At 54.5% G+C, this 57,671-nt stretch carries 47 protein-coding genes, 1 tRNA gene and 1 pseudogene (1 of these 49 running past the window's edge); 9 read left to right on the forward strand and 40 right to left on the reverse strand.

Going from position 1 to position 57,671, the window contains the following annotated elements; genetic code table 11:
• Window positions 1-121: 121 nt before the first annotated feature.
• Entirely contained in the window at window positions 122-1,468 is a 1,347-nt protein-coding gene (locus tag C7E10_RS03540; protein WP_146109029.1) for an ISL3 family transposase, read from the forward strand.
• 396 nt (window positions 1,469-1,864) lie between these two features.
• On the opposite strand, the gene gltS is transcribed toward C7E10_RS03540, so the two are convergent.
• The 5 genes from gltS to leuS form a co-directional block, all read right to left on the reverse strand.
• A complete protein-coding gene (gene gltS / locus C7E10_RS03545; RefSeq protein WP_105325982.1) occupies window positions 1,865-3,067 on the reverse strand; it encodes a sodium/glutamate symporter in 1,203 nt (400 codons plus the stop codon).
• Between the two features lie 37 nt (window positions 3,068-3,104).
• A complete protein-coding gene (holA, locus tag C7E10_RS03550) occupies window positions 3,105-4,193 on the reverse strand; it encodes a DNA polymerase III subunit delta (protein ID WP_158572340.1) in 1,089 nt (362 codons plus the stop codon).
• Between the two features lie 11 nt (window positions 4,194-4,204).
• On the reverse strand, window positions 4,205-6,523 hold the full coding sequence (locus tag C7E10_RS03555) for a DNA internalization-related competence protein ComEC/Rec2 (RefSeq protein ID WP_105325984.1): 2,319 nt from the start codon (window positions 6,521-6,523) through the stop codon (window positions 4,205-4,207).
• A gap of 1 nt (window position 6,524) precedes the next feature.
• Window positions 6,525-7,163 carry a ComEA family DNA-binding protein gene (locus tag C7E10_RS03560; RefSeq protein WP_105325985.1) on the reverse strand — a complete coding sequence of 213 codons (639 nt, stop codon included), beginning with the start codon at window positions 7,161-7,163 and terminating at the stop codon, window positions 6,525-6,527.
• A 142-nt stretch (window positions 7,164-7,305) separates the two neighbouring features.
• A complete protein-coding gene (gene leuS / locus C7E10_RS03565; RefSeq protein WP_105325986.1) occupies window positions 7,306-9,798 on the reverse strand; it encodes a leucine--tRNA ligase in 2,493 nt (830 codons plus the stop codon).
• Between the two features lie 155 nt (window positions 9,799-9,953).
• Here leuS and C7E10_RS03570 point away from each other — a divergent pair, with 155 nt between their 5' ends.
• Both C7E10_RS03570 and lgt read left to right on the forward strand, forming a co-directional pair.
• On the forward strand, window positions 9,954-10,655 hold the full coding sequence (locus C7E10_RS03570) for a metallophosphoesterase (protein WP_105325987.1): 702 nt from the start codon (window positions 9,954-9,956) through the stop codon (window positions 10,653-10,655).
• Between the two features lie 21 nt (window positions 10,656-10,676).
• Window positions 10,677-11,525 carry a prolipoprotein diacylglyceryl transferase gene (gene lgt / locus C7E10_RS03575; RefSeq protein ID WP_105325988.1) on the forward strand — a complete coding sequence of 283 codons (849 nt, stop codon included), beginning with the start codon at window positions 10,677-10,679 and terminating at the stop codon, window positions 11,523-11,525.
• An 82-nt stretch (window positions 11,526-11,607) separates the two neighbouring features.
• On the opposite strand, the gene C7E10_RS03580 is transcribed toward lgt, so the two are convergent.
• The 10 genes from C7E10_RS03580 to C7E10_RS03625 all read right to left on the reverse strand — a co-directional run bounded on the left by C7E10_RS03580 (window position 11,608) and on the right by C7E10_RS03625 (window position 19,018).
• The gene (locus tag C7E10_RS03580; RefSeq protein ID WP_105325989.1) at window positions 11,608-12,387 is read right to left on the reverse strand and encodes an ADP-ribosylglycohydrolase family protein; all 780 of its coding nucleotides are present in this window, start codon (window positions 12,385-12,387) and stop codon (window positions 11,608-11,610) included.
• Between the two features lie 12 nt (window positions 12,388-12,399).
• Window positions 12,400-13,155 carry an exodeoxyribonuclease III gene (locus C7E10_RS03585; RefSeq protein WP_105325990.1) on the reverse strand — a complete coding sequence of 252 codons (756 nt, stop codon included), beginning with the start codon at window positions 13,153-13,155 and terminating at the stop codon, window positions 12,400-12,402.
• Window positions 13,156-13,157: 2 nt separating this feature from the next.
• On the reverse strand, window positions 13,158-13,871 hold the full coding sequence (locus C7E10_RS03590) for a hypothetical protein (protein ID WP_105325991.1): 714 nt from the start codon (window positions 13,869-13,871) through the stop codon (window positions 13,158-13,160).
• Window positions 13,861-14,610, reverse strand: coding sequence for a DNA repair protein RecO (gene recO / locus C7E10_RS03595; RefSeq protein WP_105325992.1), 750 nt, complete (start codon window positions 14,608-14,610; stop codon window positions 13,861-13,863). Before recO ends, C7E10_RS03590 begins: the two co-directional genes overlap by 11 nt.
• On the reverse strand, window positions 14,600-15,490 hold the full coding sequence (locus tag C7E10_RS03600; RefSeq protein WP_105325993.1) for a hemolysin family protein: 891 nt from the start codon (window positions 15,488-15,490) through the stop codon (window positions 14,600-14,602). The genes recO and C7E10_RS03600 overlap by 11 nt, the downstream gene beginning before the upstream one ends.
• A gap of 124 nt (window positions 15,491-15,614) precedes the next feature.
• Window positions 15,615-16,541 (reverse strand): GTPase Era, encoded by a 927-nt coding sequence (era, locus tag C7E10_RS03605; RefSeq protein ID WP_105325994.1) that lies wholly within the window; start codon window positions 16,539-16,541, stop codon window positions 15,615-15,617.
• Between the two features lie 26 nt (window positions 16,542-16,567).
• Window positions 16,568-16,948 (reverse strand): cytidine deaminase, encoded by a 381-nt coding sequence (locus C7E10_RS03610; protein WP_105325995.1) that lies wholly within the window; start codon window positions 16,946-16,948, stop codon window positions 16,568-16,570.
• 1 nt (window position 16,949) lies between these two features.
• Window positions 16,950-17,432, reverse strand: coding sequence for an rRNA maturation RNase YbeY (ybeY, locus tag C7E10_RS03615; protein WP_105325996.1), 483 nt, complete (start codon window positions 17,430-17,432; stop codon window positions 16,950-16,952).
• The gene (locus tag C7E10_RS03620; protein ID WP_105325997.1) at window positions 17,410-18,420 is read right to left on the reverse strand and encodes a PhoH family protein; all 1,011 of its coding nucleotides are present in this window, start codon (window positions 18,418-18,420) and stop codon (window positions 17,410-17,412) included. Before C7E10_RS03620 ends, ybeY begins: the two co-directional genes overlap by 23 nt.
• A 16-nt stretch (window positions 18,421-18,436) precedes the next feature.
• Window positions 18,437-19,018, reverse strand: a complete 582-nt coding sequence (locus C7E10_RS03625) for a peptidylprolyl isomerase (RefSeq protein WP_105325998.1) — start codon at window positions 19,016-19,018, stop codon at window positions 18,437-18,439.
• Window positions 19,019-19,234: 216 nt separating this feature from the next.
• Here C7E10_RS03625 and C7E10_RS03630 point away from each other — a divergent pair.
• Window positions 19,235-19,311: transfer RNA gene (locus C7E10_RS03630), tRNA-Val, on the forward strand.
• 204 nt (window positions 19,312-19,515) lie between these two features.
• Here C7E10_RS03630 and C7E10_RS03635 read toward each other — a convergent pair.
• The 20 genes and pseudogenes from C7E10_RS03635 to C7E10_RS03725 all read right to left on the reverse strand — a co-directional run bounded on the left by C7E10_RS03635 (window position 19,516) and on the right by C7E10_RS03725 (window position 47,968).
• Window positions 19,516-22,035, reverse strand: coding sequence for a GGDEF domain-containing response regulator (locus C7E10_RS03635; RefSeq protein ID WP_105325999.1), 2,520 nt, complete (start codon window positions 22,033-22,035; stop codon window positions 19,516-19,518).
• A 142-nt stretch (window positions 22,036-22,177) separates the two neighbouring features.
• Window positions 22,178-23,875 (reverse strand): sensor domain-containing phosphodiesterase, encoded by a 1,698-nt coding sequence (locus C7E10_RS03640; RefSeq protein ID WP_105326000.1) that lies wholly within the window; start codon window positions 23,873-23,875, stop codon window positions 22,178-22,180.
• 313 nt (window positions 23,876-24,188) lie between these two features.
• Entirely contained in the window at window positions 24,189-25,862 is a 1,674-nt protein-coding gene (locus C7E10_RS03645) for a GGDEF domain-containing phosphodiesterase (protein WP_105326001.1), read from the reverse strand.
• A gap of 184 nt (window positions 25,863-26,046) precedes the next feature.
• Window positions 26,047-28,566 carry a GGDEF domain-containing response regulator gene (locus C7E10_RS03650; RefSeq protein WP_158572341.1) on the reverse strand — a complete coding sequence of 840 codons (2,520 nt, stop codon included), beginning with the start codon at window positions 28,564-28,566 and terminating at the stop codon, window positions 26,047-26,049.
• Window positions 28,567-28,709: 143 nt separating this feature from the next.
• Window positions 28,710-29,693: an endo alpha-1,4 polygalactosaminidase gene (locus tag C7E10_RS03655; RefSeq protein WP_105326003.1), complete on the reverse strand. Its 984-nt coding sequence runs from the start codon at window positions 29,691-29,693 to the stop codon at window positions 28,710-28,712.
• Between the two features lie 11 nt (window positions 29,694-29,704).
• The gene (locus C7E10_RS03660) at window positions 29,705-31,843 is read right to left on the reverse strand and encodes a peroxidase (RefSeq protein WP_105326004.1); all 2,139 of its coding nucleotides are present in this window, start codon (window positions 31,841-31,843) and stop codon (window positions 29,705-29,707) included.
• The gene (gene pelG, locus C7E10_RS03665) at window positions 31,840-33,309 is read right to left on the reverse strand and encodes an exopolysaccharide Pel transporter PelG (RefSeq protein ID WP_105326005.1); all 1,470 of its coding nucleotides are present in this window, start codon (window positions 33,307-33,309) and stop codon (window positions 31,840-31,842) included. The genes C7E10_RS03660 and pelG overlap by 4 nt, the downstream gene beginning before the upstream one ends.
• Window positions 33,285-34,736 carry a GT4 family glycosyltransferase PelF gene (pelF, locus tag C7E10_RS03670; RefSeq protein ID WP_105326006.1) on the reverse strand — a complete coding sequence of 484 codons (1,452 nt, stop codon included), beginning with the start codon at window positions 34,734-34,736 and terminating at the stop codon, window positions 33,285-33,287. Before pelF ends, pelG begins: the two co-directional genes overlap by 25 nt.
• A gap of 12 nt (window positions 34,737-34,748) precedes the next feature.
• Window positions 34,749-36,590: pseudogene (locus C7E10_RS12275) on the reverse strand (DUF2194 domain-containing protein).
• The gene (locus tag C7E10_RS03680; RefSeq protein ID WP_105326007.1) at window positions 36,583-37,479 is read right to left on the reverse strand and encodes a hypothetical protein; all 897 of its coding nucleotides are present in this window, start codon (window positions 37,477-37,479) and stop codon (window positions 36,583-36,585) included. The pseudogene C7E10_RS12275 and the gene C7E10_RS03680 overlap by 8 nt, the downstream one beginning before the upstream one ends.
• Window positions 37,476-39,617 (reverse strand): NAD-dependent epimerase/dehydratase family protein, encoded by a 2,142-nt coding sequence (locus C7E10_RS03685; protein WP_105326008.1) that lies wholly within the window; start codon window positions 39,615-39,617, stop codon window positions 37,476-37,478. Before C7E10_RS03685 ends, C7E10_RS03680 begins: the two co-directional genes overlap by 4 nt.
• A gap of 221 nt (window positions 39,618-39,838) precedes the next feature.
• The gene (locus C7E10_RS12015) at window positions 39,839-40,000 is read right to left on the reverse strand and encodes a hypothetical protein (RefSeq protein WP_160101811.1); all 162 of its coding nucleotides are present in this window, start codon (window positions 39,998-40,000) and stop codon (window positions 39,839-39,841) included.
• Window positions 39,966-41,402, reverse strand: a complete 1,437-nt coding sequence (locus C7E10_RS03690; protein WP_105326009.1) for a hypothetical protein — start codon at window positions 41,400-41,402, stop codon at window positions 39,966-39,968. The genes C7E10_RS12015 and C7E10_RS03690 overlap by 35 nt, the downstream gene beginning before the upstream one ends.
• Before the next feature lie 36 nt (window positions 41,403-41,438).
• Window positions 41,439-42,314, reverse strand: coding sequence for a DUF2971 domain-containing protein (locus C7E10_RS03695; protein ID WP_105326010.1), 876 nt, complete (start codon window positions 42,312-42,314; stop codon window positions 41,439-41,441).
• 166 nt (window positions 42,315-42,480) lie between these two features.
• Complete coding sequence (locus tag C7E10_RS03700; RefSeq protein WP_105326011.1) at window positions 42,481-43,953, reverse strand: phosphoglucose isomerase-related protein; 1,473 nt, start codon at window positions 43,951-43,953, stop codon at window positions 42,481-42,483.
• A gap of 223 nt (window positions 43,954-44,176) precedes the next feature.
• Window positions 44,177-44,716: a flavodoxin family protein gene (locus C7E10_RS03705; RefSeq protein ID WP_105326012.1), complete on the reverse strand. Its 540-nt coding sequence runs from the start codon at window positions 44,714-44,716 to the stop codon at window positions 44,177-44,179.
• 153 nt (window positions 44,717-44,869) lie between these two features.
• Window positions 44,870-45,418 carry a nitroreductase family protein gene (locus tag C7E10_RS03710; protein ID WP_105326013.1) on the reverse strand — a complete coding sequence of 183 codons (549 nt, stop codon included), beginning with the start codon at window positions 45,416-45,418 and terminating at the stop codon, window positions 44,870-44,872.
• 21 nt (window positions 45,419-45,439) lie between these two features.
• Window positions 45,440-46,303 carry an alpha/beta fold hydrolase gene (locus tag C7E10_RS03715; RefSeq protein ID WP_105326014.1) on the reverse strand — a complete coding sequence of 288 codons (864 nt, stop codon included), beginning with the start codon at window positions 46,301-46,303 and terminating at the stop codon, window positions 45,440-45,442.
• Window positions 46,300-46,806: an HD domain-containing protein gene (locus C7E10_RS03720; protein ID WP_105326015.1), complete on the reverse strand. Its 507-nt coding sequence runs from the start codon at window positions 46,804-46,806 to the stop codon at window positions 46,300-46,302. The genes C7E10_RS03715 and C7E10_RS03720 overlap by 4 nt, the downstream gene beginning before the upstream one ends.
• A 10-nt stretch (window positions 46,807-46,816) precedes the next feature.
• A complete protein-coding gene (locus tag C7E10_RS03725; protein ID WP_105326016.1) occupies window positions 46,817-47,968 on the reverse strand; it encodes an iron-containing alcohol dehydrogenase in 1,152 nt (383 codons plus the stop codon).
• A gap of 117 nt (window positions 47,969-48,085) precedes the next feature.
• Between C7E10_RS03725 and C7E10_RS03730 the strand changes: the two genes are divergently transcribed.
• The 3 genes from C7E10_RS03730 to C7E10_RS03740 all read left to right on the forward strand — a co-directional run bounded on the left by C7E10_RS03730 (window position 48,086) and on the right by C7E10_RS03740 (window position 51,069).
• Window positions 48,086-48,937 (forward strand): LysR family transcriptional regulator, encoded by an 852-nt coding sequence (locus tag C7E10_RS03730; RefSeq protein ID WP_105326017.1) that lies wholly within the window; start codon window positions 48,086-48,088, stop codon window positions 48,935-48,937.
• Between the two features lie 456 nt (window positions 48,938-49,393).
• Window positions 49,394-50,155, forward strand: coding sequence for a helix-turn-helix domain-containing protein (locus C7E10_RS03735; RefSeq protein WP_105326018.1), 762 nt, complete (start codon window positions 49,394-49,396; stop codon window positions 50,153-50,155).
• Window positions 50,156-50,178: 23 nt separating this feature from the next.
• Entirely contained in the window at window positions 50,179-51,069 is an 891-nt protein-coding gene (locus C7E10_RS03740) for an IS3 family transposase (protein ID WP_268802631.1), read from the forward strand.
• Window positions 51,070-51,181: 112 nt separating this feature from the next.
• Here the strand turns inward: C7E10_RS03740 and C7E10_RS03745 are convergent, their stop codons facing one another.
• From C7E10_RS03745 to C7E10_RS03765, 5 genes are all read right to left on the reverse strand, one after another.
• Window positions 51,182-52,063: an SIR2 family NAD-dependent protein deacylase gene (locus tag C7E10_RS03745; protein ID WP_105326020.1), complete on the reverse strand. Its 882-nt coding sequence runs from the start codon at window positions 52,061-52,063 to the stop codon at window positions 51,182-51,184.
• The gene (locus C7E10_RS03750) at window positions 52,005-52,787 is read right to left on the reverse strand and encodes a protein-ADP-ribose hydrolase (protein ID WP_105326021.1); all 783 of its coding nucleotides are present in this window, start codon (window positions 52,785-52,787) and stop codon (window positions 52,005-52,007) included. The genes C7E10_RS03745 and C7E10_RS03750 overlap by 59 nt, the downstream gene beginning before the upstream one ends.
• A 33-nt stretch (window positions 52,788-52,820) precedes the next feature.
• Window positions 52,821-53,216 (reverse strand): pyridoxamine 5'-phosphate oxidase family protein, encoded by a 396-nt coding sequence (locus C7E10_RS03755; RefSeq protein WP_105326022.1) that lies wholly within the window; start codon window positions 53,214-53,216, stop codon window positions 52,821-52,823.
• Between the two features lie 298 nt (window positions 53,217-53,514).
• A complete protein-coding gene (locus C7E10_RS03760; RefSeq protein ID WP_105326023.1) occupies window positions 53,515-54,054 on the reverse strand; it encodes a YgjV family protein in 540 nt (179 codons plus the stop codon).
• 159 nt (window positions 54,055-54,213) lie between these two features.
• On the reverse strand, window positions 54,214-55,074 hold the full coding sequence (locus tag C7E10_RS03765) for a fumarylacetoacetate hydrolase family protein (RefSeq protein ID WP_105326024.1): 861 nt from the start codon (window positions 55,072-55,074) through the stop codon (window positions 54,214-54,216).
• 150 nt (window positions 55,075-55,224) lie between these two features.
• Here C7E10_RS03765 and C7E10_RS03770 point away from each other — a divergent pair, with 150 nt between their 5' ends.
• Both C7E10_RS03770 and C7E10_RS03775 read left to right on the forward strand, forming a co-directional pair.
• The gene (locus C7E10_RS03770; RefSeq protein ID WP_105326025.1) at window positions 55,225-55,410 is read left to right on the forward strand and encodes a hypothetical protein; all 186 of its coding nucleotides are present in this window, start codon (window positions 55,225-55,227) and stop codon (window positions 55,408-55,410) included.
• 1,128 nt (window positions 55,411-56,538) lie between these two features.
• Window positions 56,539-57,671: the 5' portion of a carbon starvation CstA family protein gene (locus tag C7E10_RS03775; protein WP_105326026.1), read on the forward strand. It continues 553 nt past the right edge of the window; only the first 1,133 of its 1,686 coding nucleotides appear in the window; its start codon is at window positions 56,539-56,541; the stop codon falls past the right edge of the window.

Raw genomic sequence — 57,671 nt, forward strand, 5'->3', positions numbered from 1 at the left:
GGCTCATCACGGAAAATTGGGGGATACGAAATCTAAGACAGAATTTAAAAACTGAAAAAAGGTATTGAAAAAGAGCACGGGATGCTCCATTCTAAGTAATAGCGACAAAACTACGAAAGGAATGATCCACGTGCTCTCAACCTCAAGTATAGCAAATTTATGCAAAAACATACAGGACAATTTTAATATTCCTACGAGTATTGCTTCTCTTTTTGAAGAGATCATAGATGTAAATAGTACCCGGCCTACAGCCGACGTTGTATGCCCTTGCTGCGGCGGTAAGGTCCATGTCCATGACAACCCTGTAACTACACTTAAAGACATGCCCTGGATACCCGGAAAGCCACGGATTCTTCGTGTGAGATTCCACCGCTACCGGTGCCAAAAATGCGGGCATACCTTCAATGAAAACATAACCTTTAAGTATCCTGGAACCAGAGTCACTTCTCGTGCCGCTTTATGGATCAAGATTTTGCTTATGCATCAAATGACGATTAAAGCAGTCAGCGATTTGACCGGTATCCATTGGGGAACAGTTTCTAAAATCCATAAGGAAATTATGGACGAGGCTCTCAAAACGCGAAGCGAGGAACTTCGCAAAAGTGGCTACCGTCCTAAGCATCTTGCCGTTGATGAGTTTGCAATGCACAAAGGCCATACTTACGCAACCTGTGTTATGGACCTTGATATGGGAGACATCCTCTGGGTTGGTGCGGGACGCTCTATAGCTGCCTTTACAAAGTTTTTTGAAGAGACAGACCTGGAGTATTTGTCTGAAGTAGAAGCTGTCGCAATGGACATGAACGCATCGTTCAACACCCTGGTAGAAAAGTATCTGCCTCATGCGGCAATAGTATACGACCGCTACCATATGCAAGCCCAGTATGGACGAGATGTGCTGGGAGCCGTAAGGCTGGAGGAAGCAAGACAGCACAAAGAGAAAGCCGATAACCTAAAGCTTGGGATTACAGAGAATATTGCTGAAGAGCAGGCAACAAAAGCAGAGGATTCAATTAAAGAGGAGAATCGGCTTTACAAGGAAGTAAAACAAGCTCGCTGGACGCTGCTTTGCAAGGAAGAAACACTAAGCGATAAAAAGGCAGAAAATCTCAAGGAAATCCTTAAAAAACATGAAAATTTGACAGTTTGCCATACAATGAAAGAGGAACTAAGTGATCTATTCGAGCTTAGAAACCCCGATTTAGCTGCCGTAGAATGGGAAAAATGGTTTAAAGGAGCCGAGGAGAGCAACATACCGCAGCTGCAAAAGTTTGCCCGCTTAAAGCGAAAACGCAAAGAGGGTTTGATTGCTCACTCAGCCCATCCGATTACCACAGGAAAGCTTGAAGGCTTCAATAACAAGATTAAGGTTGCAAAACGAATAGGGTATGGATACAAAAATGATGAATATTTTTTCACTCTGATTCGATATTCAGCATTACCATCTATACGAAACGGCACTGTCTAGAGATTGCGACAGTGGGATGTTGCTAGACATAAAAGAAGGATGGCAGAAATCTGCCATCCCACAATAAAACGTGAAGAGCCCATTTTTTTCCGCTGCTTTTGCTGCCCCCAAAGCCCCGCAGCACCAAGCAGTGACGGCGGACAAAGCCCAAATTCCGTTTTTCAGGCGTTTTATTGTATTGGTAAATCTCCCCCCCTACCATTTTTTAAAAAGCGTTCCTTACAAGCGAATTTCATCGCTTAGACAGGTGATTTTTTATAGAATGCCCGCCCTGTCAGCCAAATTTCCGCCGCAGCCCCCCTGTTTCCGATTTAGCCCGCTGACTCAAAACAAAAAAAGAAGAGCCTCCCCTGGTTTCCCAGGGAAAGCCCTTCTCGAAAGGAGCCTGATTCAATATCAGCCGAAGATATTGACGAAGGTCATGATGATACTGGAGTTTACAAAGTCGACGAACATGGCGCCTACCAGAGGTACACAGAAGAAGGCACGGGAAGCAGGACCATAGACAGCCGTAATGGCACTCATGTTAGCCATGGCGTTAGGCGTAGCGCCCATACCGAAACCGCAGACTGCGGATACTTCAACAGCTGCATCGTAGTCTCTGCCCATAACATTGAATACTACGAAGTAGGTGAAGAAAGCCATTACCACAACCTGAACGACTGCAATAGCGGTCAGTGCGCCAGCGATGTCGAACAGTTCCCAAATTCTCAGGCTCATCAGGGCCAGGGACAGGAAAATGTTCAGACCAACATCACCCACGGTACCAACTTCGGACATAGGAACGTTCAGACCGTCAACGTTATCGGCAATGTTCCGGATAACAGCGGCAACCAGCATGGAGCCGATGTACCCAGGGAACACCAGGCCAACACTGGTGAAACCTTTGGAAACGATGGTACCAATACCCATGGCAACCAGGATTTCGCCGGTAGCCAGCATGATTTTTTCGCCGGTCATAGGGATGACCACTTTTTCTTCCATGCTGTTGCTGCCTTCACCGTTAGGATCGGATTCGTTTTCCTTGCTTCTCAGGTTATGTTTTACCAGCAGTTTGTGGGCAATAGGACCACCCATCAAGGAACCGGAAATCAAACCGAAGGTAGCCATGGCAATAGCCACGGTGGTAGCTCTTTGCACGCCAATGCTTTCCAGGAAAGGACCAAAGGCACCGGAAGTACCATGGCCGCCAACCAGAGGAATGGAACCTGCGCACAGGCCCAGCAGAGGCTGCAGGCCAAAAGCAGAAGCCATGCCTACACCCACGATATCCTGTAAGGTAATCAGAACTGCGCAGATGATGGTCAAAATCAGTACGTCACGGCCGCCTTTTTTCAGCAACGCAACGCTGGCGGAGAAACCAACACTGGTGAAGAAGATGTTCATGAAGAAGCTCTGCTGCACCGTATCCAGTTTGATTGGCCCAACGCCGGATTGATGCAAGGCCAGGTTGACCAAGGCGAACAGGATACCGCCGATTACAGGGTTAGGAATACAATAGGTTTGCAAAAATTTGATATGGGCTTTCAGGTATTTCCCTAAATAATACAGTAGAATACCAACGGCCAAAGTTTGATAGGAATTCATTGCCAATGCCATTTGCTTTTCCCCCTAACAACTCATATTTTGTTTTGATTCACTTCTTTGCTACCAAGTCAATTAAAATTTCCTCAAGCCGCGACCAGGTCCGTCCCCCTTGACGAGAATCCGCCGCTGTCTGTGCTAAAGCGACCATGCATTTTTGTAAGGATTCAAGGCTAAAATTATTGCAATGGGCCATGGTCACCTTGACAGCGTACGGATGCATCTTCAATTGGGCGGTGATCGTTTCTTGGCGAGCACCTTTTTCCATCATTTCTTTTACCAAAAGCAATTTGCGGATACTGGAGACCAGCCGGAGCTGAATGGGAACAATCCCGCCGCTGCCGGCATTTTTTCTTTCTTCCGCCAGAAGGTCCAAAACCTTCGTCAGGTTCCGTTCCTCCACTGCGTTCCCTAAGGCAAAACCGGAAATTTCCGGTGCCTGCGAAAACATCTGCAGCACATCTTCGGCCTGCCAGATTTTTCTCTGCCCTGCGTAAAGGTTCACTTTGGCGATTTCCTGCTGCAACTGCAGCAGGGGTACAGTGTCAAAAGCAGAGACATAATCCAGGACCAGGTTCAGAGCCTCCGGACTAAACCGGGCTCCGTAGGAATTCGCCTGTTCCAGTAACCAGGGCCGCAATTGATATGCTTTGAGGGTGGGGCATTCTGCCAATACCACGGCTTTGCTCATGTTTTTGAAAAAGGCTGATCGCTTATCCAATTTCGGACACAAGCAAAGGACAAAAGTGTATGCGGGCACGTCGCTGAGCAGTTCCATGAACTGCTGCACTGCCGTCTGCCCTTTGTCAGTTTTCCCCCCGGTGCTTTTTTTCTTGCCTTTCTGCTCCCCAGCGCCATGCTTGGGCAGCAGCCACGGGTTTTCCACAAGCACAAAATTGATTCCCCCAAAGAAGGATTCCGTGTTGATGGCTTCCCGCAGTGCGTTGATTTCAAACTTGTCCTGGAATCTCCATACGGAAACTTCCTGACCCTCGGCATCTGCCTTCTCCTTCAGGAGTTTGCCTAAGGCAGCTTTGCCGGCTTTTTTGTAATAGTCCTCGTCCCCCCAGATAATTACTGCGTGGGGCAGGTCTGAAGTTTGCCGCAGGCTTTCCAGGAATTGATCCGCTGCTACATTCACGCTATCCACTCCTAGAAAAATTCTTGCTGCCAGCGGCAGCTAACCCATTCGGGCCCATTACCGTCAAAAATCACTTTGATGGCCCCCAGCTGATCCGTCCTGGCCACCGGTATCGCTAACCGGTGGAGTTTGTCCAGGGTTTCCTGGTGGGGATGCCCAAAGCGGTTTCTCCGTCCTGCGCTGATGACAGCCAAACGGGGATGGACCGCCTGCAAAAAAGCTTCTGCCGATGAAGTCCGGGATCCGTGGTGGGATACCTTCAGCACATCGCTTGCAATCGGAGCAGTGGCTGCGGACAATTCAATACTTACTGGCGCATCGCCGGTAAACAGAACACTGTCCGTGCCATGACTTACACGCACCACTGCAGAGCTTTCGTTTGCGTCGCCTCCTTCCCCTATTGTACTAGGTGCTTCTACAACATATATTATACATTGTTTTAACCTAATTGTTTGCTTTGTGCGTATTTTGGATACAATTTCGACAGATTTGAATTTTGTACCGATTCTGATTGCTTTTTCCACGTCCGAACTGGGCTTTTCCACTGGCAAAAAAAGCTTATGTATTTTTACCCACCGGGCCACACCAGCTAGTCCTCCTGCGTGGTCATGGTGCCCGTGGCTAAGGATGGCAACATCTATGTATTCAATTCCCAGATGCCGGAGCACGGGCACGATGATTCTCTCCCCAGTATCAAAATTTTTGGTCAATCCTCCCGTATCGATTAAAATTGTTTCTCTTTCCGGGGTTACCACCAAGGCGCAGTCTCCCTGGCCCACATCCAAAAAATATACGGAGAACGGCTGAGAACGCCAAGAATTATAAGCAAATAGGATGCAGAGAGAAATACCCGAACATAATACTGTATACAATCTTAATTTTTGCATTTTTTCGCGTTTTTTCCAAGGTCCAAAAATGGCAAAAAGAATGAGAAAATACAGGAGCATTCCTCCCCACAGTCCACTTCCAGTGGTCACTTGGGTCCCAGGCAAATTAGACAGAATTTTCCCTAAACCTAGGGAGAATCCTAATAGCTGCGCTGTTCCTGTCAGAATTACACGACCCAGCACCCCTCCGCCAAGGTTAAATAAAAGGGTTCCCAAAGCAGACCCAGCCATGCAAACAGAAAGCAGTGGAACCAAAATAATGTTAGCGATGACAGATACAAGTGATAGGAAATGAAAATGGGCAATGAGCAGCGGCAAGCTGAACACTTGGGCGCTGAGGGGAACTGAAAGTGCTTCACTCAGGGGAAGGTTTAAGTATTTATTTAAGCGTTCTGCCACGGGTTTCTGGAGCAGCATCAGGCCCAGGGCCGCCGTAAAAGAGAGCTGGAACCCGATATCCCAGATCCAAAAGGGATGCCAGGACAGCAGGAGGATGGCAGCAAGGCCCAGGAAAGCCGTTCCGTCCGCCCGCCGGTCCAGCACCTGCCCCAGGAGCACGCCCGCTCCCAAGAGGGCCGCCCGGCATACGGAGGGCCGCACCCCGCAGAGAATGGTGTAACTCAAAAGGAACCCCAGCCCCAAAACCACCACCGCCGGACGGGGCAGCCGCAGCTGCCTGCACAGGGTCAGCAGCAGCCCCAAAAACAGGGCCACGTGGCTGCCCGACACCGAGAGCAGGTGGCTGAGACCGCAGCGCTGGAACAGCCGCAGGGTGTCTGCCGCGATTGCCCGGCTGCCCCCCAGCAGCATCCCTTCCAGCAGCGCACTGTCCCCCGGCGCCATGGCCTCCCGCACCCCCTGGCGCAGCTTTTCCCCAAAGCCATAAATTTTCTCCTGCCAGTTTTCCTCCCGGCTGAGAAAAGTCAGGTCCTTCCCTTCTCCCTGGAGGCTGCCCCCCTGGCGGTTGGCCGCCGCCTGGACCTCCGGCCGGGGCTGCCCCGGATTGTAGAAGCCATCCGGGGGCTGGAATTTGCCCCTAACCTGGACCAGGCCTCCAAAAGAAGGCGGTCCCTGCCACTTTTTTAGGTATACCCGGACCCTTCCCCGGGACTCCGCCAGCTGAAAGGAAAGGGAGCCGTACTGTCCCTGGGAAAAGGAGCCCGGCACCGGCCGCCCGGTAAGGACCACCTGCCGGTCCGCCAAATGGGCCATTCTCTGGGCTGCCGGGACGGCCCTGCCTCCCAAAAGGCCTCCCGCCCCCAAAGCGGTTCCCAGATACAGCGCCAGCAGCAGCCGTTTCTGCCGGACCCGGGGTGACGCCAGCAGCGCCCCCAGGGCCAAAATTGCCGTTACAGCCGCCCAAACCGGCCAGGGCACCACCTGGTTTACCCCTGCCGCAATTCCCGCCGCAAACGCCAACGAAGCCAGCAGCATGGCGTTCATTTCACACCTCCAGCCGGTCCTGGAACTTGGCCAGGGTGCCCCTGCCGATGCCGGACACCTGCAGCAGGTCTTCCACCGACTGGAACGATGCCTTCTGCCGCTGGGCAATGATCCGCTGGGCCAGGGAAGGACCAATGCCCGGCAGGCTTTCCAGTTCCTCCGCCGTGGCCGTGTTTACGTTGACCTTTCCGCCCGTTAGGGCTGTGCCGGCAGCGGCGCCTGCGGCCGCCCCGGAACTGCTGCCGGAGCTGCTTTTTGCCAAGCTGCCCTTACTGCTGCTTTTCTTATTTTTGGTTCCCTTCTGAAAGGGTACATTCACCTGGCACCCGTCCTTGCACTTTTTGGCCAGGTTCACCCGGGTTTCATCAGCGTCTTCCGTCATTCCCCCGGCCTGAACAATGGCCTCCTGGTACCGGATGCCCGGCTTGACGTAGTACAGGCCCGGAGCCTGGACCGCACCGCTGACATACACGCAGATTTTCGCCGTTTCCCGCCGCTTCTGGGTTTCCGTCGCCTCCTGGCTTACCGGCAGGGTCCCCTGGTGCAGCTCCCTGGGCTGCTGTTCCCACAGGCCAAACCCCAGACAAGCCAAAATAATGCCGCCAATCACCAGCCATTTTTTCTTTTCCCATAAGTTCATAGGTACCTCCTTTATTGCAGCAAAAAGGGCAGGTCCCTTCCTGTCGTTTCGATAGGAAAGAATCTGCCCGGAGTTCGATGTGTACAGGATATGAGTAGGTAGTTTCTATATACAGTTTTGCCAGGCGTCTAGCGCAGCCTGCTTATTTCTTTACGACAATGTTTACCAGACGGCCGGGAACGGCAATCACCTTCACCACTTTGCCGGCGCCGATTTCGTTTTTGATTTCCCCATTGGCCAGGGCCAGTTTTTCCAGCTCTTCCTTGGTGATTTCAGCCGGCGTCATGATCCGCACCTTGGGTTTGCCGTTGATTTGGATCAGCACTTCCACCTCGGAGACCTTGATGGCTTCCGGATCGTAGCTGGGCCAGGGTTCCTTATGGATGCTCTGGGTGCTGTCAATGGCATCATGCCACAGTTCTTCCGTAATATGGGGCACGAAGGGAGCCATCACCAAGAGCAGCTTGGAAATGGTTTCGTAAATCAGGCCCGCATTGACGTTTTCTGCCTTTTCCTTGTAGGCGTACAGGGCATTCACCAGTTCCATCATGGTGCTGATAGCCGTATTGAAGTTGAACCGGGTGTCGATGTCCTCGGTAATCTTCTTGATGCTGGTGTGCAGAATGTGGCGCAGTTCCTGATCCTGTTCGTTCAGGTTCTGGGTATCGTAGCTGGTCACGTGCTGAGCCAGTTCATTTTTGAAGTGGTACACAATCCGCCATACCCGGTTCAGGAAGCGGAAGGAGCCTTCCACGCCCTGGTCACTCCATTCCAGTTCCCGTTCTACCGGAGCTGCGAACATGATGAACAGCCGGGCCGTATCGGCGCCGTACTTGCCTACGATTTCTTCCGGAGAAACCACGTTGCCGATGGATTTGCTCATCTTGGCCCCGTCTTTGATAACCATGCCCTGGGTCAGCAGGTTGGTGAAGGGTTCGTCCGCTTTCACAAGGCCTGCATCGTGGAGCACCTTCAGGAAGAAACGGGAGTACAGCAGATGGAGAATGGCGTGTTCAATGCCGCCAATGTATTGGTCCACGGGCATCCAGTGGTTGACCGCTTCCTCGCTGAAGGGAGCCTGGTCATTGTGGGGATCCGTGTAGCGCAGGTAGTACCAGGAAGAACACAGGAAGGTATCCATGGTGTCCAGTTCCCGTTTGGCAGGACCGCCGCATTTGGGGCAGGTGCAGTTGACGAATTCTTCGCTGGTTGCCAGCGGAGACTTGGCCCCGGCATCAAACTTCACATCGATGGGCAGCCGTACCGGCAGGTCCTTTTCGGGAACCAGCACTTCGCCGCAGTGAGGGCAGTAGACCACAGGAATCGGGCAGCCCCAATACCGCTGCCGGCTGATCAGCCAGTCTCTCAGACGGTAGTTCACCCGTCTCTTGCCCAGGCCCTTTTCTTCCATATAGTCGATGATGGCGCCAACAGCCTTGTGCATTTCCATGCCGGTGAAGGGACCGGAGTTGACCAGCACGCCGTCTTTTTCTTCGTAGGCGTCGGTCATTTCTTCCAGCTTCAGTTCCTTGTCCTTGGGCTGCAGGGTCAGGATTTTCTTGATGCCGTATTTGGTGGCAAACATCCAGTCACGATGGTCGCCGCTGGGCACGCCCATTACAGCGCCGGTGCCGTAGTCCACCAGTACGTAGTTGGTGATCCAGATCTGCACCTTTTCGCCAGTCAGCGGATGGATGCAGTCGTGACCCGTATACATACCCAGTTTTTCCGATTCACTGGAGGTTCTTTCAATATCGGAGGTATTGCGCACTTTGTCGCAGAAAGCTTCCAATTCAGCTTTCTTGGGGTTGTTTTCCAGCAGTTTGGCTACCAGCGGATGTTCCGGCGGAATAACCACAAAGGTAACCCCGTAGATGGTATCCGGCCGGGTGGTGTACACAGCCAGTTTGGTGCCCAGATCCGGGCAGTCAAAGGCAAATTCCAGACCTTCGCTGCGGCCAATCCAGTTGCGCTGCATGGTCTTTACCCGTTCGGGCCAGCCCGGCAGCTTATCCAGGTCCTCCAGCAGCCGTTCTGCGTAATCGGTAATCTTGAAGAACCATTGGGACAGGTTCTTCTTCTCTACCGGGTTGTCGCAGCGCCAGCATTTGCCGTCGATAACCTGTTCGTTGGCCAGTACCGTGTTGCAGTGGTCGCACCAGTTTACGGCAGCTTCCTTCTTTACAGCCAGGCCCCGTTTGTACATCAGTTCAAAGAACCACTGGGTCCATTTGTAGTAATCTTCCTTGCAGGTGGTCACTTCCCGGTCCCAATCGTAGGACAGACCCAGCTCTTTTTGCTGGCGGGTCATGTTGGCAATGTTTTCCATGGTCCACTTGGCAGGGGGAATGTGGTGTTTGATGGCTGCGTTTTCGGCAGGCATGCCAAAGGAATCCCAGCCCATGGGATGGAGAACATTAAAGCCCCGCATGGTGCGGAAGCGGGCTACCACGTCACCGATGGAATAGTTCCGGACATGGCCCATATGCAGATTGCCGGAAGGATAAGGGAACATTTCCAGCACATAATACTTGGGACGGGGATCATCATTATTGACCTTGTAGGTCTTGTGCTCGGCCCAATACTTTTGCCAGCGCGATTCAATCTCGTGCGGCTCGTACTTTTCGTTAAACATGCACATACCTCCTAGAGAAGAAAACCCAGCTGTACACCTTGCATAAGTCTCCGAAATTCAGTAACATATGAGTATTACAGTGGTTTTACCCATGTATAATAGATTTATTATATATTTCGTATGGGATAAAGTCAACGCAGGAAGGAGTGGTACAAATGGCTCTATACGCCATGGGAGATCTGCATTTTTCAGGAGAACCCCCTACAAAGCCCATGGAAGTCTTTGGAGACCAGTGGCTCCACCACCGCCAGAAAGTGCTGTCCAATTGGCAGGAAACCCTGACCGAGGACGACACCATGCTGCTGTGCGGGGATACTTCCTGGTCCATGGAACTGGAGGACGCCGTCCGCCGGGACCTGGGAGCCCTGGCCGCCCTGCCCGGGCAAATTGTAATTTTAAAGGGAAACCACGATTATTGGTGGACGTCCCTGAGCAAAATGCAAAAGGCCGTACCGGAGAAAATCCATTTTCTCCACAATACCTTTTACCAAAAGGGGGACGTGGCCGTCTGCGGCACCCGGGGCTGGAACCTGCCCTCCATGCCCCAGTTCGGGGAACACGACGAGCTGATCTACAACCGGGAAATCCAGCGGCTGGAGCGCTCCCTGGCCGGTGCCCGGGCAGCCGGAGCGGTGCATCTCATTGCCGCCCTCCACTACCCGCCCCTGTACAATCCCGAAGAAGTCTCCGGCTTTACGGAACTGTGCCGCAAGTACCAGGTGGAACAATGCATCTACGGCCACGTCCACGGAGACGCCGCCCATTTTCTCAACCTGTTCCAGGGCGTCCGGGACGGCACCCAGTACCGGCTGGTAGCCGCAGACTATATCGACTTTCGGCCTGTAAAGATTTTGTAGCCCCAAAGGAGGCACCTGAATTTGCATCAATACCTATTTTTCATTGGAAATTTCCCCATCCGTATGTACGGCATCATGCTGTGCATCGCCATTTTTATGGCCTCCTCCGTGGCGTATTTCCTGGCCTGGCGGGATGGCCGGGGCTGGGAACAGTACCTGCCGGACATCGGCATCTACGGCGGCTTCTGCGGCCTGGTTGGCGCCCGGCTCTGGGACGTCTTCTTCTTTGACTGGGCCTATTACAGCCACCACCTCAGCGAAATCCCCTTCGTCTGGCAGGGAGGCATGGCCATCCAGGGCGGCATCGTAGGCGGTGTTTTGGCTGGCGCCCTGTACTGCCGCTATCACAAGGTGAATTGGCTGGAAATGCTGGATATCATCTGCCCAGCGCTGTTCATCGGCCAGTCCATCGGCCGCATGGCCAACCTGCTAAACGGGGACGCCTTTGGCCACCCCACCGGCGGCAATTTCGGGCTGCTCTATCCGGAAGGCACCCTGGCCCACAGCACCTACGGCAATGCGCCTCTGTGGCCCGCTGAGGTCTGGGAAGGCCAGATTGACGTGATTCTCTTTGCCATCCTGCTGCTGTTCCAGACCACCCGTCCCAAAAAAGGCCAGCCCAGCTGCCTGTACGTGATGCTCTACTCCCTGCTCCGGTTCTTTTTGGAATTTCTCCGGGGAGATTACGTACGCCCCATGCTCTTTGGGCTGAAATCCGCCCAGGTCACCAGCCTGTTCTTCTTTTTGGCGGCCCTCGCCCTGTTTATCTGGGCCGGGACCCAAAAGCCCCCTGCCCCCCAGCCTGTGGAAATATCCCCGGAAGAAGCTGCCGGCACCAAAGCCAAGGGGAAGGGCAAAAACCGGAAATAAGCACTCTCAGGGATTGGGGCTAACCCCCTAAAACAAATGGACTAGGAAACGTGAAAGCCACGTTTTCCTAGTCCATTTTTGCTTAGGCATTTTCCCACTTCTTCAGTTCCGGCAGGTAATACTTTCTTGCTTCCACCACTAGCAGCGGAGGAATGCCAAAGAACGGTTCTCCAATAGCGCCTGCAATGGCCGCCAGGGTATCGCTGTCCCCGCCCAATGACACCGCATTGCGCAGCCCATCCTCAAAGGAGTCCGCGTCAAGAAACGAAACAATTCCCTGGGGCACCGAGTTGTCGCAGGAGGAATCTCCCCGGTAGCTGTCCCGGATGCCCTCCACCGTAAAATGCAGATTGTAGTACCGGCCGGCATAGGCGCCCAGGCCGTCCTTGTCCGCCCCTTTGCGGGCCAGAAACGCGCACCCGGCCACCGCCTTGGCGGCCTTATAGGCACTGGGATGGTTGTGGCTTACCCGGGCGGACACCATCGCCAGATGTTCCACTTCTTCCAGGGTCCGGCCAAAATACGCCGCCGGAGCCACCCGCATGGCCGCTCCGTTGCCAAAACTGCCATAGGGCCCCAGCTCCTTGTGCTGCAGCCAGTACAAAAACTTGCTGCCGTAGCCGGCGTCAGGGTACCGCAGCCCGATGTTCCGCATAAAGTGGGCCAAAAGACCTTCCACGTAGGCGTCCTCCCCCAGCCTGCCTTCCTGCTGGGCCTTGGCAAAGGCCTCCGCCACCGCACAGGTCATCAGGGAGTCGTCGGTCACCCGGCATTTGGCAGAAAACAAGGGAAACTCCTTACTTTTAAACCCGGTCCATTCGTAGGCCGAACCTACCAGGTCCCCGATAAATACCCCTTCCATCTGCCCGCCTCCTTACGCCTTATACTGAAGCTCCACCGGACAGTGGTCGCTGCCCAGTACGTCGGAATGAATGATCACATCTTCAATATTTTCCGCCCCGTTCTGGGATACCAGGAAATAGTCGATTCTCCACCCTGCGTTCCGTTCCCGGGCCTTGAACATATAGGACCACCAGGTATAGGCTTCCGCCTTGTCCGGATACAGCCGCCGGAAAGAATCCACAAAGCCCCCTGCCAGGAACTGCTGGAACTTGGCCCGCTCCTCGTCGGTAAACCCGGCGTTATGGTGGTTGCTGTCCGGATTCTTCAGATCAATGGGCTGGGCAGCCACATTCAAATCCCCGCAGACAATCACCGGCTTGGTTTTGGCCAATTCTTCCGCATAGGCCTGGAAGGCATCCTCCCACACCATCCGGTAATCCAGCCGTTCCAAGCCCCGCTTGGAATTGGGGGTATACACGCAAATCAGGTAAAAGCTGGGGTACTCGGCGGTAATCACCCGGCCTTCGTTGTCGTGCTCCGGGATATTCAGGCCATAGGTTACCGAGAGAGGCTCCGTCTTGCTGAAAATAGCCGTACCGGAATACCCCTTTTTCTCGGCACTGTTCCAGTACTCATAGTAGCCCGGAAAGGCAAAAGCCGCCTGTTCCCGCTGCATTTTCGTTTCCTGGACGCAGAAAATATCTGCATCCGCTGCCTGCATAAAATCTGCAAAGCCCTTATTCATACAGGCCCGCAGCCCGTTTACATTCCAGGTAATCAGTTTCATATTTATCTCCTATCTCCTTCCCCTGGCTTCATCAGAGGAAAGACCAGTTCCAGCACCAAAAAGCCCAGCGCCCACAGCAGATAGTAGGCGTAGAAGGGCAGTACGAAAGAATAACTTACCACGCAGGCCCAAAAGCCCAGGGTAACCAGCAGCAGCCCCAGGGTAAAGAGCCACCGTTTCCGGTAGGTCACCCCGCAGGCTGCATAGTGGCAGCCCAAAAGCAGGTAGAACACCTGCTGGAGCAGGGCCGCCCCCAGACTTCCCAGGTCCGGATCCTCCACGCACCACACCGCTCCGCCCAGGAGCAGCACCGGCCACAGGGTCCACAGCAGGCCCTGGGGCTGGAGCATTTCCCGCCAGCCGAAGTGCCGCCAGACATTGCACAAAATCAGGGGCACCGTCAAAAGGAACCACCCTTCTAGCAGCGGATACTCCACCTTCAGGGGCCAGCTCAGAGGCAGCAGGTACACCGTACCCACCAGCAGCGCCAAAACCGCCAGCCCCCAGCTGGTCCCTTCCTGCCGCAGCCGGCTGGCCAAGGGCAGCAGCAGCCAGGCCCCGGAACACAGCCACAGCAGCAGCACCAGTTTATAGGGAGCGTACCAATCCACCGCCGGGGTCACGAAAGTGGTAACGCAGTTAAAAAGCAGCATCACCCAAAAGAGCAGGTCCACCCGCTCTTTTAAAATCAGTTTAAGGACTTCCTTATTGGCCATGAGCAGTATTCTCCATCTGGGCCAGAAAGTCCAGGCTGTGCAGGGGCCGGTCCGTCTGGTACACAATAAACGCATGGAGGATTTTCTCCATTTCCATCAGTTCCCGGCCCCGCACCGTAAAGTTGGGCGGCTGGGCCAGGTCCAGCTGCAGCAGCTGCTCCATCAGGTCCCGGGTCCCCAAGGACATGGGCAGCTCCTCCCCCAGGGCACAGTTTTTGCACAAAAAGCCCCCCTGGACCAGGCTGAAAAAGCCGTCCTCGGTAACCGGTTCATTGCAGCTGGTGCAGCTATCCAAAATAGGCTGCAAGCCGCACAGGGCCAGCAGCTTCAGCAGCGTGCTGTCCGTTACCAGCCGTTTGTTCCGTTTGGGCAGCAGCCGGTAGGCATCTACCAGCAGCTGGAAAATCTCCTCCTGGGGTTCTTCGTCCCCCAAAAGACTTTCCGCCGTTTCTCCGATAATGGCCCCGTAGGCCAGCCCTTCCCAATCCATTTCCGCCGGCCGCTCCAGGCTTTCGCAGCCCCGCAGGGTAGCAAAACGCCGCCCGGGCAAAAGGGAAACCTGCAAATGGGCAAAGGGCTGCACCAGCCGCCCGCTCTGGTTCCGGGCGTAGGCCGCCCCGTAGGCAATAAACGGGATTTTCCCGTGTTCACGACAAAAGCAGACTGCGAACTTATCCGCAGTCTGCCAATTTTTCACCCGCAATACAATTGCTTCGTCTTGATATACTTCACTGCTCATGGACAGCCGCTTCTTTCTCCTGGTCGTCTTTTTTCAGGGGAATGACCCGGACCCGGAGCACCCGGAACCCGGTAGAATCCAGCACCTCAAACTTGTAGCCGTTGGCTTCCACACTGTCACCCACCACGGGCTGCCGGCCAATGAGGCCAAACACATAGCCCCCGATGGTATCCTCTTCCGGTTCATCAAACTGGATGCCCATGATTTCGGACACCTCATCCAAAAGCACCAGCCCGTCAAACACATAGGACCCGTCCGGCATCTTGTTGATTTCCGGCATATCCGTATCGTGTTCGTCCTGGATGTCCCCAACGATTTCCTCCAGCAGGTCTTCCATGGTAACAAGTCCCGCCGTGCCGCCGTATTCGTCGGCCACCGCAGCCATCTGCACGTGCTTGTGCTGCATCAATTGGAGGATTTTGGCAATGGACATACTTTCCGGCACCACGTCGATTTCCCGCATGATGCTGGTCCAGTTGAAATCCGGTTTCTGATAGTCCGCATTCATCAGTTCCCGGATATGGATAATCCCCAGAATGTGGTCCCGGTCTTCCCGGCACAGAGGATACCGGGTATGGCCCGATTCCTTGATGACCGCCAGGTTTTCCTCCACCGTATCATCCACAAACAGGCAGACCATATCCTGCCGGGGCACCATGACCTCCCGGGCCACCCGGTCCGCAAAGTCAAAGACATTATCGATCAGCCGGCTTTCCACCGGGTCGATGCTGCCGCCCTTTTCGCTGGCACTGACCATTTTCCGCAGATCATCTTCGGAATGGCTGGTGCCGGGATGGACCGGTTCAATTCCCATAAAATGGAACAGACCCCGCCCCAGATGATAAAAGACATAGGCAAAAGGATATAAAATTGGTTTCAATATGCGCCCTAGTAAAGGCCCCGAGTCTATAGGACATCTCTCCTTCTATAGTATTTTAACATAACAATTTTTATAAATTACAGCACTACTTAGTAAATAATTATACAATAACAGCCCATTCCGGTCAATATTGGTTATGGTCGCTGGCCAGGCCCAGGCGCTTCAAATCGCCCTCTTTTTCCCGCCATTTGGGCCGTACCTTCACCCAAAGCTCCAGGTACACCCGGCTGCCCACCAGGTCTTCAATATCCAGCCGGGCACGCTTGCTGATTTCCTTTAGCATACTGCCCTTATTGCCAATCAGAATGGCCTTTTGGGAATCCCGTTCCACAAACAGGTCGGCCCGGACGTAGACCATGCCGTTGTCCCGTGTCTTCATTTCCTGGACCTGCACCGCCACAGCGTGGGGCACTTCGTCCCGGGTCAGCTGCAGCACCTTTTCCCGGATGATTTCGGCGGCCATGACCTTTTCCGGCTGGTCCGTGTACATATCCTCCGGATAGAAATCCGGTCCGTAGGGCAGGCAGCCGATGATTTCCTCAAGCAGGGCGGAAAAATCCGTATCTTCCAGGGCCGACAGGCTGACCACCGTCTTAAAATCGTATTCCTTTTGGAACCGGGCAATGATGGGCAAAAGCCGGCTCTTGTCCCCCAGCTGGTCAATCTTGTTCAGCACCAGAATAGCCGGTACCCGGCAGGAATTGCGCAGCCGTTCCAGAATGGTTTCCTCACCCTTGCCGAATTTCTCGCTGGCATCCACCACGTACAGCACCAGGTCCACATCCTGGATGGCGCCTTCCGCAGCCCGCACCATATGTTCCCCCAGCTTGTCCTGGGGCTTGTGCAGCCCGGGAGTATCCAGGAAAATCACCTGAGCCTCAGCGGTGCTCAAAATGCTGAGGATCCGGTTCCGGGTGGTTTGGGGCCGGTCAGAAATAATGGCCACCTTTTCCCCCACCAGTTTATTCACCAGGGTGGATTTCCCTGCGTTGGGGCGGCCTACCACAGCCACAAAGCCCGCCCGATGTTGTTTTTGTTCAGCAGCTTCCATGCAAATTTCCTTTCTGCTTGTCATGCTTATAGGTCAAAACTGTAGGGCAGCAGTTCTTCCAAAGAAGTTTCCTTCACGTCGCCCTTCAGGTTGGTCAAATAAATTACAGGAATCTGAAATTCCGCCATCACCTGCCGGCAGGCCCCGCAGGGAGCTACCGGCGCCGGGGTGTCCGCCGTTACACACAGGGCCGCAAATTCCCGTACCCCTTCCTTTACCGCCGCAAAAATAGCGTTCCGCTCGGCACACACTGTCAGCCCATAGGAAGCGTTTTCGATATTGCAGCCGGTGAAAATCCGTCCGTCCTTGGCTCGTACTGCCGCCCCCACCCCAAAGTGGGAATAGGGAATATAGGCGTTTTCCCGGGCCTTCACCGCCGCCTGGAACAATTCCGCATCAAGCGCCATCTCAGCCTCCGTACTTTTCTTCCGCCAGGTCCAGTTCCCGGAGCACCTGCTCCTCCCGGGCCCGCATTACCTGCTTGTCCGCTTCTTCCATATGGTCATAGCCCAGGAGATGCAGCATCCCATGGACCGCCAGGTAGGTCATTTCCCGGTTCAGCCCATGACCAAACTCTTCCCCCTGCTCTACGGCCCGGGGAGCAGAAATGATCACGTCCCCCAGCAGATGCTCGGCTTCCCCGTCTTCCACTTCCGGTTCCTCGTCCCCCTCGTCCAGGGCAAAGGAAAGCACGTCCGTGGGACGGTCGATGCCCCGGTAATCCCGGTTCAGCTGGTGGATTTCGTCGTTGTCCACAATGGTAATATCCACTTCCGTGTTGTCCGTCAGCTTCTCCAGCCGGGCAATGATGTCCATGGCCTTTTTCAGGGTTGCTTCCAGTTCTTCCGGTACCTGAATTTCTTCTTGGTTATTCTCCAGTGTTACGATCATGGTTTTTCGCCTGCTCCTTTTCTTTCTTCTTCCGGTCGTAGTTTTCATAGGCCTTGATAATGGCCCCTACAATCTCGTGGCGCACCACGTCCCGCTCGGAAAATTGGATAATCCCGATTCCCGGCACGTTCCGCAGCACATATGCCGCATTGGTAAGCCCTGACTGTTTCCCGCTGGGCAGATCCACCTGGGTAGCGTCCCCGGTGATGACCAGCTTGGAGCCAAAGCCAAACCGGGTCAGGGCCATGCGCATCTGTTCCGCCGTGGTGTTCTGGGCCTCGTCCAAAATGATAAAGGCGTCGTTCAGGGTACGCCCTCTCATGTAGGCCAGCGGCGCCACTTCGATGGTGCCCCGGGCTAGGTGCTTCTGGAATACTTCCATACCCAGCATTTCGTACAAGGCATCGTACAGCGGCCGCAGGTACGGGTCCACCTTTTCCTGCAAATCCCCCGGCAGAAAACCCAGTTTTTCTCCGGCTTCCACCGCAGGACGGGTCAAGATGATCCGTTCCACTTCCTTATTTTTTAACGCCTTCACCGCCATGGCCACTGCCAGGTACGTTTTCCCCGTGCCCGCCGGCCCAATGGCAATGGTAATATCATTTTCCCCAATGGTCTTCAGATACTGGAGCTGGCCCAGGGTCTTGGCCTTGACCTGCTTGCCCCGGAAGGTGGTCAGCACCGTATCCGTGTACAGGGTATGGAGCTGGCTTTCCTTGCCCCCCAGCACCAGCCGCAGCCCGTACTTTACATCGTGCTCCGTAACCGGCAGCCCCTGGCGGTACAGGTACAGCAGTTCAGAAACCAACTTTTCCGTATAACCCACCGCTTCTTCCGAGCCGGAAGCAATCAATTCATTGCCCCGGGGAATCAGGGTGCAGTCCAACTGCTGCTGCAAAAGACGCAGGTATTCGTCATTTTCTCCCAGCACGGCCACCATTTCCCGGGAATCCCGGAAAGCAAACCGTTTTTCTAGTTGTTCTGTCAAACTCCGCTCCTCCTGTCTAGTCCAGCGTTTTGATGGTAATGGTCTTGATGATTACCGGTTCCACCGGCTTATCCTGGGCATCGGTCTTTACCTTGCCAATGGCCTGGACCACGTCCATGCCTTCGACGACCCGGCCAAAAGCCGCATGCTTGCCGTCCAGCCAGGGCGTGGCTTCCAGGGTAATGAAGAACTGGCTGCCCCCGGTATTAGGGCCCCGGTTGGCCATGGAAAGGATGCCCGGGCCGCTGTGACGAATCTGGTCAGAAAACTCATCAGGAATGGTGTAGCCAGGCCCCCCGGTGCCATTGCCCTGGGGATCGCCCCCCTGGATCATGAAGCCATCAATCACCCGGTGGAAGGTCAGCCCATTATAGAAGCCCGATTCCGCCAGTTTGATGAAATTGGCGCAGGTTTTGGGTGCTGCCTCCGTGGCTAACTGCACCTGGAACTTTCCTTTACTGGTATCAAACAGCGCAAGCACCCGCTGGGGTTTGGCATTTGCCTTGGTGCTGGCAGCCTTGGGAGCCTCCGCACTGCCGCAGGCAGCCACTGCCACACAAACGGCGAACAGCAGCAGGGTCACAAATTTTTTCCACATAGAGAATACCTCCCTTATTGTCTTCAGCAGCTGCCCAGCCGCCCGGTTTCAGGCTTTCCGCGGCTCAGGAAAAAAGACCTCCGGCCGTTTTCTCCGGCAGTCTGCAAACTTGCATATGTAATCATTATATCGTTTCTAAGGTAAAAAAGAAACAGGAAACCCCGTATTGCCCTTGACAATAACGCCACTTTCGGGTAAAATTATCTCATTGTTTAAGGAACTATAGCTCAGATGGTTAGAGTATCACGTTGACATCGTGGGGGTCACTGGTTCGAGTCCAGTTAGTTCCACCATTGAAAATTTATCCTGTCGCTGCGGCGGCAGGATTTTTTTTCGTCTGAAAGGCGCTCCCCTAACCCCGCCCCGGACAAAAAGGCATACCGCTCTCGCCGCCAGCAGCTTGAGCAGTATGCCTTTTTTGCGTATCTTTCCCTGTTAGCCCCACAGGGGTTTTCTACATATAAGTTAGTGTACAAAAACTTGTTTCTAAAATTTTTTCACCGGAACTTGTGCAGGAATACCAGGTAGTACCGGAAATGGTCGTTCTTACCAATGGGCAGAATCCGGGCCACCAAATGCCGGGGCTCCAATTCTCCCGGACAGGTATACCGGAAGGAAATCAAATGGCCGCTGTCCGGCCGGCCGTCTGCCCGATGGAAGGCCGTAAGCAGGTCCTGTCCCGGTTCATCGGTCAGAATGTTGTCCACCACGCTCAGGGAAGGATCCTGGGGGGACCGCCCCACCAGCCGGTAGTACGCCCGGTTCATCTGGCGCATCCGGATTTGGCTGTCATCATTTTTCACGGAAATAATGGCCATGGGCCCAATAATATCGTTGAGCCGGGCCTCGCTGATGATATTCTCCGCCAGCAGGTGGTACACCGTCAGCGTTCCTACGTTCAGGCTCAGCATGGACTGGTCCTTGGGCGGCTGGGTCAGCCCCGGCGTTGCCAGCAGTCTCCGGAAAGCCCGGCATTCCAGCGGCCGGTACCAGTAGAAGCCCTGGGCGCAGCCGCCGCCCTGCCGGATCACCATCTGGGCCTGCTCCGCGGTTTCAATGCCAGCCACGTTGACAATCAGCCCCTGGCGTTCGGCCAAGTTCATCAGACTTTCCAGCACCTTCTGCTTATACTCTTCCGAAATATCCTGGCGCTGGTTCCAGCTGAACTTTACCCCCCGCACCTTCAAGGTGGGCAGTACCTGGAGGGAATCATATTCCATGCCAAACTGGTCCATGACCGTAAAGACCCCTTCATCGTACATATTGTCCACGCAGCTGTGGACCAGGGAGTTGCGCCGGTAATCCCGCTCCTTGATTTCTAAAATCAACAGCTCATAGGGCAGGTCATACTTCTCCAATAGCTGCCGAATCAGCCGGGGGACGTTTCCCAAATAGAAATCCTTGGCATTGACGTTCACAGCCAGCGGAATGGGTTTCCGCCCCTTGTCCAGCAGTTCCCGCTGGAGCTTACAGGCTTCTTCCCACAGATAGGAATCCAGTTGGAAAATAAAGGCGTCCTGTTCCATTTCGTCCAGGAAATGGGACGGTTCCAGAATCACCCCGCCCCGAATCCACCGGGCCAGCAGCTCTGCCCCGATAATCTTATTGGTCTGGGGATTCACAATGGGCTGCAAAAACGGCGTAAATTCTCCCTTGGCCATAGCTTCCACAAACAGGCTTTCTTCCTTATTGGTGCTGCGGCAGATCAGCCGATGCTGGCTCTTTTCATTGTACATCTGCTGGTCCGCAGCCCGGAGCACCGCATCAAAGCCCTTGCGCACATCAGGGGCCCAATACAGGCCCATGGAATTGTTCAGGTTCCGCTCCGCCAAATGCCGGCGAATCTGCTGGCCCAGGGCGTAGAAAGCGTCTTTGGACAGGCCCTGCCACACCACCACAAACTCGTCCCCGCCTATGCGGAATACCGTGCCCCCAAACCGGTAGCGCATCAGAGCCTCTGCCATATCGCACAGCAGCCGGTCCCCCCAGCTGTGGCCCATCTGATCGTTGACCTGTTTCAGGTTATCCAGGTCCGCAAACAGCACCCCAATACTTTCTTCCGGATCAATGGTCTGGCTGTACCGGTCAAAGGCATTCCGGTTCAGGGCCCCAGTCATCTGGTCAATGGAACTGTTGGCCCGGAGGTGGTACACCGAGTTCCGATTGGCAAACATCATGATCAGGGACGTCTTCAAATGGCTCACCAGCATCCGGGTAGGTCTCATCCGGTCCCGGGGCACGTTTTCCAGGCATACCACGCACAGCCGCCGGTGGTTGAAATAAATGGGCAGCGCCGCCAGGCTCTTGAGCCCATAGGAAGTCAGCACCGCCAGCGCTTTTTCATCTTCGCACGGGCACCGGGACAAATCACTGATAAACACACTGCCGTATTTCGCAAACAGGCCATCAATGGTCTCTCGCAGTGCTGCGTAATCCCGCTGGGGAACCGTCCGCTCCCCCACCCCGGCCTCGCCGCTGGTACTCCAATAATACGGGGCATGGGAATCCCCTTCAAAAATAAACACTTTTTCTGCCTGGGAAAACAGTCCCAAATACCGCAGAAAATGCAGGAAAATCTGGTCTGGATCTTCCTGTTTCATGGCCCGGCGGACAATCCGCTGGAGCAGCCGCAGGGTATTCTGTTTTTCCAATTCGTATTTCAAATGGGTAAACCGTGCCCGGATCAGGTCATCCTCCGCCGGCAGGGAAATCACGTCCACTGCACCCAGGGAGAACGCTTCTTCCTGTTCTTTCGCACTGGCATTTTCCAACAGCAGAGCCACCGGAATATGGTGACACACCGGATCTGTGTGCATCCGGCGCAGGGCGTCAAGCCCCCGCCCCTGGGTGGGTGCCAGAATAATAGCATCCACCCGGCGTTCCTGGTGAAGCCGCGCCAGGGCAGACGCAGCATCGGACTCTGTCAGAAAGCGAAAATTCTCCTGCAGCAGCCCTTTCAGCCAGGCTTGGCGCCGATCATCGGCCACCAATAATAAACGAATAGTATTCCCTCTCATCCTTGTAACCTCACTCGGTTGGTACGCAGAGCCGCCCAGCGGGCACCCCTGCCGTTTTCATGGTTTCTGCCCGTTTCCCCACAAAACAGGCGCTGCTATCCTACTTAGCTTGCTTGTTACAGCTTTCTCTCTAAATCTATTCTCAGACAGGCTTTTCCAGCCCTGCCGCCATTTCTTTTTTGTCTTTCTCTTTGCCCAGCAGTGCCTGGCATTTCCTGCTGCATTCCGCCAAACTTTCGTCGTAAGGCTGGGGCCGTCCCAGCAAATAGCCTTGGGCCAGCTCGCAGTGTTCCCGGCGGAAGAAGTCCAATTCCTCCTCCGTCTCCAGACCTTCACCCAGGGTCCGAATCCCCAGGGCATGGTTCATGGCCAGCACTGCCGCCAGGATTTTCTGGGCCTTCACCGTAAAGGGCTCCAGAAACATCCGGTCCAGTTTCACCACGTCAAAATCGTGAGTTTTCAAGGTATTCAAGGAAGAATACCCGCTGCCGAAGTCGTCCATCCACACCTGGTACCCAGCCCGGCGCAGCCGTTCCATTTCCTCCGTCATGCGAAGGCCCTGGTCCAGCAGCAGACTTTCGGTAATTTCCACCTGGAGCATATTGCGGGGCACCCCGTACTTCAGGGTATTTTCTTCCAGCACCTCATAGGCATCGCACAGGAAGAAGTCCAGCCGGGACAGGTTTATCGAAACCGGGTACACCGGCTTTCCGGCCTCCACCCGCTGCCGGTACTCCCGGCAAACAGAGGCAATCATATGCCGGTCCAGCTTGTCAATCTGCTGGGAATCCTCCAGCGAACCGATAAAGTCCGCCGGCATCAGCAGCCCCCGCTCCGGATCGATCCACCGGGCCAGGGCTTCAAAGCCCACGGGCTCCAGGGTGTCCAACCGCACCACCGGCTGGTAGTAGGGCCGAATCCAGCCCTTTTGTACCGCTTCGTCAATATGTCCCACCACATAGCTGCGGATGGCCATACGGCCGGCCATAAGGTCGGTCCATTCATAGAAATAGGTGTCCAACCGTCCCCGGATGCTTTCGCAGGCCATCCTGGCCCGGTCCAGCGCCTGGTGCAGATCTTCCCGGGGATCCATAATCCGGTAGCCTCCAAAGTGGAAGGCCACCACCCGGTCGGAATATTCCTGCCGGAGAATCTCCCGGACCTCCTGGACCCGGTCCCGGACCCGGAGAGCATCCGTCAGGATGGCGAACCGGTCGTCCGCAATGCAAAAGACAAAATCATTGGCAAAGACCTGCTGCAGCACCGCGGCACAGCGGGCAATCAGCTGATTTCCTGCCTCTATGCCGTACTTGATGTTGTACAGCTTGAACCGCTCCACATTAAAGAAAATCAGATTCAGGGCCGGCATGGCCATCCCTTCCTGATACATCTCCAAAAATTGGCTGGCATAGGACAAAAAGCGCCGGGTGCCGGTCATGGCATCCTGCTCCACCCCGGTTTCTGACATGGGCAGGCTGAAGCCATAGTGCAGCCGTTCTCCCTCCGGTGTCACCACCAGCCGGTCCACCGCATCTACGTGGCGGATCCGGCCCTTTTTGGTGACCACCGTATACCGCATCCGGTAGTACAGCTCCCGGCCCTTTTCCTCCTTCTGGAGGCGCTGGCGCAGGCTTTCCCGGTCTTCCGGCCGTACCATGGTGTACATATTGTCAGCCAGATATTCCCGCAGCTCTTCTTCACTTGCACAATCGTAGAAGGCCACCATATACGGGTTCACATACAGGAGTTCCCCGGTTTCCCGGGAAATGACCACGCCCCCCGGCATACAGTCCAAGCCCTGGGCGATGGCAATACCCCTTTTGTTTTCCTTATCTGTCATGTCTCTTCCTCCGCAGCTTCAGGTAACAGCAACAGCGGCAGCAGCCCTGTTGTGCGTACAATGTCTGCTACAAGATTCCAGGAAAAGCCGCTTTTCTGCTTGCTTTTATCCTGTAGTTGTACAATATCCCTGTGGATGGCTGCCCGCACTCCTTTCTATCCTGGCAAGCCCTAGAATGAGACCCTGAAGGGCTCAACAAATCCCTTTGCAATTATTTTATCAGGATTATAATATACTATATTTTATCCAAAAAGAAAAGTCGATTTTCATTGTTGGCAAGTGCCCTCAAGCCGCACACTGCCTTCTTGTACGTTTATTTCAAACCTGCTTTCCGCAGCTGCTGCAGCCGCTTTTGGCAAGCCGTAATACTGTCCTCATAGGGCAATGGCACCCCTAACAGATACCCCTGCACAAGCTCGCAGCCCTGGGCCCGGAAAAATTCCAGCTGCTCCCGGTTCTCCACCCCTTCTCCCAGGGAACGAATGCACAAAAGCCGGGTCATCTCCAGCACATTTTCCAGGATTTTCTTTCCCCGCTCCGTAAAGGGCCTGAGAAATTCCTTGTCCAGCTTCATCAGGTCAAAATTGCAGCTTTTCAGGGTATGCAGGGACGAATAGCCGCTGCCAAAATCGTCCATCCACACCTGGTAGCCCGCTTCCCGGAACCGGTTCACTTCTTCGGCCATCCGACCTTCCTGCCCTACCAGCAGAGTTTCAGTGATTTCCACCCGAAGCATATTCCGGGGCACCCGGTACTCTTTTACATATTTTTCCAGGGTGGCAAAGGCATTAATCAGGAAAAAGTCCAGCCGGGACAGGTTTAACGATACCGGATACACCGGCTTGCCGGCGTCCACCCGCTGCCGGTACTCCCGGCACACGCAGCGGATCATCTGCTGATCCAGCTTGTCGATTTGGTGGGACGTTTCCAAAGGCCCAATAAAGGCATCGGGCAAAAGCGTTCCCCAGCTGGGTTCCTGCCAGCGGGCCAGAGCTTCAAACCCGACCAGTTCCAAGGTTTTGGCCCGGACCAGGGGCTGATAATACGGCCGAATCCAGTCCTTCTCCACCGCCTCATCAATGTGGCTCACCACATAGCGGCGAATCTGCACCTTTTCCCGGACAGGAGCCGTAGCTTCCTGGTAAAACTCCTCCGGCTTTTCCCGCAGGTTGTCGCAGGCCGTTTCCGCCCACAGCAGAGAACGGTACATATCCTCCCCGCCCATCCTGGGCAGGTAGCTGCCAAAGTGGAACATCACCACCTGGTCAGGATATTCTTCCCGCATTTTGGCATGGGCCTGCTGGATTTTTTCTTCCAGCTGCTTCACCGGCGCCAAAAGGGCAAACCGTTCCTCCGATAAATTGAACAGAAAGGTTTCGGAAAAAACTTCCTGAAGAATGGCCGCGCAGCGGCTGATCAGTTTTTCCGTAGCTGCTGCCCCATACTTCAGGGAGTAGATCTTATAATGGTCCACATGAAAGGCCACCACCGCCAGGTTGGGATTTTTCCCTCCCTGCTGCATCAGCGCCGGCAGCTGCCTGGCATAGTCAAAAAACTTCCGTACCCCGGGCAGGGCGTCCTGATTCAGTACCGGATCATCCCCCGGCACATTGAAAATATAATGGAGCCGCCTTCCTGAGGCTTCCACCACCAGGTAGTCCAGGGCATCCACGTAGCGCAGCCGCCCGATGCGGGTCTTCACGGCGTAGCGGATATGCTGAAAAGTGCTTGTGCCTTCCCGGAACTGCTTCATCACCTGGAACAGCTCCCGCCGTTCTTCCGGCCGGACCATCCCGGTAAGCACGCCCCCCGTCAGCTGACGAAACTCTGCCTCAGTGGCACAGTCCATAAACTCAATTACATATTTATTTACGTATAAAATACTGCCTTCCGGATCCTCCACGCAGATGAGGACACCCCCGGGTAAATGATCCAGACAGCTGGCCAGCAGCTCTTTTTTGTTTTTTTCTTGCTCGCTTGCATTCATAGCAATTCTCCTCAATAGACAAAGGGGCCGCAATATAGTATGGCCAGCGCAAAAACCTTCTTGCCCGCGAGCCTTCTGCAAGTAGTTGCAGAAAAGAATAGTTTTAACTCTGTTAGCATATACTATACACTGATTTCAATATAAAAGAAAGACCTTATAGTAAAAATAACCGGCTTATTCCGGCCTACCGCCGGTACTTGTGCAGCAGTACCAGATAATACCGATACTCCTGATTTTTCACAATAGGAATAATTTTGGCTGCCAGGTGCTTGCGCTCCTGAGTCCGGGGCACCCGGTAATAGAAGGAAATGACGTGCCCCTTGCTCAGCCGCTTGTCCGCTTTCCGGAAAGCGCTGACCAGGGTCTCTCCCCGCCGGTCCAAAGGGATATCCGGCAGCTGGGAATTTTCCGGGCTCATGGCGTCCTGGCCCAACAGGTTATAGTAGGCCTGGTTTACCTGACGCACCCGCACGACGCTGTCATCGTTTTTCACCGACACAATGGCCATGGGGCCAATCAAATTGTTCAGCTTGGTTTCGCTGAGAATATTCTCGTTCAGCAGACTGTACACGGTCAGGCTGCCCACATTGTGTTCCATCAGCAGCCGTTCCATATTCTGCACCATATCCGCCTTGCCCAAAAGAGCCTGGAAGGATTGGGGGCTCATCGGATGATACCAGTAGAACCCTTGGGCGCAGTTGCACCCCTTCTTGACCAGAAACTCGTCCTGTTCGCTAGTTTCAATTCCCGTCACCACCGCCAGAAGCCGGTAGCGCTCCGCCAGATTCAGCATACTGCTGATAATCTGCTGCTTGTAGTCTTCGCCAATATCCAGCCGCAGATGGTAACTGAATTTCACGCCCCGGATTTTCAGGCTGCCCAGGGTTTGCAGGGAATCGTACTCCAGCCCGAACTCGTCCAAAAAAACAACCAGCCCTGCGTCATATAGGGCATCTGCCCCGCTGCGCACCAAAGGATCCGACCGGTATTCCGCTTCCCGGATTTCAAAAAATATTTCCCTGCGGGTAAGCCCGTATTTTTGCAGCAGCTTCTGGATGGTTCCGGGTACATCGCCCTGAGAAAAATCCCGGGCGTGGATGTTCACAGATAAAGCCAGCGGCCGAATCCCCTGATTCAGCAGCTGCCGCTGGTACCTGCACACCTGTTCCCAAATATACTGGTCCAGCTGGAAGATAAAGGACGTTTTGGCCATATCCTCCAGGAACTGTACCGGTTCCAGCACCACCCCGCCCCGGACCCACCGGGCCAGCGCTTCGCCGCCGATTACCTTCCGGTTCTGGGGATTCACCACCGGCTGAATGCCAAAGGTAAATTCCCCCTTTTGCAGGGCCTGCTCAAAGGGCTTTACCAGCGTGTCCGGGCTTTCCGCTTGGGCCTTCCGCTGCTGCTTGTTGGCATACATTTTTTGGTCCGCCTGCCGCAGAATGGCTTCAAACCCCTGGGCCAGATCCGGCGCCCAGGTAAAGCCCAAGGACAGCTGCAGCTTCCGTTCTGCCAGCTGCCGTTCCAGCCGCCGGCCAATGTCCTGGAAGTCCTTTTCCGTCAGGCCCTGCCACAAGATGACAAATTCGTCCCCGCCAATGCGGAACACGTTGCCCCCATGGCGGAACCGCAGCAGGGCTTCTGCTGCATCGCAGATCAGCCGGTCCCCCCAGTCATGGCCCTGTTCATCGTTTACCCGCTTCAAATTGTCCACATCGGCAAACATGACCCCCAGGCTCTTTTCCGGTTCCAAAGAAGTACTCACCCGGTCAAAAGCATTCCGATTCAGGGTCCCCGTCATCTGGTCCACCGCACTGTTGGCCCGGAGATGGAACACCGTATTCCGGTTGGCAAACAGCATGATCAGCGGCGTAATGGCCTGCTCCAGCAGCCGGCGCATTTCCCGGATCCGGTTTTCCGGCACATTCTCCAGGGAGATGACGCACAGCCGCCGATTACGAAATTCCACCGGAAACGCCACCAGATTCCGTATGCCCAGCTTCCGGAACAGTTGCTGGGTCTCCCTGCGGCCCTGGGCCACCTGGCTCGTATCCTCAATGGCCAGACTGCCGTACTGGGCAAACAAAGCTTCCATGGTCTTTTCCATGGCCTTAAAATCCTGGGGTGCCACGCTTCTCAGCCGGGTGGTCAGGTTATCCTTCCGGAACCAGGCGTAAGGAGCCCGGGAGTGCCCTTCAAAAATAAAAGCTCGCTCCGCCCCCGTCATCAGCCCCACATACCGCAAAAAGCAGTGGAAGGACTGCTCCGGGTCTTCCTGCTTCATGGCCCGCCGCACCAGCTTCTGGAGCAGCTCGCTGTTTTTCTTGCTTTCCAAAGCGTAGCGCAAATGGGCAAACCGGGCCTGGACAAAAGGGTCCCCCATGGGCAGGGGCATTACATCAAACGCTCCAAAGGAGAAACTCTCCTCCATTTTCTGGGAGCTGGCCTGCTGCACCACAAATAATACGGGAATCCGATGGTACTCCGGATCGTCGTGGAGCTGCTGAAAGTCCTGGAGCGCTTGTCCCGGCGCCAGCACCACCACAATGGCATCAATATGATTTTCCTGACAGAGCAGTTCTGCGGCCTGGGCCCCGGTATCCGCTTCCACAATGGTAAACTGATCCCGGATCAGCTCCGCCAGTTCCCGGCGTTTGGGACTATCCCCCACCGCCAGCAATTTAAATTTTTTCTTTGCCATACTCTCCATCCCTTCCCAGGCAGCCCTGGAACTGGTTCCGGCCAGGGGGAAGGGAATTCCTTCCCTGCTCGGCCGCACTCCCCTTAAAGACGAAAATCCCCGTTGTCTATAGCAAGCGTACCCTTTGCCAACGTTTCGTGATTCTATTTATAGGTTTGCCATGCATCCATTACATCCAAAAACACCCCGTCAAAGCCAGCGTTCAGAATCTGGTCCAAATAGGCCCCGTCGCTGCCGTACAGCAGGTGCTTCCACTCCGGCCGCCAGTACTTCACCCGGTAGCTTCCCGGCCAGTCCGGGTTGGGTTTGCCCACCCAGTCCGGAGGCTTGGTCTTCCAGTCAGGCTGCCAGTAGGGCCGGTAGTCCGCCGCCTCCCCTACGCTCAGATAGCACAACACCAGCCGCCGCCCGCCCTGGGGCTTGTCCTGGAGCATGGCCGTTTCTGCCGGAGTCAGCGGTTTATCCCCGTAATACAAATCCACCACCACTGCGTCGTAGGGCGTCTTTTGCAGGGCAGTCAAATAGTCCAGCCGAGTCGCAAAATTTTCCGGATTCAGCAGGAACAGAAAATTCTCTGCGTCCTGCACCCTGCGGATGTCCCGGCTGCTTACCCGGGGCACCTGTCCCTGGGGCAGCTGGGCCAGATTTCTATCCCCTACGGCCATGCTTACATAGCCGTTTTTGTGCCCCAGGGCCTCATCCTTTTCCTGCAGCTCCGGGTCCGGTATATAATCCAGGGTCCACACCGCCTTCCCCGCCTTCTGGGGCAGGGCGAATACCCCTTTTAGGAATTCCAGCATGGACTTCTCCTGGGGCTGGGGTCCCTGGTCACTTTCTGTATAAAATACGGATTCCGTGAGAAAGCCGTCCAAAGCTTGGACCAGCTTGTCCACATTTTCCTTGGGGTTGTCCGGCGTTACCTCCAAAAGGCCCGCCGCCCCGTTGCCCACCAGCTGGAAGCCGGGCCGCTTTGCCTTGGCATACTGCCCCAGTTCTCCCGCCAGCTGGATCATTTCCGTTTGGGGATTCACCGGGTTTGCCGCTTCCGGCGCCACCGCTGCTTCCCCGCAGCCCGCTGTGAAGGTCAGGAGACCTCCCAGCAGCCAGCCTAAAATTTTCTTACGCATACCTTCTCCTTTTAGAAGGACTGGTTCAGGGTGCACAGCACCTTCCAGCCCCGATAGGAACCGCCACGGTCATCCTTCCGACGGAACCGTTCCCCGTCCAGACTCAGACGATTTTTGGCGCCCAGCTGCCAGCTAAAGCCCAGCAGCAGGGAATAGTATTTATAGGCACCGCTGTTGAGTTCCAGCCGCAGCGGATCCCAGTTGGACGTCACATCTTTATACCCCGCCAGGATATGCCATTCCTGCCGCTCATTCATATGGTGCAGCCAACCGGCCCCGGCACTGAGCCGGTGTACCGCCTGATTCCGGTAGCCCCAGCCGGCACTGACCAGGTTCCAAATGCCGTACAGGGACAGTTCGTCCCGCTTTGTAATTTGGTCATTGTAGAACCAGCTCAGCTCCCAATCGTCCCCTTCCCGGTAGTGCAGCCGGCTGTCCCGGCCCCAGAATTCCCGGGTTACAGTTTGGGTGCCCCCTTCGCCGCCCTGGGGGCCGCCCTTACCGTTATGCAGCGTCCTGGGCACTTCCACTTCCCGCAGCTCACTGAAAATGGTGTCCTGGTAGGAGCTCTCCGCATGGCTGTGGACCACCCCCAAACGGTATTGGGTTTTGGGCCCTGCATGGAGGTAGCTGACCTCCTGCTGGAAAGCATTCCCCGGGTCCACCTGGGCCCCCGGCACTTCCTTGGAATAGTCGTAGCTCCGGCGGAGCGTGTACTGGACGCTGGCCGCCAGACTGTCCCGCTCCGTAAAGTGGTGGATCAGTTCAAGGCCCGGGGTCACCTGGAACCCTGCACCAAAATCCGTCATCCGGGCCAAATCATTTCCCACCACGGCATTTTGGTAGATGGCACTCTGCCCCGTAGGCAGATTAAACAGCAGCTGGTAGCGGACGCTGTTTTGCTTGTGGTCATTGCGCAGTTCGGCACTCAGCTGGGTATCCGCCCAGCCCGACACGCTGCCGTGGCTCTTATGGGTATCCGATTGCACATAGCCCGTAGAAAGGCCAATATCCACCCGGTGGCCGCTAATCCGTCCTGCCTGGTAAAAATTCAAGGGAATAAACAGCTGATGCCCGGATTCCCGGCCCTTCCAGCTGTCAAATTCCACGCCGGTCTGCCAGCCCGCCCCTTCCCCAAAATGGGCCAGGGCGTAGTCCGCCCGCTGCCGCTCCTTCAGGGCGCTGCGGGCCCAGTTCTCCGCGTCGTCCAGCCATTTGGCCGCTTCGGAATCGTAGGCCTGGGCTTCTGCCTCGTCTTTTTCCGCCTGCTGCTTTTCCACCGTCAGTTCCACGGCCTGCTGCTGGTAGTCCCGGACCTGTTCCCGGGCATCCCGCTCGGCGTCTTCCGCCTGCTCCCGGGCATCCGTCAAAGCGTCCAGCTGCTGCTGGAGCGCATCCAGTCTCTGGTCCGCTGCATCCAAAGCCTCGCTGGCCGCATCCATCTGCTGGGCCAAGCGGTCCAGTTCTGCCTGGGCTTCCTGCTCCGCCGCATCCTCCTGCCCGTTCAGCTTGTCCAGGGCATCGTTCACCATATCTTCTGCGTCCAACAGCCGGTTCTGTTCATAATTTACGGCAGTCAGCGCCTGCTTTACCAAAGCTTCTTTTTGGGCGTCCTCCGCCCGGAGGGCCTCCGTATCCCGGTTCTCCACGGCCTTTTCCTTGGCCTCGTAGGCCGCTTCCCGTTCCTTGGCAGCCGCCTCCTTGGCATCCCGGTCCGCCTGGGCCGCCTGCACGGCCGGGGTAAACTGCACCACCGCCCGCTGGGCCGCCAGCGCCGCGTGGGTCCGCTTGGCACTTTCTGCCTGGGCCTTTTGCAGGGCGGCTTCCGTTTCTGCCAGGGCTTTTTTCACCGCGTTCAAATTGGCCAGCACCTGTCCCAGGTTCACTGCCGCTTCCCGGCGGCCTTTCTGGGCCTCAGCAAGACCTGCCCTGGCCTGTTCCAAATCCACCCGAGCCCGTTTCACATCGGCCTGGGCCTGGTGATAATACCGGATTTCCTCCCGGGATTGGCGCAGGCTGTCCAGTTGGGACCGGACATCGTGGAGCACATCCCGGGAGGCCGCAAACCCCAGGGCCGGCACGCCCCAGGTTCCAAGCCCCGTAATCACCGCCAGAAGGCCCGCTGCTTTCCGCTTCGTTTGCTGGTTCACAAGGACCCTCCTTTCTGGGATTCCTTCACCCCATAGAGTTTATCCCGCAAATGGGTCATAAACGAAACCCTGGGCCGGTAAAACATGGGCTGGCCGCAGAAAATATAATAATTCAGCCGGTCCGCAAAATGGTCCAGGCTGTGCAGCCCGTAGAACAGGGCAAGGCCGCTGGACAGGAAGAAGGTAAAGCCGTAGCTGCTCTCCCCAAACAGGGCAATGCCCCCCAGCCCCAGTACCAGGGTACCCAGAAAGTACAGCCCCATCAACCGCAGGGCCTGCTCCTGGGCATCAAAGTACAGGAACAGGATGCTGATGACTTCCGTAACCCCGGTAAAATACGCCGCCATCAGAAGAATATCATACAAATTGGCTGCCTCAAAATCCACGTTGGCCAGAGTCAGCACATAGGTTCCCCCGGCCAAAGCCAGCAGGGTAAACAGGAACTGGAAGCCCATGAGCTTGCGCAGTTCAAACCACATGGTAAACAGCAGGGTCTGCCGGCCATCCTCAATATCCCGATAATTGCCCTTATGGATAATGGCATCAAAATAAATGGCGTACCGGTCGTAAAATTCCGTTTCTGCAGATACCACAAACATGGTTCTAAGGGGCAGAATGGACAAAAAGGCATAGCAGGTAATGATGTCGTACACCGGGGCAAACCGGTAGGTTCCTCCCACCACCGTGCCCCAGGAACCCTGCCAAATCATCAGGTTGGGGAGAAACAGCCCCAGGGAATAAGCCATGGCCTCCAGGAACACCTTCCAATGCTGGTCCAAAATGGAGAGAAACCAGAACACCCGGCCCTGCCGGGGCGGTCCAAAATAATCGTACAAAGCCAGGTAGAAGGTCAGCACAATCATGCCCATGCCCACATCCACTCCAGCCACGCCGCAGCGGGCAGCCGGCAGCTCTCCGCCGGTTAGCAAAACCCCGGTGACCAATACCCCTGCCACTGCCCCTGCCAGATAGCCCAGCACCAGCCCCTTAAACTGGCGCACCGCCGTCAGGTACACCCCCTGGCTCCAAATCAGCAGCATCTCACTGAAAAACAGGTATCCCAGCACCTTGTCCACCCAGGGAAGGGGACTGGGCAGATAGAACAAAAAGGCCGCAAGGGCCCCCAGGCCCAAAAGCAGGGCGTTGATACCAAACAGGGACGCCGTAATGTCCCCGTACCGCTTTTCACTAAGACAATCCGCCAGATACCGGGTCTGCACCGTCACAAACCCGCTGGACAAAATCTGGGAAAACACAAAGGCATACACCGTAGTGCCAATAAACAGGTCGGACTCCACCTTAGGAACCCGGGCGTGGGCAAACAGGGCCTGAATGGCCAGCATCAGGCCCGCCAGCAGGATAAATGGCCCCGTGGTAATCACCAAAGAGGCAGAATACGCCTTCAGCTTCCCGGTGGCGGTCCGGGCCTTGAACAATTTTTTTAATTCGAAGCCAACGCCTGCCATGATGCTCCCAGCTCTCCTTCCTCCCGGTAAATCCGGCGATATGAATCAATAAAATGCTCGTAGGTATAGCCCCTGAGGGTTCTTTCGTACCCGGCCTGGGCCATCTGGTGCCGCAGGGGGAAGTTCCGGGCCAGCCGGAGAATTTCCCGGGCCATGGCCTCAAAATCCAGAGGCGGCACCACAATCCCTGCATCCCCCAGGGTATCCTGGCTGTCCCCGTAGATTAACTCCCGGCAGCAGCCCACATCCGTGGTCACAAAGGGGCGATGGGCCGCAAACCCCTCCAGCACCGACAGGGGCTGCCCCTCGCTGATGCTGGACAGCACCAATACGTCCATTTTGGGCAGGTACTCCGTCACCTGGATGGAGCCCGTAAAGGTCACCGTCTCCGTAATCCCCAGCAGCTCCGCCGTATTGACGCACAGCTGGGCGTATTCCGGGTCTTCTTCCATATTTCCCATGACGTACAAATGAGTGTCCGGCATATCCTGGTGCACCAGGAAAAACGCCCGCAGCAGGGTTAGGATATCCTTAATAGGCACCACCCGCACCACTGCCCCAACATTGATGGTGCCCCCGTGGTCCGTCAGCTCCGGAATGGGCGCAAACCGTTCCATATGGATGCCATTGGGCACAATGGCAATTTTCTTAGGGTCACAGCCCAGTTCCTTTTCGATCTGCCCGTTATGCTCAAACAAGGTGAACACATGGTCCGCCTTTTCGTAGGCAAGCTTGGCCAGGTTGTAGAAATACCGGATCCACACGGACTTGAAATCCGTCTTGGCCCAGTCGCTTTTGATGATTTCCGCTTCCCGCTCCCGGGAATAGATGCCGTGTTCGGTAATCATAAAAGGCTTGTGGTACACCGTCGCCCCAATACCTCCCAGAATGCCGCAGTAGCCCGTAGCCACACTGTGGTAGACATCCGCTTCCGGCAAATCCTGCTGGAGCAGGTAAAAAAGGGGCAGCAGCATGGACCGCAAGGTCCAGAAAAATTCCGTAAAGGGCAGGTAATCGTACCGCTCCGCATAAATTTTTCGGATAACCTGGAAAAAGTCCCCAGTCATAAAAATGTCCAACGGACTTTCCCACTGCTTATTCCGGAAAATATCCACCAGCCCGTCCAGGTTGATGGGCTGGTCCCCCTTGACCAGTTCCTCCAGCACCTGCTGCTGGGCTTCTGTCAGGGCGTGTTCCTGCATGGTCCCTGCCTTCAGGTTCAGAATTTCGTCCAGGAACACCTCCTGGATGCCCACGCAGTTTTGCGGCAGCTTGTACTTGTAGTGTCCCCGGTCCTTGGCTTCCGCCCCAATGGAGTACACCACAAACTCATATTCCGGCAGCCCTTCCATGAGCATCTGCACCCAGGAAGAAACGCCCCCTACCACATAGGGGTAGGACCCTTCGGTCAAAAGGCAAATTCTCATGGCTTCTCCTTTCTAGTTTTTCCAGTAGATCCGGGCCACCGGATCCGTCACTTCCACAAAATACACCCCGTCCTCCACCTTGTTCACCCGGCAGCCCTGGACATGGTCCAAGGTTCGCTGGGAACGCAGCAGGAAGCGGGCCGACCGAATATAGTTCCGGCAATGGAGCACCAGCATTTCAGGAGAACGCTCCATCCGGTAATCCAAATCGTAATACGTGTCAAAATAGGGCAGGCTTTCCGATACCGTTACCGCCTTCAGCCAGGGATAGCGCTGGGACAGCTCCCGGACAAAGTCCTCCAGACTGTCGTGCATCTGCTTCCAGGACAGCTTGGCACTTTCCTCTTAGAACATTTCGTCCGGATGGATAAAATGGTTGAAGACCCCCAGGTCATTGATGGCGCTGATTTCCCCATAGACGGCGGACTGGTCCGGTACGTACCCCGAGGAAATCCGGGGAATATCGTAATACCCGCCCCGCTCCCGGCGAAAGTTCTGGTAATAGGCGTGCTCGTCCGCTGGCCCATCGTACAGGGAAGCAAAAATCTTCAGTTCCGGGAACACTTTTTTCAGGGCGTCCTTGCCCATGGGGCTAAGAATATTGGAAGGCGGCACATAAACTTCAAAACTATATTCCGGATAGGCCTGGTACACATACCGGCGCAGCTCCGTTAGGGCTGCCTGGATATCTTCTTCGCTGGTCCAGGGCACGTAGTCCGGCTCATGGTCCTGGTAGCCCGGAGGCACCAGAGGCTGGTGATTGTACCCGTGCAGGCCCATTTCCCCGCCCATGTTCAGCAAATCGTGGCCATAGACCACTAGCGCGTCCCGGGCATTCCGGCCGTTTTGCGGTTCAAAGGGCGGATGCACCCGGTCATTGTAGCTTTCAATAATGACCCCGGTAAACTTGATTTTTTCCCGCTGGGCCAATTGCTTCATAAACGGCCACCAGGCCTTCCGGTAAAAGTCCGAGGTGGACAATCCCGTTTCCTGGTAGATTTTGTCATAATAGCCCTCCGGCACCGGCGCCGGGAAATCATCAATAAAGAAAATCTTTACCCCCACCACCGGATACAGGGTATCCGTACCGCAGTGGGCCAGCATGGCCATCAGGATTCCCCGGTTGGACTTGTCCTCCCGTTCCACCCCGTTGTAGAAATACATTTCTCCCTGGCCCAGGGGTTCCTGCCACACCAGGGGCACGCTGCCGCTCCGGTCGGTGATATGGACCACCGCCTCCGGGCCCAATTCCACAGGTAGTACATAGGTATTGTAGGACCGGCCAGTGACAATTTCTTCGCCCTTGGCCCCAATGAGAAAATTGGTGCGCATGGATAGGCCCGTCACGCTTTGGGGCTTTCCGTTTCCCTTGAGGCCTGTTATGCCCAGCTGCCGCAGGGTTTCCGGGGCCAGGGGCTTATCCCCCTCCAGTTCCAGCTGCTGGAGCACCACCAGCGTTCCCCCCTGCTGCACATATTGCAGAATCTGGGGCAGGGCCGCAACGGCCCCCAGCCGGCCAGTAGTTACCACAACCCCCTGGGTATCCTGGGGAATGGCCATGCTTTGCCGCAGATCCACACTCTCAAAATGTTTCTTTTTGGCCTGGAGGGTCCGTTCTGCATTGTGTCGGCAGAACATACTCCGGACACTGGTGGGATCATAAATGACAATATAGTTTTCTACCGGCAGATTTTCCACCTGGCTCCAATCCACCTGCACCGGCAGATTTTCAATCCGGCGGAACTTGTTGGCCGCCGGGTTCAGGTGCAGGAAGCCGTCCAGCCGGGTATATTGGAAAAAGCACCCCAAAAGGACCACCACAAAAAACAGTGCGTAAATTCCCCGCTTATTCATGGTACACCTCCCGGTCCCAGTACCGCAGCACCTTCAGAGCCTCCGGCGACAGCGCCTTGGGCAGTGCCTTCAGTTCCTGGATGCAGGCCTGGAGCGCTTCCGGCTCCCGTTTGGCCTGGTGCAACCGGATTTCCATGAGGATGGGCCGCTCGTCTTCCGGGTGACCCGCCCTAAAGCTCCGGCACACCGCTGCCGCTTCTTCCGTCCGGTGCTGGGCCAAAAGGGCCTTGATTTCTTCTTCGTAGTAAATGGATTTTTCCGGCATTTTCTGGGCCAGCACCTCCAGTACCCGGATATAGGCTTCCTGCTGCCGTGCCCGGGTAGCTGCGTCCCCGTAGCCGCTGGACAAAAACCGCTTCAGGCACCCAGCGTACCGGTCCATCAGTTCATGGTTGTCGGGAGCTGCCGTCTTTAGCTGTTCTTCCAGTTGGTGGATTTTCTCCCCCAGGCTTTCCATTTTGGCCGTCAGCAGGGACACGGCATAATAGGCAATTTCCCGATCCTCATCCTGAATGGCCCGGCGCAAAATGGCCTGGTTGGTGACCACATCCTGCTTGATAGAATCCGTAAAAAGCTGCCGCTTCAGCTGGGAATTACCCAGCAGATACACATCATTTAACGGCACCATATTCCCGTTGTAGTCCCGGTCCCCCAGGGCAAAGTCCGTCCCCGGGTCCCGGTCTTCCAGGGTATGGCCTCCGTTGATGCCAAAAAAGGTGGAAAATAGCTGTACCAGGGTAAGCAGCACCACGCCGGCCACGGGCACCAGCAAAACAATCAGCAGTTCTGCCAGCTTCTGGTACCGGTTCTTGCCGGACCAGTGCAGATAGCCCCCGTACAGGACTGCCGTCAGGGCATAAAGGCCCCCAAACAGTTCACTCCCGGTCATAGGATATCCCTGCTTTCTCCCGTCCTGAGGCCAGCCTTTTCCAGGCGGTCCCGCACCAGCTTCAGGGTAGCCTCGGTGCAGTCCGGCAGCAGTACCCAGGCTTTGTTTTCCCACAGGCCAATAAAGTCCTCGGCCCGGATTTTTCCTTCCAGCAGGGTATCCAGCTGTTCGTAGTCCCCGCCCTGGGGCGCCGCCACCTCCAGCAACTTGATGGCATAATCCCGCTGGAGCTCCCGGCGCTTCCGGTATTCTTCCCGGATTTTGGCAAATTCTGCTTCCTTGAGAATGCGAGTTCCTGGCAGGCACCGAGCTTTTTGGGTTTCCAGTTCCCAGGCATAGGCCCGGGCCAAAGAAGACGACACCAGCCGGGCCGTAATGGAAAGCAGATTCTGCTGGTACAGGCTCCACTGATCAAAATTCAGGTCGTACACCTGGATTACTGCCCAAACCTGCCCCTGATACAAAATGGGAGCCGCCAGGTCTGGAGCATTGGCGCTGAGCTCCCGGTTCACAAACAGGCTCTTGCCGGCCAGTACGGACTTCAAATATGGATAATCCGCCACCTTCAGGGACCGGGACTGCTTCAGCGTGTCCTGCCCCACCCGCACCTTTTGGCGCAGATACTGCCGGTTGTGGCTCACCACGTAGATGATCACATTCTCCACGTTCAAAATCTCCGCCGTTACCACCGCCGTCTGGGTGTACAGGTTTTCCGGTTCCGCCGAATCCAGTTTCTGCAAAATATAGTACAGCCGGCCAATACTGTCGTCTGAGTTGACGATTTGCCGGTACAGCTGGTCCTTTACCTGGACATTTTCTTCAAACAAATTCCGTAAAAAGGCATACTTCTCCTGGTCGTGCTTTTCCTGCCACTTGGCCGCCGCCAGCTTAAAGTTTTCTTCTTCCCGAAAGTATGCCGTTACCATCCCCACAAAGGCATAGGATACCAGATGGATCAAATGCTGGGGCAGGTACAGCAGCGTCAGCAGGGTGGAATCCAGCACCAACATCCGCCGGGCAAAAATCAAAACAGAAAACAATACCGCAATCAGCGCCTGTCGCTGGCCGTAGAGAAGCCCCATCACGGCAATATATACATAGCACAAATCAAAACCCGTCAGGCTGCTTACCGTGTCCCCCTGGAGATACTGGAACCCCAGCATCAGGAGCGCTCCGGCCACATTTTCCGCATAGGGCAGCCGCTCCTGGTTGAATCGGTCCTGCCAGGAATGGTGCTGCCGTTTTTCTGCGTTCTCCTGTTCCAGCCGCAGCGCTTCCTGCAAGCTGGCATAAATGCTCTGCAGCCCCGTCTTTAACGGCTGCTTTGCCCGCCAGCCAATTTCCCGGGCTGCCCGGTCACTGTTCAGCTGGGCCTGGCCGTAGGGCTGGAACTGGTCCGGGTCCACCTTGGGCAGGTACGGTACAAAGGTAGCGGCCAATTGGCAAAACTGGTCATAGGTCAGTCCCTGGCCCGTACCCAAATGCAGCAGGTCGCCCTGATAATCCCGCTGGAGCAGCTGGATAATCCCGTAAAACAGATCCTGGGTGGCCAAAAAATCCCGGGGATATTCCTGGTCACACCGGGGCATCAGGGTATTGCCTGCCACCGCCCGGAAAAAGCTTCCGATAAAGCCACTCTGGGCCCGCTTGCCCGGCCCGTACACCTCCGGCACCCGCAAAATCGTCAGTTTCAGCTTGCTGTATTTTTTCCAGGCCAGTGCCAGCGCTTCCAGCCGGGCCAGCAGCTGTCCATGCTCCTCTGCCGGGTTGGGTGCCAGTTCTTCCGTGGCATCTTGGGTTCCCGGGGCAAACACCTCAGCCCCGGAAATCAGGAGAATCCGGTCCACCTTGCTTTTTTCTGCCAGGGACAGGATTCTTTCCAGATGGGCAGCCGTATCCGGTCCCTGTGCCGCCCGGAGATTCACCAAAAGCAGATTGGGTTTCTGGACCTGAAAGACCTGGGCGGCCCCCTCCTCCATTACGTCCACCTGATACGTCCGTGCCCCTTCATATGTTCCCGGGTTCTTACCCAGAAACAGCACCTGCCAATTTTCCTTCTGAAACAAATTGGAAAGGTTCAGGGCCACCGTTTCCCGCATTCCAATGCACAATACCGTTCTGCGCCTAGCTGCCGTCATGGACCCGCCTCCTTTCCTTTATCACCAGTTCAGTGCCCAAAAGGGCCCCTGTTTTTTTCCTTGCCGGCATTTTCCCACCAGCCGTTTTCCCTTAGCTCCTTTCGTCAGTCCCCTGGATTTTAGGAATATTTTTCAGGAGACTCCCTAAGAGAAACGGCATTCCTGTATTTTAGCAACAAACATTCGTTATATTATACTTCTAATCATTCTACCATAGTTGACTAGGAGTTGGCCAATTCTTTTAACGCTATCCCCTGCCAAAAAGAATAAAAAGCGAAAGAAATTCCTTCTTTCCAAATAAAAACGTCAGGGAAAAATGCTTCCATTTTTTCCCTGACGCGTTCTTCTTTAATTACACAGCTGGTGGCTCCAGCCCAAATCATGCCACTGTTCTTCCACCTGCTGGGCCACTTCCTGGCACAAAGCATTGCCGCAGTGCAGCGCCGCATGGACCAGGTCTTCCCCCACTCCGGGGAAGCCATACAGCTGTCCCACTACCATAGCCAGCTGCATATAGGCCAGTTCCAGCTCCAGTTCGTCGCCGCCCGGCTGCACCCTTCCCGCTGCCAGGGCTTCTAACGGCAGTGCCTTTTCGTACAGCCCCGTCAGCTCCTGATTGTGCAATTGGTCCGTGGTTAACGCATAGGACAGCAGTTCCACATTCCCCAGCGGGTCTTCCCGCACCAGCTTTTCCGCCGCCGGGTGGTAGGGCAGTTCCAGGGCCCGGGCCAGTTCAAACCCTTCCCCCTGCTCCATGGCCTTGATTACCACTTCCGCACAGGCGAAGGTGGTCAAAAGCTTGCCGCCCTTGGTGACCAGCCCCGTCATGCCCGGCTGGTCCTTGTGCTGCTCCCCGAACTGGACCACATGCCAAATGGTCTGGTATTCCTTCCAGCTGAGCTTCCGTTCCAGGGCCTGTTCCAAATAATGGTTCAGCAGCCCCAAGGGATCCGGCCACTCCGAAATCCCCGGAATGGGCTCATCCTGGAGCAGCCCTTCAACCAATACGCTGGCCCCCCGGAAGGCTGCTTCCGAAATTTTCTCGGCCTGGCGCAGCACCTCATCCAGCTTCACATCCGTGGCAATCATGAGAGCCGTATATTCCGGGTTCACATCATTGTCCCAGCCCTGTTCCAACATCCAGTGCTGTACCTCCGCAGGCTCCGGATCCAGCACTTCCATGGCAAAAATCCGGCCCCAGCCGTACACGTGCTGGATCAGCTCAAAAATCATTTCCTGGGAATCATCCCACTGGACCATATTCCGCAGGGCAAACAGCGTGAATTCATTGCATTGGGCCAGGTCCAAAATCTGGCGGCCCACTTCCATATCGTATTCCGAAGGATAGTATTCCAGCAGGGTAAGGGCAAACTTCACCAATTCAATCCGGTCCGTTTCCACTAACAGATGCTTGGCAAAATAAATCAGGTCGCCTACCACAGCCTGATCCTGCTGGCCGATGAACTCGTGGACCATGCCCACCAAAGGATTCATCAGCTCCTCATCTTCGTCAAAGAAGGCATTCAGGGCTTTCAGGGCTTCTCCAAACTGCTTGTCCCGCAGCTTTTCCAAAATCTCCAGCAGTTCCTGGCTGGTCTCTTCTCCCGGATCCGGTCCCGTCAGGTTGCCCTCCATAAAACCATCGGCATACACCAGTTTTTCCCCTGGACTGCGCCGATGGGCCCGCAGGGAAAACTCCCGAGGCAGCTTCAGATTGGGGTCCAAATTGTGTTCAATTACTTCATAAATGGAAGGGCTTGGCAGATTCATTACTTTTTCCGTCATCCGAGTTCTCCTTTTGGTTCAGCAGAGTTTCCAGTCCTAGCGATAGGAACTCATAGAAACTCCAATTTCAATGTTTTTATCGTCATAGCCAGAAGCACCCAGAAAAATCTTCAGTACATCCTGATGATTCTTCATCTCGTTTTTCGGCCCGATGACAATCCGTTTGATACAGTCCGCCGCAAAGGGCATCTCCGTATAGGAAATGATTTGATCCCGCTCACCCCGGAACCGGATCTGCTGATAGGCTTTTTCATTCTGCTTTACCATGTTCCCGTTCTCATCTTTCAGGAGAATGGGCAGCCACAGTGCCCGCAGCTCCCGCTCAAATTGAAAGCTGTCGTTTTTGCAGTAGTAGCGCAGGGAAGAAAAAGCCGCATCATCTGCAATGGCCCGGCGAATTTCCGGCCCGGTGAAATGTCTTCCCCGGGTCAGCCGCATCCGGATCCAGTTCTTGGCCAAAGGCATAAACCGTTCCGTATGGGCCTCATTCATGTAGATGACTTCCTTCAAAAAATACTTGTTGGGGAAATCCGCATTCAAATGCACGCTGTGGGTATCGAAGTTCATCTTGGAGGGCGCAAACCCAATGGCAAACCCCCGGCCATCGTCCGCATAGGAACGCCATTGGGGCAGCAAATCCCCTTCCGAAGAAAAACACCCCAGAAAAATAAAGCAGGCCGAATGGTGATAATACAAGTCCCTGGCCTGGGCCATCTGGTCCTGGGCCACTTCCCCGTCCCGTACCAGCTCTGCCAAAGCCCGTTCAAACACCGGATCCAGCATCTGGTTTTCCCAGGCGTCATTGGTAAATGAAGCCTCTGTCAGCCACAGATTTCGGTTCTTCATAATATTCATAAATCCATCTACAGAGCAATAGTGGTAGATGATTCGATCTTCCGCAATGGGTGACATAGTTCAGGCTTCCTTTCTACACGATTCCAGCATAGATTTTATCATATTTTCCCCTGGATAAAAAGGAATCCCGCCGGATTTGTTGACGCAGAAAGCAGAGTTTTGGGCAAAGCAAAAAGACGTACCGTTTTCCAGATACTAGAAAGCGCTACGTCTGTTCTATATTTCAGCTAGGCTCGGGCTTCGCTGCCTGCAAAGAGGGAATCAATTTTCCCTGCATCAATTTCTTATACACTTCCACCCCGGGCTGATCATAGGCATCTACATTGGCCAGTTCCCCTTCGTAGCCAATGCTCAGCATCAGGAAATAGAATAGCTGCCCCAAATAGTATTCGTTGAGGAGCGGCAGGGAAATCAGTCCGCTTGGCCGGTTGTCTCCGGCCAGGGCCTCCTGGTTGGCCTCCAGGGCCGCCTTCAGTGCCGTCCCCACATCCAGTCCTTCGTACCGATTGTACTCCGGGATTTCCGGGAAAGGATTGTGCAGGGCAATCTTGTTCTGGCGATTCTCCACAAACAGGAACTGCACCACCTTGTCCCTGCGCCCGTCCTGGTGGAGCTGGGTCTGGGCGTGCATATCCGTGGTGCCAATGGCCACCACCGGCGTCCGGCCGTAGAACACCGTCTCCCCGTTCCGGTTCTGCCGTTTTCCCAGGGATTCTGCCAAAAGCTGCACATACCATTCTCCCAGGGCCTTCAGCCGCATCACGTAGGGCATGAAAATTTCCACCGGACAGCCATGGTTTTTGGCCGCCGCATACTTCAGCACCGCATTGCACAGGGCCGGGTTGTCCCACACGGTGCTTCCCTGGCACCACCAGTCCATATCCCGGGCGCCCTGCAGCAGTTTTTCCAGATCCATACCCAGCACCGCCGCCGTCAACAGCCCCGGGGTGGACAGTACACTGAACCGTCCCCCCACACCCTCCGGCACGTCAAACAGCGGCCACTGGTGCTCCGCCGCCAGCCGGTTGAGGGGCCCGTTGGCTGCCCGGGCGTCCGTCACCACTGCGCCTCCCACTTGGAACAGCTGCGCCTCCCGGTGCAGAGTATCCCAGAAATGGAGAAAGGCCGTCGTGGTCTCCAGGGTGGTTCCCGACTTGGAAATGGGCAGCAGCAGTACCCGGTACGCCCGGTGTTCCGTGACCTGCAGCAGCCGGGCCGCCAGTACCAGCCGCTCATATACCCGATCCAAATCTTCCGCATCCAGGTTGTTGCCGCTAAAGAAAATTTCCGGTTCCCGGCCCTTTTCCTCCCGGGGCCAATAGGCGCTGGCGTGACAATCATACAGCACCTTGCCCCCCAGATAGGAGCCCCCTACCCCGCAAAAAACCACCGCATCGTACTTTTGCCGCACCGCCTGCCCAAAGGCCGTCAGTTCCTGGAGCAGCTCCGGGGTATTGGGGTGCCCCTCTGCCACATAGGGCAGCCAGGCATAGTACACCGGCTCCGGGGACCCAGCCTTGGACAAATGCCCCTTGGCCAAACCCGCCTGCCGCAGCTGTGCCAGCCCTTCTGCCGCCTGCTGCACCCGCTCAGTCAGACCAGTCAGTTCTTCTGCATCAACCCATCCCTCCCCATACAGATTAGACACATCAAACACAAAACCAGAAGGCAGCGTAAACCGTCTACATTCCTCCATAAAAACCCCTTCCCCCAGCCATATTCGTTATTGTTACTATATCATCTAACCTGCCTGCCGAAAAGAGGAAAGTACACGCCCCTGCAAAACCGTGCAAATTTTGCACCAGTTGGAACAAAGTACCGGGAAATCTTTAGCAAAGTAAAGCAAAGAAAAGTTTGTACGCAACAAAAAAGACCTGGAAAATGAACGTTCATTTTCCAAGCCTCTTCCCTTAACGCCGTTACACGTTCCTGCCCAGCTCCTCTGCTTCCGCAAGCGCCGGCTGGTTCTTTACCTCTCCAGGCAGGGTCACACCTCCCGCAAACACCGTACCCCGGAGCTGCGCCTTGGCAAAGCAGTCCACCCAGCCCTGGATGACCGTTTCCGCCCCCTGGGGGGTAGCAGGATCAGCTTCCGCCGCTGCGCTGAGAAAATAAATATCCCGGAACTGATAGTCCGCAGGAAACAGCGGGTTGGCCCGGTCCAGCAGCGTCTTCAGCTGCCCGGAGATGCTGTAATAATAGATGGGAGATGCAAAGGCAAGCACCTGGCTCTCCTTCATTTTAACCACAATCGCCGGGGCAGCATCCTTGAGCACGCATTGCTGGGTCTTTTGACAGGACAGGCAGCCAATGCAAAATTGCAGCTCCTTGCCTTGCAGGCTCACAAACTCCACTTCATTTCCCGCTTCCTCAGCCCCTTTGGCAAAGGCCCGGGCCAACGCCTCCGAATTGCTGTTTTTCCGCAAACTGCTGGAAATCACAAGAACTTTTTTAGACATATTTCCTCCCCCTACAGCTTAACCTCGTTTTTGTCATCGTATCGCTTTATATTATAAGCTTATACCGGTTCTATAACAAATACTTTGCCTTTATGTAGAGTCATGCCTAAAACGTATAAAAGCAGTGACCAGCTGATGTTGTTTTACCTTGTTTCAGCCTTCCCGGTAGGACAGCAGCGTATCCAGCGCCTTGCGTTTGGGCATGGCCGGTACCGCTGCCGGATGCCCCAAGGCAATCAGCGCCGAAACGGACTGTCCTTCCGGCACCCCCACCACCTGGGCCACCTTGGCCTCATCATAGATGCCCATGACCACCGTTCCCAGCCCCAGCTGGTGAGCGGCTAGGCACAGGGTCTGGGCCGAAATTCCCGCGTCAAAGGACTGCCAATGGGTCCCCTTGGAGGTGGTGAAAGAACCATCTCGTTCGTACCCGGACCTGCCGTCCACGGTGGTCAGCACCACCAGACAGGGAGCGTGCAAAATGGTGTTGTAGTTGCCTTTGAAACCCAGAATACATTCTTCCGCCAGCTGGGTCAGCTTGGCCCGATCATACACCGCAATAAACCGGGAGGTTTGGGTGTTCTTCCAGCTAGGCGCATAGGCGGCCAATTGGATAATCTGTTCCAGCTCCTCATGACTTACCGGCTGGTCGGTGAATTGCCGGACGGACCGGCGCGTTTTGATGCAATCGATGGTTTCCATACTGACTCCTTTGGTTCTTTTTTATTTTGTTCCTTGGCACAAGGGCTTGGCAAACTCCCGGATGGCCTGGGCAATTTCCTCACAGCAGGATTCCAGGGCAAAATGGCCGCTGTTCACCAGTTTGATGACGGCCTGGGGCAGATCCCGCTGGAAAGCCAGAGCCCCGGCAGGAATAAAGGACGGATCGTTCTTCCCCCATACCGCCAAAAGCGGCGGCTGCTCCTTGCGCAGGTACTTCTGAAAGGCCGGGTACAGCTTCACATTGTTTTGGTAGTCGAAAAGCAAATCTGCCTGGATTTCTGCATACTCCGGCCGCTGGGTATAGAAAATATCCAGGGAATACCCGTCTGGAGACACACTGCCCGGCTCCGTGCCAAAGGTATACTGGCCATAAATGGTCTCCGGGGCAAAAGCACTTTTGTACTGCTCCCGGAGTTCCGGCGTGGGATGCCCCCAATACGCCTTCCGAGCGGCCCACTTGGCCCCCAGCCCTTCCTCGTACACGTTGCCGTTCTGGCTGATGATGCCTCGGATCCAGTCTGGATGCCGACCGGCAATCCGAAGCCCAATGGGTGCCCCATAGTCAAACACATACAGAAAGAAAGAATGCAGCCCCAAGGCCTCCAAAAAGCCCTCCACCACTTCCGTCAGGTGGTCAAAGGTATAGGCAAAAGCCTTGCGGGAAGGAATGGCCGATTGGCCAAAGCCCGGGTAATCCGGGGCGTACATATGAAAATCCTGTTCCAGCCGGGGCAGCAGGTCCCGGAACATATGGCTGGCCGAGGGAAAGCCGTGGAGCAGCACCAGCACCGGCTTCTCCGGATTTCCAGCCTCCCGGTAAAAAATATCCAGCCCCTGCACTTTGATGGTATGAAATGTCGTCATGATTTCTCCTTTAGGCCAAACATGGTATTCAGCAATTTGCGGCCTTCGGCCGTCCGAAAAATTCTATCCCGAAAATTGGCCACAGCCGTCAGCGGCAGCTGCTTTTCGTAGGCATTCACCATAAAATCCACCTCCACCAGCACCTGGAAAGCCAAACTGTCAATGGCCCCGTACTGGTGATGATGCCCCACTATAAACTGCACCCGCTCTACCTGCTCCCGGGTATACCCCAAGGGTTCCAGTACGGAAGGAACTTCCTGTACCCCCAGGGCTTCGTGGTATTGCCGGAACGCCGCCCCATACAGGGCCTCCGCCTTCCGGGCGCCTATATCGTGGACCAGGGCCGTGGTTTCCAGGAGAAACAGTGCTTCCCCTTCCAGCCCCTCCAGCTGCCCCAATAGCCGGGCCAGGCTGTGCACCTTCAGCAGGTGCTGCAGCCGTTTGGGATCTCCCTGATTATAAATCGCCATAGCAAGCTTCAGCCGTTCCAAGGGTTCCAGCATAAGGGCCTCCTTACCACAATTTCCTGTACAATTCTTTCAGCACGCCCGCATTCAGTACCCGCCGGGTATTGGCAGGACTGCCGCTGTTCATAGCGTCTTCTGCCATCTTGTCGATTTGGGCAAAGAAAGCCGCCCGGTCAACGCCGTATTCGGCCAAAGTGGGTACCTGGCAGGTCTCGCACAGGTCCCGCACCGCTGCCAAAAAGGCTTCCGCAGCCGCCTGGTCCGGCAAAGAGACCTCTGCGGCCCCCACGGCCCGGCCCAAGGCAGCAAACCGCTCATACGTTCCCGGCAGGGCGTATTCCAGGCAGACCCCCAGCAGCATGGCGTTGGAAAGTCCATGGGGCACGTGGAATAGCGCTCCAATGGGCCGGCTCATGCCATGGACCAGGGTCACCGAGGAATTGTTGAAGGCCATGCCCGCTTCCAGGGCCGCCATAGCCATTTCTTCCCGAGCCTCAGCGTTCTTCCCCTCCCGATAGGCGGTGGGCAGATTGGCAAAAATCCGTTTCACCGCAGACAGGGCCAGGGTGTCCGTCAGAGGCTGGGCCTTTTTGGAGGTATAGGCCTCAATGCTGTGGGTCAGCGCGTCCAGGCCCGTGGAAGCCGTTACCCTGGCAGGAGCCGACAGCGACAGCGCCGGATCCACCACGGCCAGGTCCGGCAGCAGGGCCGCCCCTTTCAGCAGCATTTTTACCTGGGTTGCCGTATCAGTAATAATGGTAAACTGGGTAGCTTCCGAACCGGTGCCCGCCGTGGTGGGAATGGCAACCATCCCCGGCAGCGGCCCGGCAATCTCCTTGCCCAGGTAATCCGACAGCTTCCCAGGATGCACCGCCAGCACCCCAATGGCCTTCATGGCATCCAGAGGACTGCCGCCCCCCAGACCTATGAGAAAATCACAGCCCGCAGCCCGGTATTCCCGGAGCCCTTCCAGAATCATGGTATCCGTGGGTTCCCCGGAAATCCCGTCGTACAGCACCAGCCCAATGCCCTGCTGCTCCAGCAGTTTTTCCACCCGGCCCGCCGTACCGTCCTTTACCGCATGCTTGCCCGTAACCAATAGAGCCTTTTTCCCATAACTTTCCAGCCCGCTGCCCAGAACTTCCAGGGCTCCCGGGCCCGTAACCACCTTTTTCGGAATGCAAAATACTCTGCTCATATGCTTCTCTCCTTTTGCTAATGCTAGTTTACACCCATTCAGGGCTGTGGTATATTATTAAATATATAACCTGCAATCTTATTTTTATATATCACATCAAGAAACAGGAGGCAGACCATGGATCTCCAAGAACTAAAATTTTTCCGGGCCGTTGCAGCCGAAGGCAGCCTGTCCAAAGCCGCCCAAAAACTGAACTACGCCCAATCCAACCTGTCCACCAAAATCAGCCAGCTGGAAAAAGAACTCCATACCGAACTGTTCCATCGCTGCAGCCACGGCGTCACCCTGACCCCCAAAGGAGAACAGCTGCTCCAGTATGCAGAAAAACTCCTGAACCTGGCCGCCGAAACCGAAGCCGTCCTGAAAGACGACGGCACCGCCAAAGGCAGCCTGACCCTGGGCTCCATGGAATCCACCGCCATGACCCTGCTGCCCCCGCTCCTGTCCCGCTACCATGCGGAAAATCCCCAGGTGTCCCTGCGCATCCAGACCGGCACCACTGCCGCTTCCCTCCAGGGCGTTTTGGACCATACCCTGGACGGAGCCTTTGCCGCCGGTCCCCTGCGCCATCCCGGGCTGGGCACCAAACTGGTCCAGACCGAACGGCTGGTGCTGGTAACCCCCAAGGGCAGCAGCCGGGCCCCCGCAGAAGCCCTGCTCCGCCAGCCCCTTCTGGTGTTCCCCCAGGGCTGCTCCTACCGCAAAACCCTGGAAGCCTGCCTGTCCTCCCGGGAACTCCTTCCCGAAAAGATTATCGAATTTACCTCCCTGGGAGCCATCTTGGCCAGCGTCAGCGCCGGCCTGGGCATCAGCCTGTTCCCCGAAGCCGTGGTCAGTGCCTTTGCGGCCGCCGGCACCCTGGACCTGCAGCCACTGCCCAAGCCCTTTGACACCCTGCCCACCCTGTTCATCTATCGTAAGGACGGCTTCATGGAACAATCCCTGCGCCAGCTATTGGCTCTTTTGTAATACAACTCTATCATAGCAAAGGAAAGCAAAAAATAAAGAGGCAATAAAAAATGGGGGGGGGAAAATAATACTTACCCCCGAAAGAAAAATGGCTTGCGAACTTAAATGAGTTCGCAAGCCATTTTTCTTGTTCTTTATAACTGTATCCTAACAAACTTCCTCAGGCAGTCCTGCGGACTGTCAGCCCCTACAACGCTTGGCGCTCAGCTCCAATTCTCAAGGCTATATGCCGCAGAGAATTGGTTAATATGAGCCGTGTGATAGCGGCCTGCAAAGCGAACCCGCAGGGTGAAGCTGCGCAGCGAGCCGCGAACCACTTTGGCTAGCAGCGAACCGCTCAGGGGCCATTCATAACCGTCAGAACTCCAGTGTTTATCAATACGGGTACTATAACTATAGTTCAGACTTTACTTGACCAGCAGCGGCCTAGCATGCCTCCTTCAAGCGTGGTATGCTATGAATAAAGTAGACTGGCATATAGTTAAACCTCCTGGATTCGTTGAAAGGAGAGTATGTAAAATGTCTATATCGAAAGTCAGTGCAGAGGATAAATTAAAGGCTGTCAAAGCTGTTCTTGCTCATGAAGAATCACCAATGGTTTCTGCAAAAAGGTTAGGGGTTCACTGGAAAGCAGTACAGTATTGGGTAGATGAATATATAGGAAATGGTCCTGAGGTATTTAACAAAAGACAGGTTAAAAGTTATTCTGCTGATCTTAAGATCCAATGCGTAGAGGAATATCTTAAGGGCGAAACGACTATGTCCCAGCTGGTACAAAAATACGGATTAAAAAGTTCTCGTCAAATCAGAGACTGGTTAAAGAAGTATAATAGTCATGAGGAACTAAAAAGTTCGGGTACTGGAGGTGCCAAGATCATGACTAAAGCTAGACAAACGACCTTTGACGAGCGCGTTGAAATCGTAAAATACTGCATTGAAAACGGGAATGCTTACCATGAAACCGCTGAAAAGTTTAAGGTTTCCTACCAGCAAGTCAGAAATTACGTCTTAAAATATAATAAGTACAATACCGAAGGACTCGTAGATGGGCGCGGACACAGGAAGCCAGTAGAAGTCCCTGAAGAAGCCCCTACAGAATATGAGTGTATGAAAGCTGAACTCAAACTGGCTAATGCAAAACTCAAAGCCAAGGATATGGAGATTGATTTCCTAAAAAAACTCGATATTGTGGAAAGGAGGCGGGATTCACACAAATAAGATATGGAGCCATTTATGAAGCCATTAAAGAACTGCACGCTGAAAAGAATTACCCTATTCTTGGCCTGTGCAAATTGGGAAAAGTGTCCCGGGCCGGCTACTACAAATGGCTTCATAGAGAGCCTTCAGCACGCGAAATTGACGACAAGGAAATTGCTAAAAGAATAGAAGAGATATACAAGGCTGACCCAGCTAAAGGGTACAGACGAATAGCTGATGACTTACGAGCCCCAAATAAGAAGATCTATCCTGACACGAAACCAATAGCAATTGGTGACGGTCGCGTTCTTCATCTTTGTCGAGTGATAAATATAAAGTCTACGATTAAATATGCCCCTAAGGGCTGCACCCAGCGTGCAATAGATCCTGCATACATTGCAGAAAATATCTTGAATAGGGAATTTAAAGCCGATGCCCCTAACCAGAAATGGTGTACTGACGTCTCAGAATTTCACTACTATGAGGGGGTAGTTGTGCATAAGGTATATCTGAGCGCGATTATTGACCTGTATGACAGACGAATTGTTTCCTATGTGATAAGCAACCGGAACGATAAAAATTTGGTATTCAATACCTTCAATAAGGCATTGTTGAAAAACCATGGCGCGCATCCCCTGTTTCACTCTGACCGGGGATTCCAATACACCTGCAGGGATTTCCGCAAGATGATTCTAGATGCTGGTATGACGCAGAGTATGTCACGGATAGGAAAATGCATTGATAATGGCCCGATGGAAGGCTTCTGGGGCATGCTGAAAAGAGAACGGTACTATACTCGTGACTTCGACAGCCGTAAAGCTTTGGTAACGATGATTAATAACTACATGGAGTATTACAACAGTGGCCGTTTGCAGCGGAATTTGGGCCGTTTGACCCCTATGCAAAAACATAATAGCTACCAAATGGCGGCGTAGAGGTTTATATTATTAGGAACTGTCTACTTGACGGGGAGCACACCAGCGTGAAGGAGGTGGGGCCGAGGGGCCTCGGAGGAAGTTCCATTATTTCACAGCCCCATTTTTTATCTCATGATTTCAGCGCTCCCAGCACATCCCCCACATCCCCGTTGATGCAGATGGCCTGCTGGGCAATTTCCGTAGGAGCCCCTGCCTGACCGTAGTTCAGACAGGCGTACACCGCCTGGGGATTGTCCTTGGTCAGCCGCCAAAAAGGATACTTGATAATGCCCGGGGTGTTGAAGCCCACCCCCAGCTCCAGGTACAGGACCTTGCCCTGCCGGTGCTGCTGGCCAAACTGGTCATACCGCTTGGCCGCCCGGTACCAGCCTGCATCCTGGACAAAGGTGTCATCACTGCGCAGGTTCATGGCCATAGGCCGTCCGCATTTGGGGCAATGGGGCACCAGTTCCTTAGGCACCTTCCGGTCCCGCTGCCGGGCGACCATTTCCCGGACCACTGCCTCGTTGTCATAGGTTTCCTGGTGACAGGGCTCCGAGCACTGCCACAGCCCGTAGTCCCCCTGGGTGTAGAACAGTCTCTCCTTGGCAAACCCCGCCCTTTGGAAACAATGATCCACATTGGTGGTCAGGACAAAATATTCCTTGCCTTCCACCAACTGGAGCAGCTGCTGATACACCGGCTTGGGAATGGGCACGTACCGGTTATAGTAAATGTACCGGCTCCAAAAGCCCCAGGTTTCCTCCGGCGTCCGGTAGGGATAGAAACCCGCCTCGTACATATTGGAAAACTGGTAGGCAGCAATAAAGTCCGGAAACAGCTGCTGGAACCTTTCACCGCTGTAGGTATACCCGGCAGAGGTGGATAGCCCAGCCCCTGCCCCAATCACCACGGCGTCCGCTGCCCGCAGCGCCTCCTGCAGCCGTTCCAGCTTAGCGGACTGTTCCCAGGAGCCCCTGGTAGAGGGCGTAATCCTCTGCTGTGAACACATTGAAAATCACCTTCTTCACAGAACTTTCCTGCTGCAAAAATTTCCGCACGGTCCGTACCGCCAGCTGGGCCGCTGCAGCCTGGGGAAAATGGAATACCCCTGTGGAAATGCAGCAAAACGCCACACTGGCAAGCCCCTGCTGGGCCGCCAGTTTCAGGCAGCTGTTGTAGCAGGAAACCAGCAATGCCCGGTCCCGGTCCGTCACCGGGCCTTGGACAATGGGTCCCACCGTATGGAGTACATAGCGGCAGGGCAGATTGAAAGCCGGCGTCAGCTTGGCCTGGCCCGTAGGTTCCGGGTGCCCCTGCTCAGCCATCAGCTGGGCACAGGACAGCCGCAGCTCCACCCCGGCAAAGGAGTGAATGCAGTTGTCGATGCAGTGGTGGTTGGGCCGGTAGCAGCCGGTCAATCCGCTGTTGGCCGCATTGACAATGGCGTCACAGGCCAGCCGGGTAATATCCCCCTGCCACAAATAAAGCCCCGGCTCCCGGGGCTGCAGGTCTTCCACCCGCACCATGCCCCGTTCCTGGAGCCGCTCCTGCAAATAGGCATCCTGCACCGCCAGAAACTCCTGGCTCACCGGAGCCGGCGGCCGCACATTCAGCAGCCCCCGAAGCAGGAAACGCTGCTCCTCCGCACCTTCCGGCACGGCAATTTCCTGATACTCCGGCCATTCCGCCAAAAGCTGCCGGATTAACTCCACCCGTCTTTCTTCCTGGGTCAACTTCCTCACCCCTTTCTCTGCCCGCTGCGTCAGTTAGAATTCATAGGGCGGTTTGCCGGAAAAGTCCGCAATCACCCCGTGGGGATCTTCCAAATAGAATACCACGAAAATCGGATTGTCCGCCGTATGGTACTGGCTCTTTACAATGGGATTCTCCATACAGGCTTCCTTGATGGCCTGATTGTCCTCAAACACCGCTTTCCCAGACAGCCGCAGCCAGGCATATTTGGGAGAAGCAACCGTCACCTGCACATAAGGATTGGCCTGCATATCCTTGTACACTTCCTTGGTGTTGTTGGTGCAGAACCACAGCTTGCCGTCCCGCTCCAGGCTAAACATAAACGGCCGGCATTTGGCCTTGCCATCCCGGCCCACCGTAGCCAGATATTGTACCGGATTCTCTTTCAGAAATTCTACTACCTTGTTCATAATAGCTCCTCCTTTGGCTTCCCGTTTCCAGGAAAATCGTGCTGTTTGATGTAATGCTTTCATTTACATTGATAATATACCATCATTTTGACGTAATGTAAAGAGTTACATCAAAAATTTTGCCAGGATTTACTATTTTTTCTAAACCCAATATTCTTCCATAACCAATCTCAGGCTGCCATTTTCAAGGCTTGGTCTGAAAGTTCTCATAAAAGCCCCACAGAGCGGGCAATGCGTTTTTTTGTTGACCCACAGCATTTTTTGTCAGGGGAGCAAATACCAATTACAAAGCCAGGTTTTAGCTTTCAATTTTATCACCATCTAAAGCGGACCATCCGAAACGCACTATTGATACCACAATAGCAACAATGGTTATGCTTTCGTTCAAAACGCCTCCCCAGGATTTTACCAGCACATCATAAAACAGCATGCCTGGTGCATTGACAAAAAGATTTGCCAGCCTTATTTTTCTGGCATTATTGGTCCAATAGGCAATTGTTCCCGCAATTGTCCCTATTACAGGGAGAACACTTTTCCATCCACTCCAGGTGAATATAGCTGCAAAAACCACTAATATGGAAAAAATGACAACCCAGCCTTTCCAGCGTACCACTTTATATTCCTTGTATTTGGTAAGCATAATATTTCTGATAATGTTAATCAGCAGGCTAATACTCCCACTATAGGCCCCAAGCATTACAAATTGTAATCCAAAAGCCAAGCAGCCCAGCGTCTGTAGAATAAACAGCTTCCGGTTTGACCTTACCTGATACGATATAAGAAATAATATTACACCAATAAACCCTACGCCCTGCACCAAAATAGTATTCTCTCCCATATTGCTTCGAACCTCATCCATTCCAGTTTATAATCCGCGGCCTTATAAACGCCCTGCAAACCTTTTCTACTTCACCAGGAGCAGCCATCTATACAAAAACGGCCAGAGAAAAAGGAAATTTCCTTTTCTCTGACCGTTTGCGTTTTTCGCTTTTCTTCCTTATTTCACCGTATTCCGCAGGGTTCCAATGCCTTCAATGTAGCATTCCACCACATCCCCGCTTTTCAGGAACACCTGAGGGTGCATCCCGATGCCCGTCCCGGAGGGAGTACCCGTGGCAATAATTGTCCCCACCTGCAAGGTCATCCCTTTGGACAGCTCGCTGATGATATAGGGAATCCCGTGTACCAGGTACCGGGTATTGCTGTCCTGGCGCAGTTCCCCATTGACCCGGCACTGCAAGTTCAGAGCCGGCGGGAACGGGAATTCGTCCGCCGTAACAATGCACGGTCCCAGGGGAGCGAAGGTATCCAGGCTCTTCCCAAAATACCATTGCTTATGCCGGGTCTGCAAATCCCGGGCGCTGACATCGTTGATGATGGTGTACCCGAATACGTAGTCCATGGCATCTTCCTCGGACACATTGCTGGCTTCCTTACCAATGATCACTGCCAATTCACATTCGTAGTCCAGCTTTTCCACAAAACCAAAGTGCCCGTCAATATAGCCATCCGGATCCACACACCGGTTGGCCCGTTTGGAGAAATACACCGGCACATTCCGTTCCCGAATCTTTTCCGGGTCGAAATCCTTGGGCAGCTCCTCATCATGGGCCCGGTAGTTGATGCCCAGGCAAATGATATCATTCCGGGGCTGGGTAATGGGAGCCAGCAGCTTCACCTTGTCCAAGGGAACTGCGCCCATTTCCATCCGGGCGATGGCCAGCAACTCTTCAAAATTTGAATGTTTCAGTAAATCATACAAATTAGAAAATTTATTTGCCGGAATTACGTGCTTCTGGTCTTCAGAGATAATGCCCACTTGCTCGTCATTATCGTATACAAAGGTAACGATTTTCAAATTGTACCACTCCCCTATGTGTTGTATATATATTTTACCTGTTTTGTGGTAAAATTACTAGGAAGAATTGGCTCTTTTTGCAAGAATTGTATGTTTTTTTTGCCAAACTGTATATTTCTCTGCTATCACTTTTCTAAAGGAAGGATTAAAATGCTAAGCACTTGGTACACCGATGACGGCCATGGCGACTACAACAGAAGCTATGAGCAGCATCAAGATTTCGACTACACCGACTACTCCACCGACCACCGGGAGAATAACTTCCGGAACTATGAGTGGAAAATTCCCAAATCCAAAAAAGAACGGATCAAAAATATTTTGAACCACTACGAATGAAAAAGCGTCCTGAAGGGGGTGTAAAATAACGAAACTTCTATCGTCGTTCGTTCCTTATTACCTTCAACATTTGAGAGTCGCATCCGGTCGTCCAGTGCAATGTAATAATGGAGGACCGGCTAATGCGACCTCTGTGATAGCATTCCAAGAAGCAAGCTCGTAGAGCGAAGCTGATTGGTACAATGCGAACCACTATGGGGAAGGTACCGCACAACGTGCGGCGGAAAGGGCGGCGACACTTCCTACAGCGGTTCGCTGCTAGCCATTCATTATCGCCTTGCAGGCTCAATTCCTGGGCAGCTATCGCATGGGCCTTATTGACCAAACAGCCACTTGCAAAATTTATCTGGCTGTTTGGATGCGGCCGCAACGCTTGCAGGAAGCGTTCCAGACCTCTACTGGTCAAGTGACAGAGAAGTGTAGTGCTAGTATTTACATACCGAGATTTCATTTCAATACCCGTTTACCACATGACTCGTATTGACCAAAGACTGGCCCGGCAAAGCGTTGCGCTCACATCCAAGAGCATGTCAGTTTATCAAAATGCTCTTGGCTAATGTGAGCCATGTGATAGTAGCCCAAGAAGCAAGCCCGCAGGGCGCGGCTGATTGGAGTGCTGCGAACCACTAAGGGGCCGTCAGTCCGTAGGACTGACTGAGGAAGTTTATTAGATACGATTATGAAGAATAAAACGACTTGCGAACTCATTTGAGCTTGCAAGTCGTTTTTTCTTTCGGTAGTAAGTAGTATTTCACACCCCCAGGGCGTTTTTTTGCGGCCTGGCACTTCCTTTTCCTACTCCTTTGCTAAAAATACAAAAATATTCCCCATTTTTGTCACAATTTAAAGTGTAACGTTATTGAGAATCGTTATCTGCTTACCGTCCATCTCCACCGTACATAAAACGGGATTTTTTCGTGAAAATTCCTTATACAGAGGACAATTTTTCGACAATTTCCTTTCCCTCTCCGTGAATGCATAACACTTTTTAGAAAAACAGTGTACAGTATACAAATAATTGTTGACAACCGCCTGTGCAGGTGGTAAATTACCTAACTATAAAGCTTTATATCCTACACACGCGGCCCCTATCCAGGCGCCCTATTTTTTTCAAAGGAGTGAATGAAGATGAACGGATTAACGCTTGTATGTCTTTCAATCGTCATCTTTGCCTGTGCCTATCTGCTCTATGGCCGTTGGCTGGTAAAGACCTGGGGAATCGACCCCAATGCAAAAACCCCTGCTTATCGTTTACGAGATGATGAGGATTACACCCCCGCTTCCCGCTTTACGGTATTTGCCCATCAATTTTCTTCCATTACAGGTGCAGGCCCTGTCACTGGCCCGATTATTGCCGCTATGTTTGGTTGGCTTCCCGCTTTCTTATGGATTCTTATCGGCGGCATTTTCTTCGGTGCAGTACAGGATTTCACTTCCTTGTATGCTTCTGTCAAAAACGACGGCAAGTCCATGGGCAAGCTCATTGAACAATACGTGGGCAAAACCGGTGCCAAAATGTTCCTGATGTTTGGCTGGCTGTTCTCCCTGCTGGTAATCGCCGCCTTCTCCGACATTATGGCCAGCACCTTCAACGGCTTTGCCAAAGACGGTGCCCTGATGGCCCCTAACGCCGCAGCCGGTTCCATCTCCATGCTGTACATCGGCGTTGCCGTAATTTTCGGCATTGTTACCCGTCGTTTCCACATTACCGGTGCCAAGGAACTGGTGCTGGGCCTGGTCTGCATTTTCGCCATGATCAGCTTCGGTATTGCCCATCCCCTGTTTGCCAGCCGTACCACCTGGCTGTACGTCACCTACGGCTACTGCTTCCTGGCTTCCATCCTGCCCATGTGGCTGCTGATTCAGCCCCGGGACTACCTGAGCGTATTCCTGCTGCTGGGCATGATCCTGGCCGGCGTTCTGGGCATCATCGTAGGCAATCCCTCCATCAATATGCCCGCCTTCACTTCTTTTGAAGTAGGCAACCGGCCCCTGTTCCCCATCCTGTTTATCACCATCGCCTGCGGCGCCGTTTCCGGCTTCCACAGCCTGGTATCCTCCGGAACCTCCTCCAAGACCATTTCCAATGAAAAGGATATGCTTCCTGTTGGCTACGGTTCCATGCTGATTGAATCCACCCTGGGCGTAGTTTCCCTGGTTATTGCCTGCTCCGTGGCAACCAACGGCGTACTGCCCAAAGCTACCCCCTTTGCCATCTTCGGTTCTGCCATCGGCGGTTACTTCTCCATGTTTGGTATCCC

This window comes from Acidaminococcus hominis (assembly GCF_900291475.1).
Lineage (GTDB): Bacteria > Bacillota > Negativicutes > Acidaminococcales > Acidaminococcaceae > Acidaminococcus > Acidaminococcus hominis.

Bases quoted from the DNA above. Each gene is read 5' to 3' on its own strand.
- C7E10_RS03735 (WP_105326018.1), top strand. From the start codon at position 49,394: ATGAATAAAGTAGACTGGCATATAGTTAAACCTCCTGGATTCGTTGAA.
- C7E10_RS03555 (WP_105325984.1), bottom strand. From the start codon at position 6,523: ATGAACGCCATGCTGCTGGCTTCGTTGGCGTTTGCGGCGGGAATTGCG.
- C7E10_RS03700 (WP_105326011.1), bottom strand. From the start codon at position 43,953: ATGGAGGAATGTAGACGGTTTACGCTGCCTTCTGGTTTTGTGTTTGAT.
- C7E10_RS03730 (WP_105326017.1), top strand. From the start codon at position 48,086: ATGGATCTCCAAGAACTAAAATTTTTCCGGGCCGTTGCAGCCGAAGGC.
- C7E10_RS03655 (WP_105326003.1), bottom strand. From the start codon at position 29,693: ATGCGTAAGAAAATTTTAGGCTGGCTGCTGGGAGGTCTCCTGACCTTC.
- C7E10_RS03645 (WP_105326001.1), bottom strand. From the start codon at position 25,862: ATGAATGCAAGCGAGCAAGAAAAAAACAAAAAAGAGCTGCTGGCCAGC.
- C7E10_RS03770 (WP_105326025.1), top strand. From the start codon at position 55,225: ATGCTAAGCACTTGGTACACCGATGACGGCCATGGCGACTACAACAGA.
- C7E10_RS03690 (WP_105326009.1), bottom strand. From the start codon at position 41,402: ATGACGGAAAAAGTAATGAATCTGCCAAGCCCTTCCATTTATGAAGTA.
- C7E10_RS03635 (WP_105325999.1), bottom strand. From the start codon at position 22,035: ATGAGAGGGAATACTATTCGTTTATTATTGGTGGCCGATGATCGGCGC.
- C7E10_RS03705 (WP_105326012.1), bottom strand. From the start codon at position 44,716: ATGTCTAAAAAAGTTCTTGTGATTTCCAGCAGTTTGCGGAAAAACAGC.
- C7E10_RS03570 (WP_105325987.1), top strand. From the start codon at position 9,954: ATGGCTCTATACGCCATGGGAGATCTGCATTTTTCAGGAGAACCCCCT.
- C7E10_RS03580 (WP_105325989.1), bottom strand. From the start codon at position 12,387: ATGGAAGGGGTATTTATCGGGGACCTGGTAGGTTCGGCCTACGAATGG.
- C7E10_RS03760 (WP_105326023.1), bottom strand. From the start codon at position 54,054: ATGGGAGAGAATACTATTTTGGTGCAGGGCGTAGGGTTTATTGGTGTA.
- era (WP_105325994.1), bottom strand. From the start codon at position 16,541: ATGGAAGCTGCTGAACAAAAACAACATCGGGCGGGCTTTGTGGCTGTG.
- C7E10_RS03590 (WP_105325991.1), bottom strand. From the start codon at position 13,871: ATGGCCAATAAGGAAGTCCTTAAACTGATTTTAAAAGAGCGGGTGGAC.
- recO (WP_105325992.1), bottom strand. From the start codon at position 14,610: ATGAGCAGTGAAGTATATCAAGACGAAGCAATTGTATTGCGGGTGAAA.
- pelF (WP_105326006.1), bottom strand. From the start codon at position 34,736: ATGAGAATTTGCCTTTTGACCGAAGGGTCCTACCCCTATGTGGTAGGG.
- C7E10_RS03710 (WP_105326013.1), bottom strand. From the start codon at position 45,418: ATGGAAACCATCGATTGCATCAAAACGCGCCGGTCCGTCCGGCAATTC.
- leuS (WP_105325986.1), bottom strand. From the start codon at position 9,798: ATGTTTAACGAAAAGTACGAGCCGCACGAGATTGAATCGCGCTGGCAA.
- C7E10_RS03560 (WP_105325985.1), bottom strand. From the start codon at position 7,163: ATGAACTTATGGGAAAAGAAAAAATGGCTGGTGATTGGCGGCATTATT.
- ybeY (WP_105325996.1), bottom strand. From the start codon at position 17,432: ATGATCGTAACACTGGAGAATAACCAAGAAGAAATTCAGGTACCGGAA.
- C7E10_RS03720 (WP_105326015.1), bottom strand. From the start codon at position 46,806: ATGCTGGAACCCTTGGAACGGCTGAAGCTTGCTATGGCGATTTATAAT.
- C7E10_RS03585 (WP_105325990.1), bottom strand. From the start codon at position 13,155: ATGAAACTGATTACCTGGAATGTAAACGGGCTGCGGGCCTGTATGAAT.
- pelG (WP_105326005.1), bottom strand. From the start codon at position 33,309: ATGGCAGGCGTTGGCTTCGAATTAAAAAAATTGTTCAAGGCCCGGACC.
- C7E10_RS03685 (WP_105326008.1), bottom strand. From the start codon at position 39,617: ATGACGGCAGCTAGGCGCAGAACGGTATTGTGCATTGGAATGCGGGAA.
- C7E10_RS03680 (WP_105326007.1), bottom strand. From the start codon at position 37,479: ATGACCGGGAGTGAACTGTTTGGGGGCCTTTATGCCCTGACGGCAGTC.
- C7E10_RS03695 (WP_105326010.1), bottom strand. From the start codon at position 42,314: ATGTCACCCATTGCGGAAGATCGAATCATCTACCACTATTGCTCTGTA.
- C7E10_RS03540 (WP_146109029.1), top strand. From the start codon at position 122: ATGATCCACGTGCTCTCAACCTCAAGTATAGCAAATTTATGCAAAAAC.
- C7E10_RS03755 (WP_105326022.1), bottom strand. From the start codon at position 53,216: ATGAACAAGGTAGTAGAATTTCTGAAAGAGAATCCGGTACAATATCTG.
- C7E10_RS12015 (WP_160101811.1), bottom strand. From the start codon at position 40,000: ATGATTTGGGCTGGAGCCACCAGCTGTGTAATTAAAGAAGAACGCGTC.
- gltS (WP_105325982.1), bottom strand. From the start codon at position 3,067: ATGGCATTGGCAATGAATTCCTATCAAACTTTGGCCGTTGGTATTCTA.
- C7E10_RS03610 (WP_105325995.1), bottom strand. From the start codon at position 16,948: ATGGCGCTTGATGCGGAATTGTTCCAGGCGGCGGTGAAGGCCCGGGAA.
- C7E10_RS03625 (WP_105325998.1), bottom strand. From the start codon at position 19,018: ATGTGGAAAAAATTTGTGACCCTGCTGCTGTTCGCCGTTTGTGTGGCA.
- C7E10_RS03650 (WP_158572341.1), bottom strand. From the start codon at position 28,566: ATGGCAAAGAAAAAATTTAAATTGCTGGCGGTGGGGGATAGTCCCAAA.
- C7E10_RS03715 (WP_105326014.1), bottom strand. From the start codon at position 46,303: ATGACGACATTTCATACCATCAAAGTGCAGGGGCTGGATATTTTTTAC.
- C7E10_RS03725 (WP_105326016.1), bottom strand. From the start codon at position 47,968: ATGAGCAGAGTATTTTGCATTCCGAAAAAGGTGGTTACGGGCCCGGGA.
- C7E10_RS03745 (WP_105326020.1), bottom strand. From the start codon at position 52,063: ATGTGTTCACAGCAGAGGATTACGCCCTCTACCAGGGGCTCCTGGGAA.
- C7E10_RS03640 (WP_105326000.1), bottom strand. From the start codon at position 23,875: ATGACAGATAAGGAAAACAAAAGGGGTATTGCCATCGCCCAGGGCTTG.